We start from the raw sequence: 45,343 nt of genomic DNA on the forward strand, positions 1-45,343 counted from the left end.
CGATTGTAATTTCTGAAAAAGTAGTTCGTGATGATATTTTTACATCTATCCACGTTGATGATTATTCATTAGAGGTTAGAGATACTAAGTTAGGAAACGAAGAGTTAACAAACGATATTCCTAACGTTTCTGAAGAAGCTACTAAAGATTTAGATGAAAACGGTATGATTAGAATTGGAGCAGAGGTTAAACCTGGCGACATTCTTATCGGAAAAATTACACCAAAAGGAGAATCAGATCCTACTCCAGAAGAGAAATTGCTTCGTGCAATCTTTGGAGATAAAGCAGGTGATGTAAAAGATGCTTCATTAAAAGCTTCTCCATCTTTACATGGTGTAGTTCTTGACAAAAAATTATTTGCAAGAGCCGTAAAAGATAAACGTAAACGTACTCAGGATAAAGATGCTTTAGGCGCTTTAGAAATGGAATTCGAAACTAAATTTGTTGAATTAAAAGACAGATTGGTTGAGAAATTATTCTTGATCGTTAACGGAAAAACATCTCAAGGTGTAATGAACGATTTGGGTGAAGAAGTTTTACCAAAAGGTAAAAAGTATACTCAAAAAATGCTTTACGCAGTAGAAGATTTTGCTCACTTAAGCAAAGGTCAATGGGTTGCTGATGATGCTACAAATAAAATGGTTAATGATTTAATTCATAACTATAAAATTAAGCTGAACGACTTACAAGGAGCTTTAAGAAGAGAGAAATTCACTATTACAGTTGGAGATGAATTACCATCTGGAATCTTGAAATTGGCTAAAATCTATATCGCTAAAAAACGTAAGTTAAAAGTTGGTGATAAAATGGCAGGACGTCACGGTAACAAAGGTATTGTTGCAAGAATCGTTCGTCATGAAGATATGCCTTTCTTAGAAGATGGAACACCAGTAGATATCGTATTGAATCCACTTGGGGTACCTTCACGTATGAACATTGGTCAGATTTATGAGACTGTTCTTGGATGGGCTGGTATGAATTTGGGTAGAAAATTTGCTACTCCAATTTTCGACGGTGCTTCTCTTGACGAGATCAATGCTTTGACTGATGAAGCTAGCGTGCCACGTTTCGGACATACCTATCTTTATGATGGTGGAACTGGTGAGCGTTTTGCACAAAAAGCAACTGTGGGTGTAATTTATATGCTTAAATTAGGACATATGGTTGATGATAAGATGCACGCACGTTCTATCGGACCATACTCATTGATTACGCAGCAGCCACTTGGAGGTAAAGCTCAATTTGGAGGTCAGCGTTTTGGAGAGATGGAGGTTTGGGCACTTGAGGCTTATGGAGCTTCTAGTACACTACGTGAAATCTTAACTGTTAAGTCTGATGACGTTATTGGTAGAGCTAAAACTTACGAAGCTATCGTAAAAGGAGAATCTATGCCAGAACCAGGTTTACCAGAATCATTCAATGTATTGATGCACGAATTGAAAGGTCTTGGACTAGACATTCGTTTAGAAGAATAATAAAAGTTTTGTAATCAGTCTCATTTTTTAATGGGACTGATTACTCATTTATAAAAGTTTTTAAAGATTTATACCCGTAACCCGTTCCGATTTTTTATAATAATGTTAGACATTTTATAACTAGCGCTTCAGATTTAATTTTGAAGTTTAGAGAAGTAACCCGAGGTAGTAGCTGAATGATTAACTCTTAATTTTAAAAAGAGTAGATTATAAATCTCAAATCAATTTTTTAATTGCAAATAAATCAATAGTAAAAACTATGATGAATAATAGAAACAATAATAAAGATAAGAATCCAGTAAAAAGATTTAACAAAATTTCTATTGGATTGGCTTCACCAGAATCAATCTTGAAAGAATCAAGAGGAGAGGTTTTAAAGCCAGAAACTATCAACTACAGAACTCACAAACCAGAGCGTGACGGACTTTTCTGCGAAAGAATCTTCGGACCGGTTAAGGATTTTGAGTGTGCTTGTGGTAAATATAAAAGAATTCGTTACAAAGGTATCATCTGCGACCGTTGTGGTGTTGAAGTTACTGAGAAAAAAGTACGTCGTGATAGAGTAGGACACATCAACCTTGTTGTGCCAATTGCTCATATCTGGTATTTCCGTTCTCTTCCTAACAAAATTGGTTATATCCTTGGTCTTCCATCTAAGAAATTAGATATGATCATTTACTACGAAAGATACGTAGTAATCCAAGCTGGTATTGCTAAAAATGCAGATGGAGAATCTTTACAAAGATTAGATTTCTTAACTGAAGAAGAATACTTAAATATTTTAGATACTCTTCCGCAAGAAAATCAATATTTAGATGATTTAGATCCTAATAAATTTGTTGCCAAAATGGGAGCAGAGTGTATTATGGATTTATTAGCTCGAATTGACTTAGATGCTTTATCTTATGAATTAAGACACAGTGCTAACAACGAAACATCTAAACAACGTAAAACTGAAGCTTTAAAAAGATTACAAGTTGTTGAGTCTTTCCGTGAGTCTAACTTAAACCGCGAAAATCGTCCTGAGTGGATGATTATGAAAGTGGTTCCTGTTATTCCACCAGAATTACGTCCGCTTGTGCCACTTGACGGAGGTCGTTTTGCAACTTCAGATTTAAATGACTTATACCGTCGTGTAATCATCCGTAATAACCGTTTGAAAAGATTAATGGAGATTAAAGCTCCAGAAGTTATCTTAAGAAACGAAAAACGTATGTTACAAGAATCTGTAGATTCATTATTTGATAATACTCGTAAAGCTTCTGCTGTTAAAACAGAATCAAACAGACCATTAAAATCATTATCTGACTCATTAAAAGGTAAGCAAGGACGTTTCCGTCAAAACTTACTTGGTAAACGTGTGGATTATTCTGCTCGTTCGGTAATTGTTGTTGGTCCAGAGTTAAAATTATATGAGTGTGGATTGCCAAAAGATATGGCATCTGAATTATACAAACCTTTCGTTATCCGTAAATTGATTGAAAGAGGTATTGTAAAAACAGTAAAATCTGCTAAAAAAATCATAGACAAAAAAGAGCCAGTAGTTTGGGATATCTTAGAAAACGTAATTAAAGGACACCCAGTATTACTGAACCGTGCTCCTACGTTACACAGACTTGGTATTCAAGCTTTCCAGCCAAAATTAATTGAAGGAAAAGCAATCCAATTGCACCCATTAGTATGTACGGCTTTCAACGCCGATTTTGATGGGGATCAGATGGCAGTTCACTTGCCATTAGGACCAGAGGCTATTTTAGAGGCGCAATTATTAATGTTAGCTTCTCACAATATCCTTAACCCTGCAAATGGTGCGCCAATTACTGTACCTTCTCAGGATATGGTCTTGGGTCTATATTATATGACCAAAGAACGTATCTCAACACCAGAACATATAATTTTAGGTCAAGACTTAACTTTTTATTCTGCTGAAGAAGTAAACATTGCATTAAACGAAGGAAGATTAGAATTGAATGCTCGTGTGAAAATTAGAGCAAAAGATTTTAATGACGCTGGAGAATTAGTGTACAAAATTATTCAAACAACTGCAGGACGTGTATTATTTAACGAAGTAGTACCTGAAGCAGCTGGATATATCAATGATGTATTGACTAAGAAAAACCTTAGAGATATTATTGGACACATTTTAAGTGTGACTGATGTACCTACAACGGCAGCTTTCTTGGACAATATGAAAGATATGGGGTATAAATTTGCATTTAGAGGAGGTTTATCATTCTCTTTAGGTGATATTAGAATTCCAGAACAAAAAACTAAGTTAATTGCAGATGCTAGAGAACAAGTTGAAGGTATCTCAACTAACTATAACATGGGTCTTATTACAAATAACGAGCGTTACAACCAAGTTATTGACGTATGGACTTCAGCGAATGCTCAGTTAACAGAATTAGCAATGAAAAATATTAGAGAAGACCAACAAGGTTTCAACTCTGTATATATGATGCTTGATTCTGGAGCGAGGGGTTCTAAGGAGCAGATTCGTCAGTTAACTGGTATGCGTGGTTTGATGGCTAAGCCTAAAAAATCTACTGCCGGTGGTGGTGAGATTATTGAAAACCCGATTCTTTCTAACTTTAAGGAGGGTCTTTCGATCCTTGAGTACTTCATTTCTACTCACGGTGCTCGTAAAGGTCTTGCGGATACGGCTCTTAAAACGGCCGATGCTGGTTACTTAACAAGAAGGCTTCATGACGTTTCTCAAGATGTTATTGTTAACATTGAAGATTGTGGAACTTTAAGAGGTGTTGAAGTTGCTGCATTGAAGAAAAATGAGGAAATTGTTGAATCATTAGGAGAAAGAATTTTAGGACGTGTTGCATTGCAAGATGTTATAAATCCACTTACTAATGAAGTACTAGTTCAATCTGGTCAACAAATTACTGAAGCAATTATGAGAACTATCGAAGCTTCTCCAATTGAAAAAGTAGAAGTTAGATCTCCATTAACTTGTGAAGCTTTAAAAGGTATTTGTGCTAAATGTTACGGTAGAAACTTAGCTACTGGTAAAATGACACAAAGAGGTGAAGCTGTCGGAGTTATTGCAGCTCAGTCTATTGGAGAGCCTGGTACACAGTTAACACTTCGTACGTTCCACGTTGGAGGGGTTGCTGGAGGTATTTCTGAAGAGTCTAGTATTGTTACAAGATTCGCTGGTAGACTTGAAATTGAAGACTTAAAAACAGTAAAAGGAGAAGACAGCGAAGGAAATTCTGTTGATATCGTGGTTTCACGTTCAACTGAATTGAAATTGGTTGACGAGAAAACTGGAATTGTTTTAAATACGCATAACATTCCTTACGGATCTAGTATTTTTGTAAAAGACGGAGAAAGCGTTGGTAAAGGAAGTGTAATCTGTAAATGGGATCCTTATAATGGTGTAATTGTTTCTGAATTTACAGGTAAGATTGCTTACGAAGATTTAGAGCAAGGACAATCGTTCATGGTTGAGATCGATGAGCAGACTGGTTTCCAAGAAAAAGTAATTTCTGAGGCTAGAAACAAAAAATTAATCCCGACTTTATTGGTTTACGGTAAAGAAGGTGAATTGATTCGTTCTTACAACTTACCAGTAGGTGCACACCTTATGGTTGAAAACGGTGAAAAAATTAAAGCAGGTAAAGTATTAGTAAAAATCCCACGTCGTTCTTCTAAAGCAGGCGATATCACAGGAGGTTTACCAAGAATTACTGAGTTGCTTGAGGCTCGTAACCCTTCAAATCCAGCGGTTGTATCTGAAATTGATGGTGTTGTTTCTTTTGGAAAAATTAAAAGAGGTAACCGTGAGATCGTTATCGAATCTAAATTTGGTGAGATTAAAAAGTATTTAGTTAAACTTTCTAGCCAAATCTTAGTACAAGAAAATGACTTCGTAAGAGCGGGAGTTCCATTGTCTGATGGTGCAATTACGCCAGATGATATTTTAAGAATTCAAGGTCCAGCTGCTGTTCAACAGTACTTGGTAAATGAAATTCAAGAGGTTTACCGTTTACAAGGGGTAAAAATTAATGACAAGCACTTTGAGGTTGTAATTCGTCAAATGATGCGTAAAGTAAGAGTTCAGGATCCAGGTGATACTTTATTCTTAGAAGATCAATTAATTCACACTAAAGATTTCATCGTTCAAAACGATAAATTATATGGTATGAAAGTAGTTGAAGATGCTGGAGATTCTTCAGTATTGAAACCAGGTCAGATAATTTCTCCTCGTGAATTACGTGATGAAAATTCATTATTGAAACGAAATGATAAAAATCTTGTTGTAGCAAGAGACGTAATTACTGCAACTGCAACGCCAGTTTTACAAGGTATTACAAGAGCTTCGTTACAAACTAAATCATTCATTTCTGCGGCTTCATTCCAGGAGACAACGAAAGTACTTAACGAAGCTGCAGTAGCTGGTAAAGTAGATGATTTAGAAGGATTAAAAGAAAATGTAATTGTTGGACACAGAATTCCTGCGGGAACTGGTATGAGAGAGTACGATAATACTATCGTAGGATCTAAAGACGATTACAACGAAATGATGGCTAATAAAGAAGAATATATTTATTAATTAGGAAACTATGAGTAATCCGAAACAACAACAAGAGCAAATTAATATTGAGTTAGATGAAACTATTGCGGAAGGAATTTATTCTAATCTTGCGATTATAAATCACTCATCATCAGAGTTTGTTTTAGATTTTGTGAGCATTATGCCCGGTATTCCTAAGGCCAAGGTAAAGTCAAGAATTGTCTTGACACCGCAACATGCTAAAAGATTATTGCGAGCAATAGGTGAAAATATCCATCGATTTGAAGCTGCCCATGGCGAAATCAAAGAAACGGAACAAGCACCAATTCCGCTTAATTTTGGTCCGGCAGGACAAGCATAAATTTTAAAAGCCCCATTTTATGGGGCTTTTTTATATTTAGTTTTGAATAAACTGCAGTTTGTCTGATTTAATTTGCATTCGTCGACTAAATTTCTTTTTGTCTTTCGATTGTTTTAAATTAACTCTTCCTATGAAAGATTAATTTTTGAAATATAATGACTTATTAAGGTTGATTTAATTCAAAGTTTAAAAAAGCACTAATTTTATTAGTGCTTTTTTTATGTTTTAAAATGAAGTGCTTTTTTTAAAAAATAGTTTCTTATCCCTTTCCAACCTTTTTATAAAAAAGGTACTCTATATAAGTAAGAACCGAAATAAAGGATTTTAATATAAACAGAGTGCGGTATGAAAAAGAAATTCACCTTAGAAATAGCAAGTCCATGTTCAGAAAATTTTGACAAAATGATTCCTAATGCAAGCGGTTCATTTTGTGATTCTTGTATGAAAAATGTAGTCGATTTGAGTAAAAAAACGAATTCTGAAGTTGCGAAATTTATTGCAGAAACTAAAGATCAAAATATTTGTGCTCGACTAAAAGTTACACAGCTTAATAAGGATTTCGAGTACAATGAAACTTCAAAGATTAATAATTTTAAATATGCTGCAGTGGCAGCGTCTGTTATGATTGCTTCAAGTTTAACTGCCCAAGAAAAGGAGCCTGTTAAAACTGAAATAGACTGTCCAAAACCAAATGTTTATAAGTTGGGTAAAATTGCTTATAATCAAACTGTAAATGAAGAAGTTTTGATCACGATAAAAGGAAAATTGTTAGAAAGGAAAACAAATAAACCTTTCGATAGAGAAACATATTCAAATTTGATGCTTTCTGTTAATAGCTCAGAGAATCCTGTGAAAATAAACACAAGAACAGGAGAGTTTTCTATAGCTGTAAAAGTTCTGAAAAGTAGTAAAAGCTTAATGGTTACAATTAGCGGCAACGATTATTATCTTTCAAAAGAGATTCCTTTTTCTGTAAAATCAGTTAAGAATAATGTACTGATGCAAAATATTATTATAGATTCGGAAGAGCTTACAAAAATTTATATTGCTGGTGGATTGGGGATTAATTATACAAGGTAGTATCTATTTGTGGAAATAAATAAAATAGGCTGTCTAATATTAGACAGCCTATTTTATATTTTTACTAGAAAAAGAAATTAATCAAATTCAGAGGTGAAGTATAATTTTACACTTGGATATTTACTTTGCGTCATTTGAATTGTAAAATCAGAATCAGCTAAGAATACCAATTGACCATATTTATCGTGAGCTAAGAATTTTTGCTTGATACGCTTAAACTCTTTAAATTCTTCGTTCTTCGCGTCATCAGGTTTTACCCAGCATGCTTTGTGTACAGGGAAATTCTCATAAGTACATTTTGCACCATATTCATGTTCTAAACGGTATTGAATAACCTCATATTGAAGTGCTCCAACCGTTCCAATAACTTTACGATTATTCATCTCTAAAGTAAACAACTGCGCAACACCTTCATCCATTAACTGATCGACACCTTTTTCTAATTGCTTAGCTTTCATCGGATCGGCATTATTAATGTATCTAAAGTGCTCTGGCGAGAAACTTGGAATTCCTTTAAAACTCATTACTTCACCTTCGGTTAAAGTATCTCCAATTTTAAAGTTTCCAGTATCATGTAAACCAACAATATCTCCTGGATAAGAAATATCAACGATTTCTTTTTTCTCAGCGAAAAAGGCATTTGGGCTTGAGAATTTTAAATTTTTCTTCTGGCGAACGTGGTAATAAGGCTTATTTCTTTCAAAAGTTCCAGAAACAATTTTAATAAACGCTAAACGGTCACGGTGTTTTGGGTCCATATTAGCATGGATTTTAAAAACAAAGCCAGTCATTTTTTCTTCTGCAGGATCAACCAAACGAGTTTCAGAATCTTTTGGTCTTGGTGATGGAGCAATAGTAACGAAACAATCTAATAATTCACGTACACCAAAATTGTTCAAAGCAGAACCAAAGAATACAGGTTGAATTTTTCCGTCTAAATAATCCTGACGCTCAAATTTTGGATAAACTTCATCAATTAATTCTAATTCTTCACGAAGTTTTTCAGCAGCCTTTTGACCAACAATTTTATCTAATTCAGGATTGTTTTGAACATCAGAAAAAGCAATTGTTTCTTCGATATTTTTACGACTGTCTCCGCTAAAAAGATTTATATTTTGTTCCCAAAGATTATAAATTCCCTGAAAATCATATCCCATTCCGATTGGGAAACTTAAAGGAGTAACTTTTAATCCTAATTTTTGTTCTACTTCATCCATCAAATCAAAAGCATCTTTACCTTCACGATCTAATTTGTTGATGAAAACAATCATTGGAATATTACGCATTCTACAAACCGAAACTAGTTTTTCAGTTTGTTCCTCAACCCCTTTTGCAACGTCAATAACAACAATTACACTATCAACTGCCGTTAAAGTTCTAAAAGTATCTTCGGCAAAATCCTTGTGTCCCGGAGTATCAAGAATATTGATTTTTTTGTCTTTATAATTGAAAGCAAGTACAGAAGTCGAAACCGAAATACCTCTTTGGCGTTCGATTTCCATGAAATCACTCGTTGCTCCTTTTTTAATTTTATTATTTTTTACAGCTCCAGCTTCCTGAATAGCACCTCCAAACAACAATAATTTTTCCGTTAAAGTTGTTTTACCGGCATCAGGATGCGAGATAATTCCAAATGTTCTTCTGCGTTGTATTTCTTTTAAAAAACTCATATTTTATATAAATAGGTTGCAAAAGTACTATTAATTACGCCGATTTAAAAATAAATGCGACTCTGTTTTTAGAGTTGACGTTTTGGATTTTAGGTAGATATCACATCAAAAATTCTCCAACTAATTCTTTTTAGTATATTAGTTTCTAGAATGCATATAATTTTTTGTTAATAGTATGGTTGATAGTTGTATTATGTAATTGAATTGTTATTTTTGTTCGTTTTAAGTAAAATAAATAGAAATTAACTATTTTGGCTTTTTAGAAATTAGAATAGTTGGCTAGGTTACAGACAATACAGATCTTTACATTCAAATTAAATTTAAAATAATGTTATTAAAAAAATTACAGCTAAAAACAATTGGTTATAGACTAGTCTTAACAATGTGTTTTTTACTTTTTTTCAACTCCGTGATTTCAGCTCAGGAAATTATTAAGGATCCTGTGGCCGAGAAACCTGCAGAACTTCATACGGGGCAAAAACAGAAAATTGATGGTATTATTGCAACTGTTGGAGATTATATTGTTTTAGATTCTGATATTGATAAAGGTTACTTAGAAATTGCAAGTCAAGGAGGTAATATAAAAGATATTACAAGATGCCAAATGCTTGGAAAATTATTAGAAGATAAATTATATGCACATCAAGCAATTCAGGATAGTATCGTTGTAAGCGATGCAGAGGTTAGAGGTATGATGGATGAGCGATTGAATTATATGATACAACAAGTTGGAGACATCAATAAAGTTGTAGAATACTATAAAAAGAGCTCAGTTGAAGAGTTTAAAACTTATTTTGCCGACATATTGAAAGAGCAAAAATTAGCCTCAGAAATGAGAGATAAAATTGTTAAAGATGTTGAGATAACTCCTGAGGAAGTTCGTAATTTCTTTAAAAAAATACCAAAAGATGAATTGCCGACTTTTGGTGCTGAGATGGAAGTAGCACAGATTGTTGTTGATCCAGCAGTTTCTAAAGAGGATAAACAAAAAGTAATAGATCGATTAAATGATATTCGAAAAGACGTTTTAGAAGGATCTAGTTTTGCAACAAAGGCAGTTTTGTACTCCCAAGATCCTGCATCTTCACCAAATGGTGGTTATTACAAAATGACACGTAAAACACCTTTTGTAAAAGAATTTAAAGACGTTGCGTTTAGTTTACAGGAAGGTGAAATTTCAGCACCATTCGAAACTACTTTTGGATTCCATATCATTATGGTTGATAAAATTAAAGGACAAGAAGTTGAATTGCGTCACATATTAATTGCTCCTACAGTTTCTGAAAATGCTTTGAAAGAAGCAAAAGAAAGAGCTGCAAACATTAGAGCTAAAATTGTAAGTAAAACGATCACTTTTGCAGAAGCAGCAAGAACTGAATCTGATGAAAAAGAAACAAGGGCAAATGGTGGAACTTTGGTAAATCCAAATACACAGGATACTCGTTTTGAATTGACTAAAATGGATCCAACTTTATACAGTCAGGTTTCAAATTTAAAAGATGATGAAGTTTCTCAGCCAATTTTAAATACTGATGACAAAGGAAAGAAAACGTATAAGTTAATTACGGTTACTAATAGAATTGACGAGCATACAGCAGATTATGCTAAAGATTATACTAAAATTAAAGAATTAGCATTAAAAGAAAAACAAATCAATGCAATCGCAAAATGGTTTGATACTAAAATTAAAGACACTTACATTAAAATTATTGGAGAGTATAGAGATTGTACTTTTGCAAACAATTGGTTGAAAAAATAATTTTTATTAAATAAAGAAAAAGAGTTAGTTTTATGAATTCATAAAGCTGACTCTTTTTAATTTTAAATACACTTATAAATGTCTGATGTAACAGCAATTCATAATTTAGTTCAGAAACGCAATGAATTAAAAAACGAAATAGCAAAAGTAATTGTAGGGCAGGATGCCGTAATTGACGAAATTTTACTTTGTATATTTTCTGGCGGACATGCACTTTTAATTGGTGTTCCGGGACTGGCAAAAACATTAATGATAAATACTTTGGCACAAGCTTTAGGTTTAGATTTTAAAAGAATTCAGTTTACACCAGATTTAATGCCTTCAGATATTTTAGGAAGTGAAATTTTGGATGAAAACAGGCATTTTAAGTTTATAAAAGGGCCAATATTTTCTAATATTATTTTGGCAGATGAGATTAATAGAACGCCTCCAAAAACACAAGCAGCATTACTTGAAGCAATGCAAGAGCGTTCAGTTACAATTGCGGGACATAATTATAAATTAGATTTGCCTTATTTTGTATTAGCAACGCAAAATCCAATTGAGCAGGAGGGAACTTATCCATTGCCTGAAGCGCAGTTAGACCGTTTTATGTTTGCTATTAAATTAGAGTATCCAACTTTTGAAGAAGAAGTAAAGGTGGTAAAGCAAACAACATCTGATAATAAAGTTGAAGTTAAGCCTTTGTTTACGGCACAGGAAATTATTGATTTTCAGCATTTGATTCGTAGAATTCCTGTGGCAGATAATGTTGTTGAATATGCAGTTACTTTAGTAAGTAAAACACGTCCTGATAATTCATTGTCTAATGATTTTGTGAAGAATTATTTAGATTGGGGAGCAGGACCAAGAGCATCGCAAAATTTAATTTTAGCGGCAAAAGCTCATGCTGCTTTCAATGGCAAATTTTCGCCGGATATTGAAGATGTAAAAGCGGTAGCAACCGGAATTTTGAGACATAGAATTATTAAAAATTATAAAGCCGACGCTGAAGGGATAACTGAAGAAGTTATTATAAAAAAGCTGATGTAAATTATACGATTTAGATTGTAAAAAAGCCTGATAAATACTATCAGGCTTTTTTGTTTTAATTAGGAAAAAGTATTGAGTTTTTAATTCCGAACGAAAGGCAAAATTGATGCGTAAAAGCGCAACTATAACGTTATAATTGCTTATTTAGAACTGTTCTGTCCTAAAATAGAAGTAAAATCTCACTTACAATATTATGCCTAATTTCGACTTTGCTAAAGAAAAGTTTTTAAAATATCAATAATTCATTTTTTTAATGTAAAACTGATATTTTGATAAAAACAAGTAGTGAAAATCGTTTTTTAATAATAATAATTTTTGAAATCGCGACTTCTATTATATTATTTTTAATTCTCGGCTTTAATATTTAAATTTGCGTACAAAAAAACAAAAATACTTCTAACATATTATGAATACTTACAAAGATTACATTAAAGAAATCGAAGAAAGAAAAGGCCAAGGACTACACCCAAAGCCAATTGATGGTGCAGAATTAGTAAGCGAAATTATTTCGCAAATTAAAGATTTAGATAACGAATACAGAGAAGATTCTCTTAAGTTTTTTATCTATAATACTTTGCCGGGTACTACAAGTGCGGCTGGTGAAAAAGCTAAGTTTTTAAAAGAAATCATATTAGGTGAGTCACTAGTAAAAGAAATCACTCCAACTTTTGCTTTTGAATTATTATCACACATGAAAGGCGGGCCTTCTATTGAAGTGTTGCTAGATCTAGCTTTAGGTAATGACGCTGCAATTGCTGAAGAAGCGGCAAAAGTGCTGAAGACACAAGTTTTCCTTTATGAAGCAGATACTGATCGTTTAATAGAAGCATTCAAAAATAATAACGCAATAGCAAAAGAAATTCTTGAAAGCTATGCAAAAGCAGAATTCTTTACAAAACTGCCAGAAGTAGCAGATGAAGTTAAAGTTGTAACTTTTATTGCTGGTGAAGGTGATATTTCAACAGATTTACTTTCTCCAGGTAATCAAGCTCACTCACGTTCAGATCGTGAGCTTCACGGTCAGTGTATGATTACTCCGCAAGCGCAGAAAGAAATTAGAGAATTGCAAGCACAACATCCTGACAAAAGTGTAATGTTGATTGCAGAGAAAGGAACAATGGGAGTTGGTTCTTCAAGAATGTCAGGTGTAAATAACGTGGCTCTTTGGACAGGAAAACAAGCAAGTCCATATATTCCATTCGTAAACATCGCTCCAATCGTTGGTGGTACAAACGGAATTTCTCCAATTTTCTTAACAACAGTTGATGTTACTGGTGGTATTGGTCTAGATCTTAAAAACTGGGTAAAAAAGGTTGATGCAGAAGGTAATGTTGTTCGTAATGAAAATGACGAGCCAATTTTAGAGCAAGCATATTCTGTTGCTACAGGAACAGTGCTTACAATTAATATTAAAGAGAAAAAATTATATAACGGAGATCAAGAATTAATAGACATTTCTAAGGCATTTACGCCTCAAAAAATGGAATTTATTAAAGCTGGTGGTTCGTATGCGATTGTATTTGGTAAAAAACTTCAAACACTTGCAGCAAAAGTTTTAAATGTTGAAGCACCTCTTGTATTTGCTCCATCAAAAGAAATTTCTCATGCGGGACAAGGTCTTACTGCAGTAGAGAAAATCTTCAACAAAAATGCAGTAGGTATTACTCCAGGTAAAGTATTGCATGCTGGTTCAGATGTTCGTGTAGAAGTTAATATCGTAGGTTCGCAAGATACTACAGGTCTTATGACTGCTCAGGAATTAGAATCTATGGCAGCAACAGTAATTTCACCAATCGTTGATGGTGCATACCAATCAGGTTGTCACACTGCTTCGGTTTGGGATAAAAAAGCGCAGGCAAACATTCCAAAATTGATGAAATTCATGAACGATTTCGGATTAATTACAGCTCGTGACCCGAAAGGTGTTTACCATGCAATGACTGACGTTATTCATAAAGTACTTAATGATATCACTATTGATGAGTGGGCTATCATTATTGGTGGTGACTCTCATACAAGAATGTCAAAAGGGGTAGCTTTTGGTGCTGACTCAGGAACAGTTGCTCTTGCTCTTGCTACTGGAGAAGCTTCAATGCCAATTCCAGAATCTGTAAAAGTAACTTTCAAAGGAGACATGAAAGGTTATATGGATTTCCGTGATGTGGTTCACGCTACACAAGCGCAAATGCTTCACCAATTTGGAGGAGAAAATGTATTCCAAGGAAGAATTATTGAGGTTCACATTGGAACACTTACCGCTGACCAAGCTTTTACGTTTACTGACTGGACTGCTGAGATGAAAGCAAAAGCTTCTATCTGTATTTCAGAAGATGATACTTTGATCGAATCATTGGAAATTGCAAAAGGCAGAATCCAAATCATGATTGATAAAGGAATGGATAACGAAAAACGTGTTCTTCAAGGATTGATCAATAAAGCAGATAAGAGAATTGCAGAAATTAAGTCTGCAGAGAAACCAGCTTTAACACCAGATGCTAATGCTAAATATTATGCTGAAGTTGTAGTAGATCTTGATCTGATTTCTGAACCAATGATTGCTGATCCAGATGTAAATAATAAAGATGTTTCTAAAAGATATACTCACGATACCATTAGACCTTTATCTTTCTACGGTGGAGAGAAAAAAGTAGATCTTGGATTTATCGGTTCTTGTATGGTTCATAAAGGAGATATGAAAATCCTTGCTCAAATGTTGAAAAACGTAGAAGCACAAACTGGAAAAGTTGAATTTAATGCTCCTCTAGTAGTAGCGCCGCCTACTTACAACATTGTAGATGAGCTTAAAGCAGAAGGTGACTGGGAAGTTTTACAAAGATATTCTGGTTTCGAATTTGACGATAATGCGCCTAAAGGTGCTGCTCGTACTGAATATGAGAACATGCTATATTTAGAGCGTCCAGGATGTAACCTATGTATGGGTAACCAAGAGAAAGCAGCAAAAGGAGATACAGTAATGGCAACTTCAACTCGTCTTTTCCAAGGAAGAGTTGTAGAAGATACTGAAGGTAAAAAAGGAGAATCATTACTATCATCTACACCAGTTGTAGTTTTATCTACAATTTTAGGTAGAACTCCAACATTAGAAGAATATACAACTGCTGTAGAAGGCATCAACTTGACTAAGTTTGCACCTTCTAACAAACAGTTAGTTATGTAATCCTACGATTGTTAATATTTAAAAGCCCGAGTGATAAACTCGGGCTTTTTCTTTTATAGCTGCTCTATTTTTTGTAACTTGTCATGTTCAAAATAAAAAAAACAAAAACAAATACTTATGGCTTTTGATATTGAAATGATTAAAAAAGTGTATGAGAACATGCCGAGTCGTGTTGATAAAGCACGCGAGATTGTTGGCCGTCCACTTACATTAACGGAGAAAATTTTATACAATCACCTTTGGGATGGTAATCCAACCAAAGCGTTTGGAAGAGGTATTGATTATGTTGATTTTGCACCAGACCGTGTGGCGTGTCAAGATGCGACAGCACAAATGGCATTATTACAGTTTATGCATGCAGGTAAATCTAAAGTAGCAGTTCCTACGACAGTACACTGTGATCACTTGATTCAAGCAAAAGTAGATGCTGCAACAGATTTGGCCAGAGCAAAAACACAAAGTAATGAAGTTTTTGACTTCTTATCATCAGTTTCAAATAAGTACGGAATTGGTTTTTGGAAACCAGGAGCAGGAATTATTCACCAAGTAGTACTTGAAAATTACGCTTTCCCTGGAGGAATGATGATTGGTACCGATTCTCACACGGTAAATGCTGGAGGATTAGGAATGGTTGCTATTGGTGTTGGTGGAGCCGATGCTGTAGATGTAATGTCGGGAATGGCATGGGAACTTAAATTTCCTAAATTAATTGGAGTTAAATTAACTGGTAAATTATCAGGATGGACTGCTCCCAAAGATGTTATTCTTAAAGTGGCAGGTATTCTTACCGTAAAAGGTGGTACAGGTGCTATTGTTGAATATTTTGGAGAAGGAGCAACTTCTATGTCGTGTACAGGAAAGGGAACAATTTGTAATATGGGCGCTGAAATTGGAGCTACTACATCAACTTTTGGTTACGATGCTTCAATGGGACGTTACCTGCGTTCTACAAACAGAGCCGATGTTGCTGATGCTGCCGATAAAATTGCTTCGTACTTAACTGGAGATCCAGAAGTATATGCTGATCCAGAAAAATATTTTGATCAAGTTATCGAAATCAATTTATCTGAACTAGAGCCGCACTTAAATGGTCCGTTTACGCCAGATTTAGCTACTCCAATTTCTAAAATGAAAGAAGAAGCGATTAAAAACAACTGGCCATTGCAAATTCAGGTTGGTTTAATAGGTTCATGTACCAACTCTTCTTACGAAGATATTTCTCGTGCCGCTTCATTAGCGAAACAAGTAGCAGATAAGAATTTAAAAACAAAAGCAGAATTTACGATTACTCCAGGTTCTGAAGTAGTTCGTTCAACTATCGAAAGAGACGGATTTATAGATACATTCCACAAAATTGGAGCAACTGTTTTTGCCAATGCCTGCGGACCATGTATTGGTATGTGGGATAGAGAAGGAGCAGAAAAAGAAGAGAGAAATACAATTGTTCACTCTTTTAATCGTAACTTCTCAAAACGTGCTGATGGTAATCCTAATACGTTAGCTTTCGTAGGTTCGCCAGAATTGGTAACAGCAATGGCAATCGCTGGTGATTTAAGTTTTAATCCATTAACAGATAAATTAATCAATGAAGACGGCGAAGAAGTAATGCTGGATGCTCCAACAGGAGATGAGCTTCCTTCTAAAGGTTTCTACGCTGAAGATCCAGGATTTCAAGCTCCAGCAGCAGATGGTTCAGGAGTTCAGGTAGTAGTTAGTCCTACATCAGAACGATTACAGCTGTTAGCTCCTTTTGATGCTTGGGATGGAAAAAATATTACAGGTGCTAAATTATTAATCAAAGCATTCGGAAAATGTACAACAGACCATATTTCTATGGCTGGACCATGGTTGCGTTTCCGCGGGCATTTAGATAATATTTCAAATAATATGTTGATTGGAGCTGTAAATGCTTACAATCAAAAAACAAATTCAGTTAAAAATCAACTAACAGGAAAATATGACGCTGTGCCTGCCGTTGCTCGTGCATACAAAGCAGCTGGAGTTCCGTCTATCGTTGTTGGAGATCATAATTACGGAGAAGGTTCTTCTCGTGAACATGCTGCTATGGAACCTCGTTTCTTAGGTGTAAAAGCGGTATTGGTAAAATCTTTCGCTCGTATCCATGAAACAAACCTTAAAAAACAAGGTCTTTTAGGATTAACTTTTGCAAACGAAGCAGATTACGATAAGATTCAAGAAGATGATACAATCAATTTCTTAGACTTAACGGAATTTGCGCCAGGAAAACCATTAACGTTAGAATTTGTTCATACAGATGGTACAAAAGATATTATCTTGGCTAACCATACGTATAATGAAGGGCAAATTGGCTGGTTCGTTGCAGGATCGGCATTAAACTTAATTGCTGCCGGTAAAGCTTAATATTTTTTAGATCAATTATACTAAAAACGTTCTGTGAAAACAGAGCGTTTTTTTATACAATTAGAAATTAATTTATTTAAAGCTTTAAGGTTTCAGCAGTTTCGCTTCCCCATTGAGCAATGGCTTTAAGTAGTGGAATAAGTGTTCTGCCAAACGAAGTTAATTCATAATCTACCCTTAATGGTGGTTTATTTGTGTGAACAGTTCGTGTTATAAGCCCATCTTCTTCAAGTTCTTTCAGTTGAAGGCTTAATGTTCGTTCTGTAATAACTTTACATTCTTTTCTTAATTCACTATATCGCTTTTTTTCGATTAAATGAATAAGAATTACTGCTTTCCATTTGCCGCCTATATATTTCATTGTTAGGCTTGTACTGCAAGGATATTCTTTGTTGTCTATACTATACATCTGTTACTATCAATTTTAACCGTTATTGCAAAGATAGTTTACTATACTTAGTTTTGTAACAATAAAAAGTATAGTATAAATAAAAAATTAAAAATATGAGTTTTTTAGACCTTGCAAAGAGCAGGTACGCAACAAAAAAGTATGATGCGGCCAAAAAGATTACACCAGAACAAATTGAAGAGTTGAAAGAGATTATTCGATTAAGTCCTTCTTCTATAAACAGCCAGCCGTGGAAGTTTACTTTTGTGACCAACGAAACAGTAAAAAGAGAATTAGCTGCCCAATCCTATATGAACGAACAATCTATTAACGATGTTGGTCTTTTAGTGGTGTTTAGTGTAATAGAAGATATTGAGCATTTTGAGAAACGAAATATCTCTATTCTGCCAGAAGCATGGAGAACTCTTTTTTACGAACCAATGATAAAATCGAATGGAGATGTGGCAACGAAATCCTGGATGGAACATCAAGTGTATCTTTCATTAGGTTATTTTTTGAGTGCTTGCATAAGTATGGGATTTGATGCTACACCAATGGAAGGAATAAACATTGAAGGTTATAAGCAAATATTACCACAAGATGGGTATGCACCGCTATTTTCTGTTACGGTTGGATATGCTGATTTAAGTGATTGGGCGCATCCAACGGTTTTGCCAAAATCTCGTTTTGAACTGGATGAGGTTGTACATTCTATTTAAATTGAAAACAGGTGCCATTTCTATAGTACCTGTTTTTTATTTTTATGTCGATTCTATCTGAGCAGGGGAAGTAGTTTTCAAAAAAAAACTATTGATTCTCTTTAACTAAAGGCGTTTTTTGGATTAAGGTTTTAATGCGGATTGGCTTCGTGTTTTCGAATTCATCAACAGAAATACTATAAGTGGCGGCAGAAGGATTCGTGCTGTATTCATTGTAAGTGTAACCGCCAATTATGTATAATTTGTCTCCGTAAAAATGCATTGTCGAGGATTTCAACTCAAGATCAATTAAGTATTCTTTTAACTGATTTAAGTTTACGTCATACACATATAATCTTCGATCGTTAAAAATGTAAATTATATTGCCTTGAGAAGTAACTGCGGGGTTTTCTAGAGGAGAAAAAAGTTCTCCTTCGTTTTGCCATTTTTCATCAAGCAAATTCAAACTTACTATTTCAGATAAAGGTTGTCCATTATTTCCGCCAATTAAATAAATTTTATCACCTATTAAAACACCATTTGCTTCTTTCGCAGTCGGCATATCCGAAAGTTCATACCACAAGCCAGAAGGAATATTGTAAAAACGAACTTTGTTAGTGAAAGTTTTTTTACCTTTCAGAGTCGTTTTTATTGAACCTCCCATAACAATAATATTGTCTTTATAAGTAAACGAAGAAAAATTGACTGCCTGATGTGGATTAGTCTTATCAATCGTAATTGTATTTTTGCTTAAATCAAGAACTTCAATTTCATTTTCTAAATATTCAAATTTAGCATTCCTTGATATTCGCTTTCCTCCCAAAACATAAATCTTGTTATCGTAATAATGGAGTTTATTATAAGCTCTTTTTTTGAATTTTATTTCAGAAGTCTGCCAGCTGTCAGCATTGATGTCATAAATTAAAAAATCACCTCTATATGAATGAGAGCCTTCTTGACGACGAAGTTCATCATAAAAAGTTCTCATGAAAATTTCGGTATCTGTATTTACTGTTTTATCCTTTGCCTTTTGAAAAGCATCAGATTCATAAGAAGCGTCGCCTCCAATAATATAAATTTTGCCATCTTTTACCAGAGACCCAAAAGAATAAATAGCATTTTTTAAGGGAGCCAATTTCATAAAAGTAATTTTCGATTTTAATTTTAATTTGCCATTGGCAGAAACAGATATTTCAGATAAATTTTCTGTTTCCTCTTTCAGATAAATTTTAAAATTAAGCTTTCTAAGCTCTTTAAAAGAAATTTTAGAAATCTGGTATCCAATATGAGAGAATTGTAAAGTATCAGTTTCATTAAAGCTTGATTCTTTTCGTATCATAAACTTCCCTTTTCGATCACTCAATGTTTTAAAGTTTTTTGAAGAACAAACGATATTTACATCTGAAATAGGTTGATTGCTTGTAGAAACTACAGTTCCTTCAGTATTTTGAGCATTTGATAAAAACGAAGATAAAAGAAAGATGAAGAGTAATTTTTTCACAAGTTTTTATTAGTTAAGTTAAGGATAAATCTCTTTTGGAACATTATTTTTGTTTAAAAAACTGCAATTCAAAAAGTTGACACAATTTTAATGCCGTACTTGTTAAAATGAAGTGAATTAGTTGTTAAAAATAGTGTGTTTTTTACTTTAAAAAGTTAAATTCGCTTTTTAGGTAATATAGTTGCTCTTTTTGAGTTTAAATTGTTATCTAAACTTAAAAAAGATAGATAAACTTTAATAGGTGAGTATGGTTTTTAGATTAATTATAGTATTGTTTTTTTTTAGTGTTGGTGCTTTTTCTCAAGAAAAGTTTACCAAACATAAAATCTCAAAAGGAGAAAACATTACTGTAATTGCTAAAAAGTATGGTGTAAAAGTAAAAGATATCCAAGATGCAAATCCTAATGCACCTAAAGTTTTAAAACTAAATTCGGTTTTATTAATTCCGAATAAAAATGTTCGTACTGCTCAAAAATCTTTTCAAACTGAAGCAAGTAAATCGAAAAATATAGCTTATGATGCTCCAGGTTCACATGAAGTTTCGCAAAAAGAAACGCTTTGGGGAATTGCTAAAAAATACAATGTTTCTGTTGATGAATTGAAAAAAGCTAATCCAACATTAGAAACAGACGGTTTAAAAATAGGACAGCATCTAAATATTCCTTCTAATGCAGTTGCTTCAGAAAATGTAGTTAATACAGATAATGTAAAACCAGAAATTGTTCCTGTTGCAAATACAGAGCTTAACGTTAAAGTACAAGTTAAAGAGACAAAATACTCAATTGCTAAGAAGTACGGAATAACAGTCGCAGAATTAGAGCGTCAGAATCCATCTATCAAAAAGAAACTCCGAGTAGGGCAATCTTTAAAGATTAGTACCACAGCAGAAAAAGCCAATCAATTATTAGAAACAGCCGATTTAAATACTGGGAAACAAGGCGATATTTCTTCAAATGTAGTCGCGGTTACTCCAAATGGAGTTAATACTGATGTAACAAAACCTGAAATTATTACTTCAGAAAACACAGAAGTTGTCGTTGAGGTGCAGCCAAAAGAAACAAAGTACGCTATTGCAAAAAGATATGGAATTACAGTAGCTGAATTAGAACGACAAAATCCATCAATAAAAGGAAAACTTCCAGTAGGATCTGTTTTAAAGATTAAAACCACTAAGGAAAAGGCTGATGCTTTAAATGCAAATTCATCTCAAGTAATTGATAATAATCAGCCATCAATAGAAGTTGCAGATAATTCAAATGTTGCTAAAGACTCGGGAATTGTTAGAATAAGCAATCATTCCGATTTAATTAATCAGCTGATTAGTAATGCGACCGAAAATATAGGAACACGTTACCGTTCTGGAGGAACTACAAAAGCAGGTTTTGACTGTTCAGGTTTAATGTTTTGTACTTTCGGTAATTTCGACATTAAGCTGCCAAGAAGTTCAATAGAACAATCTCGCATAGGAACAAAAATAGCTTCAGAAGAAGCTCAAAAAGGCGATTTAATTTTCTTTAAAACCAATGGGAGACGCCATATAAATCATGTTGGTATGGTTGTTGAAAATGTCGATGGCGAGATTAAATTTGTACATTCCTCTACTCACGGCGGTGTTATGATTTCTTCAACAAAAGAAGCTTATTACACAAGAGCATTTTCACAAGTAAATCGTGTTTTAGATTAATTAAAAAATAGAGAAACTTTATTTTTTAATACTTTATTCTAATTTGTGCCAAAAGTGGCCGCATCCATTTTTGCATTCAGTATCAGTTATTTTAAATACCCAAATTAATGACGTTACTGTTTTCTTATTTTCTGCCTCAGGAAGCTCCCTTAATTTATTAAATGCGATTTTAGTATCGTAGGTTTTTAGAATCATAATTGATGTGTAGGTCTGTTTTAATGGGATTGTATTTATTGCCCTTTGATAAGTTTCCGTATTATAATCCACTTTGTTTGGTATAGAATTGAAAATGTAATTTTTTAATAGTGCAAAAACATCTTCAAAATTAAAATCATCACTTTCAAGTAAAAGTTTTAAGCCTTGATTAAAGCTTATTCTGTCTTGTGCAATCTTATTTATCAGCAGTTCTATTGGACTTATCATTTTTCAAATTTTGGTTACAACTAAAATAAGAAATATCTCTTTTAAGTTATATCTAACCGTTATTTTCATTTTTAGATCAATTTCTGAATTTAAAATTTCAAGATATAGAATTTCAGAAAAAAGTATATCTTTAACCAACCAAAAACCAACCAAAAACCAACCAAAAACCAAAAAAATGCAAGAAAACGACCAAGAAAATTTTAAAAGAGAACTCGGATTATTAGACGGAACCATGCTTGTGGTTGGTTCTATGATTGGATCTGGAATATTTATTGTAAGTGCTGATATCGCCAGACAAGTAGGTTCAGCAGGATGGCTCACGCTAATTTGGTTAATTTCAGGATTAATAACTGTTATTGCCGCTGTAAGTTATGGCGAATTAAGTGCAATGTTTCCAAAAGCTGGCGGACAATATGTGTATTTAAAAGAAGCATACAACAAGTTAATTGCATTTTTGTATGGCTGGAGTTTCTTTGCGGTAATTCAAACTGGTACAATTGCCGCTGTTGGAGTTGCTTTTTCGAAGTTTGCTGCATATTTGTACGAACCCTTTAGCGATGAAAATATATTGTATGAGATTGGCTCTTTTAAGCTCAATGCAGCGCAGTTAGTTTCGATATTCACTATAATTTTATTGACATATATCAATAGTCGCGGTGTAAAAAACGGTAAAATACTGCAAACCGTTTTAACAATTATCAAGATTTTATCATTACTAGGATTAATTATTTTTGGATTAACGCTTGCAGCAAAAGCTTCTGTATGGGACGCTAACTGGGCAGACGCTTGGAATACACGTTCGTTTGACAAAGAAAGCGGTTCGTGGATGCCAATTGGAGGTACAGCTTTGATTACTGGAATTTCCGCAGCAATGGTTGGTTCTTTATTTTCGAGTGATGCATGGAACGGAGTTACTTTTATTGCAGGTGAAATTAAAAACCCAAAACGTAACGTTGGTTTCAGTTTATTTTTAGGAACTTTTATTGTTACAATTATTTACGTTCTTACAAATATTATGTACTTGGCAGTAATTCCGCTTGATGAAATCGCAACAGCAAAATCTGATCGTGTGGCGGTTGTAGCATCACAATATATTTTTGGAAATATAGGAACTTTGATTATTGCAATAATGATTATGATTTCTACTTTTGCCTGCAATAACGGATTGATTATGGCTGGTGCAAGAGTTTATTATACAATGGCAAATGATGGCTTGTTCTTTAAGAAAGCTGCAGTTTTAAATAGTTCAAGTGTGCCGGCTTGGGCACTTTGGGCGCAGTGTATCTGGGCTTCCGCTTTATGTCTTACAGGGAAATATGGTGATTTGTTAGATTTTGTAATCATCATTGTTTTGATTTTTTATATTCTTACGATTTATGGAATTTTTATCTTACGCAAGAAAATGCCGGATATCGAAAGACCTTATAAAGCGTTTGGATATCCTTTTTTACCAATGTTGTATATAATAATTGCAACAGCAATTTGTATATCATTGCTTGTTGTGAAATTTTCAACTTGCGGTTGGGGCGTATTGATTATGCTTACAGGAATTCCAGTTTATTATCTAACAAAACCAAAAGAAGTTTAGTACTGGCTTTGAGCTAAAAGTAATATTTAGATATAAAAAAACGCCTTATTCATAAGGCGTTTTTTCGTTATAATTAAGATTAATGATTTAAATATACAGAATCTCCATGAAGAAAACTTTTATGAGGTTTAAGCCAAATCATTATTAATTTTTTCCGCAGTAGGTCTTAAGAAAATTAGATATATTATAATAAGTATCCCAAATAATATAAAATCAGGTTTTAAGAATAATATTAGAAAAGCAGCACCTTCTAGAACTGCCCATCGCATTATAGAAGCAGTTTGATAAACAGGCAGTTTGTCTTCCGTTTTTAATTTAGGATCGATTTGTTTTAATTGCGATTTGAACAAAAATGTACTTAAAACGAAAGCCAAAATTGGGATGAAAACATATACAATTGACGACGAATCTATAACGGGAATGTTTTTTAATTTTTCAATTGAAAGCTCTCCTAAAAGGAAATAAGCAAGGATAGTTCCTGCACAAACTGCAAGATGAATAATTTGCAGGGTTTTGATTTTTTCGGTCATGATTTGGTTTTTTGAGAGTACAATATAAAACTAAAAAATCTGCGGGCAATAAAAAAATAGTGAGTTACTAAGCTTGGAGCATAAAAAAAAGACACTGTTTAGAAAAACAGTGTCTTTTGATGTCAAATAATCTATTGAAACTGTTATACAACAGCGGGTTCAACAGAAGATTTTATAGTTGAATTAATAATAGAAATAGTAAGCGGGTCTGATTCTCCAGAGAAAAAAGCATCTAATATTTCTTGAAATATCGGATTTGTATTTTCAGTCATAGAAAAAAGTGTCATAGATGAACGTAATTTTCGAGCATCTAAATCCCCAAGAATTCCATCAGCTGATTTTCTTTTAAAAGTTAATAACAGCTCTGAAATCTCTATAAGATGTTTTCCTAAAATAGGATGGTCTAAAAATTCTGACGCTTCTTTTAAATCGGCAATTGCATAAAGATTTGCAGTATCACTTTTACCTAATCCTTTAACCTGTGGAAAAATGAACCACATCCAGTGAGTTTCTTTCTTTCCTTTTTTAATTTCTGAAAGTGCGGTAAGATAAAGTTTATTCTGCGCATCTAAAAAGCGCGCTAAATCATTGTTTGAATATGCCATTTGTGGTATTGTATTTAAAAAAGGGTTGCAAAAGTACTAAAAAAGAAAGGGTCTGCCTAATAAAAGGTGCACGTAGTGAGTATTTTAACTTTTTTCTGCAGAATTTTCCTTACCATTATTGAGTAAGAAAAAGCTCATTTAGAGTCGTTTATATATCATAAACTCGTTTAGTTTGTCTAAAAGTCAGATTTATTCTAGGCAAAACCTGCCGTGCTGTTTTTGGAACTTGATGCTGCCAAAAACTATTAGTAGTTCCCGACATTAATAAAAAAGAACCATGATGCAGCGGAATTTCAACCTGTGGAATTTCCTTGCTGTATTTATGTCGGAGTCTGAACATTCTCGTTTCGCCGAAGGTTACTGAAGCGATAATAGGATTTGGTCCCGTATTATGTTCTTTGTCACTGTGCCAGCCAACACCATCATTTCCATTTCTATATAAATTTAGCAGAAGACTATTAAAATCAAGCTGAGTTTCTTTCTCTACACGGCTCCGAATGGTTAATAATTCATAAGTCCAATCTGGCCCGTTTAGATCTGCTCCGGGATTATCTTTGTCTTCATACCAAGAAATCATTCGAGGAACAGTGTAAGTTTTATCATAAATTTCCATTTCATATTCTCTCCATTTGGTTTTGCGAAGTATTCTTTCGTAAAAACGATCAGATTCTTCTTTACTAAAGAAATTATCTATAAGAATAAGTTCTGAGTCAGGAATGTCAAATATTTTTTTGCCTTCCAAACCAGTCGCAAATAATTCGGTGTCGTTAAATAGTGTCATAACTTAAATTTTCTAAGTTCAGGCTTAATTCTGAAAATGCTTATTGAAGAATACTTTTCGAGGATATTTTTCTGCGAAAGCAAAAATCAATTGTTCTATATATTGATTGCTTTTATAAGTCGTAACATAGTTTTTTACTTCTTCAGGATCATGAATCGAAATATCTGATGGAATATAACCCATACCATAAAAATGACCGTTTTCAATCCAAATACAACTGCGTTCCTCTTTTGATCTTCCCTTGTCTATAATAGCAAAAGAAGGTCTGTTGTTCAATAAAAAAGCAATAGCATTATCAACTTGTTCGTTATGAAGCAAAACATCAGGCAGATTTCTAACATCATTATTTTGCGGAAGTTCTCCTTCTTCGGGTCTGGAATATTTGCAGAATCGTTGATCAATTTCAAATTGTGCAGACAGATCTCGGAGTAAATTTATAGCGTTATACAAACTATTAAATTCATGAATGCAAGTCTGAAATTTGCTCAGTTTTCCAACAGCTAAATATTTATAACCGTTTCGTGCTTCATATTGATAAATGCCAAATTTTGCTTCAAAACGTTTTAATGCTCTATTGTAGGTTGGCCAAAGTTGTTTTATTTCCGTGCATTCTAATAAAAGCGCCATCAATTCGGTAGCGCAGATTTCAAAGGAAATTCCGTGAATATCTCTCAAGAAATGCTGTCTTTGAGAATTGATATTATTGCCGCTAAAATGCGATGCCACACGTTTTTTTACATTGATAGCTTTTCCAACATAAATCACTTTTTTCGCCTGATTATAAAAATAATATACACCTGGTTTTTCGGGTAGATTATTAAAATCATCTGGAGGAAGGTTAGGAGGTAAGCGCTGATCTTGAGCTGTTTTTTTAATCATATTCTCGATTTCTCCCGCGTCATCCCATTCTAACAGAAGAGAAAATAATACAGCAGTCGCATCTGCGTCTCCACCAGCGCGGTGTCTGTTTTCTAGAGATATATTTAAAGAATTGCAAAGATTTCCTAAACTGTAAGAACCTAAACCCGGCTTGATTTTTCTTGCTGCACGAACTGTACAAAGTTTTTGTGCCGACCATTTAAAACCTGCTTGCTCCAGCTGATGATGAATAAATGAATAATCGAAGTTTACATTATGAGCAACAAAAATACGATCAGTAAGCATTTCCAATACTTTCTCTGAAATGTCATCAAAAATAGGTGCGTTCGCCACCATTTCGTTATTAATACCCGTTAATCCAAAAATAGAAAGAGGGATATCCTGTTCTGGATTTACAAGCGTTTCATAACGATCCAACACTTTTGTACCATCATGAATAATAATGGCAATTTCTGTAATGCGGCTGCCACTGGCATTTCCGCCTGTGGTTTCAATATCGACTATGGCATATTCCGTATTTTTCATCTGTATATAACGTAAATTCTTCGTTAGTTATTTAATTTTTAACACATAGAAACATAGATTTTATTTGAGGTAAAAGGCGTTTCACTTGTTTTCTTTTATTTCTTTTTCTAAATTTTGAACCTATGCTTCTATGTGTTTAAATAAATTTTTAAAATTTCATTCGATGTCTTGGCAGATTAATTTCGTGTCCTTGCGGATAAGGTTTACGATGTGTTAGGCTTATATCTTCTTTAATTTGGTTTTGTGTTTTATACTGGTCTTTAGAATCCATATAACGCGGATCTGGAATAAAAGGCATTTTTGCCATTTTAGTAATGGTGATCGTTGGGAAATGATAATCAACCTCAACATTTCCTAATAATAAATAGCAGCCGCCACCCTGAAACGGATATTTTTCTAAGCTGTCAGGAAAATGTGCCGTATCAAAATAAGTACCTTCATGATCAATCCAAGTTCCAAAATACATAGTTCCTTTTTTTGTAGGAACGTGTTTTCTAGAAATCAAGTAAGCCAGCATTCGAACTTGTCTTTTATGATATTTGACTAAATCTTTAGCCATAATATCGCCGCGATGTTTGGTTTGCAAAATGTCAAAAACCGTACACGAAACAGGAAAACTCAACAATTCGATTTCGTCAAAAGCATCTTCAAAAACAGAACGTTCCAATGTCGGAAGTTTATATTCCTTAACAGGTTCTTGTAAAAGTTTTAAATTCCTGTTTTCAGGTTTAAAATTGTTCAGCAGCAAACTTGCAATAACCAAAAGCTGGTTTTTAGTTTTTCCTGTAAAACGAAAAGCACCAATGAAAATCAAAATTTTGATATTTTCAATCCCTATTGGAATACGATTGATGAAATCTTCTAAAGAAATATAATCACCATTTTTATTTCGGTCTTCCTCAATTAAATGTGCTGTTTTCGATTCCAAACTCTGAATGTGCATAAAACCGAGGTAAATATCTGTACCATATAAAGTAGTTTGATATTCGCTTTTATTCACGCACGGATTATGAATTGTTCCGCCAGACATTCGTGCCTCATGTACATAAACTTCAGTTCTATAAAATCCGCCCTGATTATTGATTACCGCAGTCATAAACTCAATAGGATAATATACTTTCAGATATAAACTCTGATAACTCTCAACAGCATAAGAAGCCGAGTGCGCTTTGCAAAAAGAATATCCAGCAAATGATTCAATCTGACGATAAATTTCCTGACTTAAACCAACTGGATGTCCTTTTTGAGCACAGCAGGCAAAGAAATTGTCTTTTACTTTTTGTAAAGCTTCTAGAGATCTTCCTTTTCCAGACATGGCACGACGAAGAATATCACCGTCAGCAGCGGGAAGTCCGCCGTAATGTAAAGCGATTTTGATAACATCTTCCTGATAGACCATAATACCGTAGGTTTCACCAAGCTGTTCTTTGAAAACCTCATGAAAATATTCAAATTGCTGTGGATTATTATGACGAAAAATGTATTCTTTCATCATTCCCGATTGTGCAACGCCGGGACGAATGATAGACGATGCAGCAACCAGAATTTTATAATTATCACAATTTAAACGACGTAATAAGCCACGCATAGCAGGACTTTCGATATAAAAACAGCCAATCGTTTTTCCCTGTGCCAGATAAACATTGCACAAAGCTTCATCTTTAGAAATCGAAGTATTACGAATGTCAACTTTTATTCCTCGGTTTTTAGCAATCAGTTTTACACTGTCATCAATATGCCCAATGCCTCGCTGACTCAGAATATCGAATTTTTCAAAACCAATTTCTTCTGCAATATGCATATCAAAAAGCACAATTGGAAATCCTTTTGGAGGCATTTCTAAGGGCGTGTAATTCGTAATTGGTTCTTCAGAAATCAGAATTCCGCAGGCATGCATACTGCGCTGGTTTGGATATTTTTCGAGCAGCATTCCGTATTGCTGAACCAGTTTTACAATTTTATTGGTTTCATGCAAAGCCATTGGATTCTTGGCCAGCATATCAAGTTCTTCTTTCGGAAGTCCAAAAACTTTTCCAACTTCCCTAAATATAGATCGGTATTTAAATTCGACATTCGTACCGCAGAAAGCAACATGATTTCGACCGTATTTTCCGAAGATATATTCTAGAATTATATTGCGTTCCTGCCAGCTCCAGTCAATATCAAAATCAGGCGGCGTTTTACGGTTGAGGTTTAAGAACCGTTCAAAATACAAATCCAGCTCGATAGGACAGATATCGGTTATTCCAAGACAATACGCAATGATGCTGTTGGCACCGCTTCCACGTCCAATGTGCATGAAACCTTGACTATTACTGTATTGAATAATATCCCAAGTAATTAAAAAATAACCGCTGAATTGCAATTCGTCAATAACTTTTAATTCTTTTGCTACACGAGCTTTTGCTTCTAAATTATCTTTATCGTAACGATTTTTAAATCCTTCCCAAGCTAAATCAGTAAGTTTTTCTAAATCTTCCTGACGGCTTTTTGTATAGAATCTTTTGTTTTTTGGAGTTTCAAAATCATATTCGAAATTACAGGAATCAATGATTTTTTGCGTATTGCTTATAATTTCAGGATATTTTTCATAGAAAGGCAAAAGAGATTCTACCGGTTGCATGATATCCGAAACTTTGCAGTAATCCGCTTCTGTAAGTTTTGATAAAATAATATTAGTGTCAATTGCCCGAAGAATTTTATGCAGATTGTATTCTGTTTTGGTTCTAAAAGTTACTGACTGTAAAACTACCATCTGAGCAATTTTATTTTTGTGTTCTGATGTAAAAAGCCTCGAAACTTCTTCAGGACGAATACCGATAAATTCATTTTCGCGAAGAACTTTCGGAGCATTTTCTAAAGTATAAATCACAAAAACCGATTTGAATTCGGGCGCAGTCAAAGGCAGGTTTTCTCCACTGAAATTATGTTCGGTTAAAAATCGATTCATTTCAGCTAAACCTTCTGTATTTTGAGCCAAACCGATAAATCGGAATTGATGATTGCAGCGAAATTCTATTCCAACTAAAGGTTTAATTTCTTTTTCCTGACAAGCTCTTATGAAATCATAAATGCCTGTTACGGTATTAATATCTGTTAATGCCATTGCTTTTACACCAAATGAAACGGCTTGGCTGATCAATTCCTTAAGCGGAATTGTGCCGTAACGTAATGAATGATATGAATGACAATTAAGATACATTATTTGTTGCGTTTTAAAATTTCGTCTTTAGTGTTTGGTTTGAAAGAAGCTCCTGCACAGCGCATTACAGCATCAAATCCATAACGTTTTTTCATTTTATCCATCGCTTCATAAAGTGAAAGCATTTCCTGAGTGTCTTCAAAAAGATCAATTTGATAAGTACCGCGCACCAATCCGCTGAAGCGAACTCCAATCAAGCGCAATCGCATACGACGCTGATAAACTTTCTCGAAAAGTTCGGTTACATTTTTAGTCAGAATATGATCGGCTGAGGTATAAGCTACTCGGCATTGTTTGGTTTCGGTATCAAAATTGGCGTAACGTATTTTAACCGTAACCGTTGAGGTCAGCCATTGTTCTGCACGAAGCTGAAAAGCTAGTTTTTCGACCATTCCCAATAATATTCTTCTCAGTTTTGCAATATCTATAGTGTCCTGAGTAAAAGTAGTTTCGGTAGAAATTGATTTTCTTTCCGTATAAGGTTCAACAGGAGTGTTGTCAATTCCGTGTGCTTTTTTCCAAAGTTCAAGACCATTTTTGCCAATCATTTGCTGTAAAACCTCAGCAGGCATTTCGGCCAAAGTCTGAATTTTACGAACGCCAATTCTTGACAAAAGCTGAAATGTAACTGCGCCAACCATTGGGATTTTCTGAATCGATAACGGATTTAAAAAGTCTTGTACACCTTGTTCTGGAATTTCAAGATTCCCTACAGGTTTACCTTCTCCTGTAGCAATTTTAGAAACGGTTTTATTGATGGATAATGAAAAACTAATGGGAAGCCCTGTTTCTTTAATGACCTTTTGAGCCAATTCATCTGTCCATTTATAACTGCCGTGAAATTTATCCATTCCAGTAATATCCAAATAAAATTCATCGATACTTGCTTTTTCCATTACCGGCGCTTTTTCCTGAATAATCTGGGTAACATCATGCGATAACTGCGAATATAATTCCATATCGCCTTTCATAACTTTAGCCTGTGGACAAAGTTTCAGCGCCATATGAATAGGCATGGCAGAACGCACTCCAAAACGGCGCGCTTCATAAGAACAAGATGCTACAACACCGCGATCTCCGCCACCTATAATAAGCGGAATATCATTGAGTTCAGAGTTGGTGCGTCTTTCGCAGGATACAAAAAAGGTATCCAGATCCATATGTACAATTGCCCTTGCCATTTTCCTTTTTGTTTTTGTATGGAACAAAATTAGCACAGATAAGAACATTTTTTCATATATTTGCTGTTCCAAATTATAACAAATTAATTATGTCTTTATTTTCAGATAACATCAGAGCATTGAGGGTTAAGCATAAAATATCGCAGGAGAAATTAGCTGGAAACCTTAGTATTACAAGAGGAAGATACGTGAAATACGAAGATGGAACTTCGGAAGCACCGTATGATATTTTAAAGAAAATTGCCTTGTTTTTTCATACAAGTATCGATTTGTTATTGTCGGTCGATATTCGGAAAATAAACATCGAAAATTTGATAAAACTTGAGGGTAACCGACTTATTTTACCAATTCAGGTTGATAATTTTGGCGAAAATTATATCGAAATTGTATCTCAAAAAGCAAAAGCAGGATATCTCAACGGATATGCTGATCCAGAATATATTGAAAGTTTACAACAGGTTTCGCTTCCGTTTTTAGGTCCTGGTAAACATAGAGGTTTTCCTGTAGAAGGCGATTCAATGCCTCCGCACGAAGCTGGTTCGATAATTATTGGGCGTTATGTTGAAAGGTTAGGAGAGGTGATGGATGGAAAAACCTATATTTTGATTACCAAAAATGAAGGAATGGTTTATAAACGTCTTAATAAGAACAAAAAAAATACCTTGGTTTTAGAATCGGATAATAGTTTTTACCCGAATTATGAAGTGAAAGCTTCTGATATTTTGGAGATTTGGGAGTACGAATGCAACATCGGACGATCAGATAAAAAACAAACATTGTCTGAAACCGAAAGCATGAAAGAACTGCTTCTAGAAGTGAAAAGAGAAGTGATGGAAATTAAAAATAATACTTCGAATACTTAAAAAGAAAAATAAGGAAAAGAGTTTTTTATTTTTAAATCCGAATGTCACTCTGAGCGAAGTCGAAGACCTTTTGTGCTATAAAGCCTTTCGATTTCGCTCAGGGTGACAATAGATAAATAAAAAAATCTAAAAAACCTTTGCAAAACTCAAGCCATATTGCTGCCCGTTATAAAAAGGCATTATCATAGAAGTTGATTTATTTTCAGAAGATGATTTGAATAATTTTTTAGTGATATACGGATTCATCCAATAGGCGATTTTTGTACTCAAAATCCCGATTCCGGCTCCAGCGGCAACATCGGTTAACCAATGGCGATTGTTGTAAATTCTAAATAATCCCGTTCCAGTTGCAACAGCATAACCTGCAATTCCGTACCAAATAGATTTGTCTTTGTATTCCTGCCATAAAAATTCGGCTCCTGCAAAAGCAGTTGCTGTGTGACCGGAAGGAAAGGAGTTGTTCGAACTTCCGTCTGGCCTTTCTTCATGTGTAATCGATTTTAAACCTAAAACCGTTGTCGCCATAATGGCATATGAAGTCACAAATATAACAGAACGATCCCGCATATTATTTTTACCTTTCACGCCAAAAGCGTTCAAAGCATAAACCGATGCCGCAGGTGCATATTGCGAGAAATCATCAATGGTGATTTTGTTATCAATATCTTCAGTAACTTCTTTTTTAATTTGCGAATTAAAACTCAGCAACTGATCGCTTTCAAGTCCAATAACACCGTACCCAATTAATACACCAGGAATAATCAATTGTTTGTAATTGAATTTTAGCTGATGTGAAGTACTGTCAATTTTTGTAATGGAGTCGTTTTGTTGAGCATTTGCGCTCAAAAAAACGAATAGAAATACCAGAGAAATAGCTTTACAAGACATCGTTTGTTTTTGTTATGATTTACAATAATAACGAATGTCCAATCAAAGTATTTTTACCTTAATTGAACCTTAAGTTAATATTAACCTGTTGGTTTTAAATAAGGGAATTGTATTAAGATTGGCTAAATATTTTGGAATTTAGCAGGAGTGATTTATATTATTGCAATGGATTTCAATCCGTTGAAATTTGATTGCAACACGTTTTTAAAGTCCCAGAGGGACGATTCATATTGTAAGGCTGGATTCAATCCAGTCTAAATATGTCATCGAGCCTACAGCTCTTTTGCATTGCGGAATTTCTTTGCCAACCGGATTAAAATCCGGTCCTACAATATAAACCAAGCTTACGGCTCTTTTAATATTTTTGTTTAAATAAGCAACAATTATTCTTTATACCTTCAACGAAAACCAAAACGTACTTCCTAATCCCAAGTTACTTTCTACACCAACATTTCCGTTCTGTGCTTCAATGAATTCTTTACTAATGGCTAATCCTAATCCTGTTCCAGATTTTTGACTGCCGGGAACTTGAAAATATTTATCAAAAACTCGGTCTTTATATCTTGTGTCAATTCCTTTTCCAGTGTCGATAACCTGAAATACGATTTGATTATTTTCTTTTCTTAGTTTGATAAAAATAGTACTTTTTTCAGAAGAATATCTGATTGCATTTGACAAATAATTAATTAAAACCCAACCTGTTTTTTCGCTGTCGGCTTTCACATCTTGAAGATCTTCATCAGCGTCAATTACAAGTTTAATTTGTTTTTGGTCGGCTTGAACTTTTACTGCTTCAACAGCATAATTTACAATTTTATGCGGATTGCTTTTTTCGATATTCAGCTGAATATTTCCAGTTTCTAATTGTGATAAATTAAGCAATTCGCCTGTAATTTTCAACAATCTCTGACTGTCATCTTTTATACTTTCTACCAATTGTTTTTGGTCGTCGTTCATATCGCCCGTTTTTCCATTTTCAAGTAATTGAAGGCTTAATTTTATAGAAGCAATTGGCGTTTTTAATTCGTGTGAAACTGTCGCAATAAAATTGGTTTTGGCAAAATCCAGTTCTTTAAAAAGAGTAATATTTCTCAGGATAATAACATCGCCAATATTGATTTCTTTTTCTTCTCCCGTTGGAATTATTGTAATATTTAGAATTTCTTTTTCGAAATAACTTTCTTTTCCGTGTGCATAAATTTTCAGCGGTTGTTTTTTTGGTGCATCAACATCTTCTTTTAAAATCAAAGAGCGAATCAAATCATTGGATAAGGCTAGAGTAGAAGCCGATTTTCCGATAACATCTTCCAATTTCAGTCCAATAATTTTCAACGCTTCATCATTGGCAAATAAAACAATTCCTTCATGGTCTAAACCAATAATTGGATCGTGCATATTATTGATAAGTGTTTCCAGTCGTTTCTTCTCAAAAAAGAGCTTATACAAATTGCTGTCATTATATTCCTGGAGTTTCTGCGCCATCGTATTAAACGATTTTGCTAAATCTCCATATTCATTATGATTGGTAAAATGAACACGCTCTGAATAGTTTTTATTAGCAATTTCCTTAATACTCAGCGTTAATTCCTTAATTGGATTGGCAATATTATTGGGTAAATTAACCAGCAGATTAAAAGCAATCAGAAAACATAAACTGCCCACAATTGCAATCCATAAATTGGCATTTTCGGCAGTCAGTTTTGCAATGTCGCTTTTCTGTTTTATCGCATCCAGATTCAGTTTCATAATCGCAAAAATATTCTGTCTGATTTTTGTTTTTAAGGCTTCGCTGGCACCATTTTTTTCTAAAATAGTAAAACTTTTTTCCAGATTTTCGGTTGCTTCCTTTTCTCCGGGTTCCGTAACATTTTGTGTTTGTTTTTCAAGATAATCCTTGAAAATAAGAATCTTACTATCAGAGTTCGTTTTAAGTTCATCCAAAGACAAAATCATATTTCTAGAATATTCCAGCGTGTTATAATTTGCTTTCAGAATATTCTCTGTATCTGCTTTTATCAAAAAAACAGAATAACCGCTCACTAACGAAAGTATAATGATCATTAAAAATAACAATCCAACTCCCAGATTCAATTTGGTTTTAATTCTCATATTTTAATTTTTGTGTGAAATGTTACTTGTGTAAGATATAAAATGTGAGATGTGAAATGATCTTTGAGAAATACATTTTATATCTCACATTTCAAGATAATATTACAAGATCGACATTTGACAGAGACAGTTTGTTCAGCAAACGTCTAAAAATTGTTGTAGACAAAATTACTTTAAATAAATTCAAATGCGGTTTCCCGATACATACAGTTGTAATTTGTTTTTCTTCTACAGTTGTTAAAATAGCATCTGCAATATTTGAGTTTTCTAATTTTATCACTTCTGCGCCTAATTGCACGGCGAGTTTAAAATTATTAATTAAATGCCGTTGTTTGTCCAAAGCAATTTTTGTACTGCTTTCTTTTGGCGTTTCCACATACAAAACATACCATAGTCCGTTATAATAACTTGCCAGACGAGCAGCTTTTCTAATTACAATTTTAGCCGTTTTATCATTGCTGCTAATGCAGGCCAAAAGTTTTTCGTGTCGTAAAGCATGAAGATTCGGAACTTCATTTTCAACTTTTCGAACGACCTGACTCGCTACTTCTTTCAAAGCCAATTCTCGAAGTTGTAAAATCTGTTCCGATTTAAAAAAGTTCGTTAAAGCGGTCTGAATTTTATCTGGAGTATAAATTTTTCCTTCTTTCAAACGCGCAATCAAATCTTCGGATGTTAAATCGATATTCACGACTTCATCCGCCAATCGTAAAACATTATCAGGAATTCGTTCCTGAACATCAATATTTGTAATACGTTTTACATCTTCATTTAAACTTTCAATATGCTGAATGTTTACAGCCGAAATCACGTTAATTCCAGCATCCAGAATCTCTAATACATCCTGCCAGCGCTTTTCATTTTTACTTCCTTCAATGTTGGTGTGTGCCAATTCATCAACAATAACCACCTCTGGACGAAGATTAATAATCGCCTGAACGTCGAGTTCTTCAAGTTCTTTTCCTTTATAAAAAATAGTCCGTCTCGGAATTATAGGCAATCCTGCTAATAATTCATGAGTTTCTTTTCGCATGTGCGTTTCGATGTAGCCAATTTTTACATCGATTCCGTTTTTTAATAACGAATGTGCTTCCTGAAGCATACGAAAAGTCTTGCCCACACCGGCACTCATTCCAATGTAGATTTTGAACTTTCCCTTTCGTGATTTCTGAATTAAATCGAGAAAGTGCTGTGCATTATTTTCTTTTTCTTCTTTCATGTTTTTTTGCCACGAAGGCGCTAAGTCACAAAGTTTTTTTTAGCCACAGATTATACAGATTAAAAAGATTATTGAATGGCTTTGTCTTGATTTATTTGCCACGAATTACACCAATTTCCACGAATTATATTTAAATAAAAATTAGCGAAAATTGGTGTAATTCGTGGCGAAAAAAAATCCTTTTAATCCTTTTAATCTTTGGCAAGAAACATTCTCCTAAAAACTAATCGCCAAGGAAGACGTTACAAACGTATTCGTATCCGTTGGAACATTATTTTTTGTAAAGATTTCATCCTTACTCGAAAGATTTCTAGCCTCAATTCTAAACATTACATTATCAGTAACTAAGTAATCAAAGTTAGCTGAAAATCCGTAAGTTTTAAAACCATTTGGTGTTTCAGTTGCGATAATTACCCCTTTTTCATCACTATAATATTCGCCGCGCGCTGCAAGCTGAATTTTATCCGTTGGTTTGTATTGCAAAATTAAAACTGGCGAAAACCAAGTATCGTATTTATTACTGTTTTTAGCCGATTGCTGAGATCCAATATCAAGACCAGCTGTTATGTTTGTTTTTCCCGTTACTTTAAATTGTCCGTAGAAGTTATTAAAATAACGCCATTTTTTGTCAATGTCCGGCTGCTCATTTCCAACATAAGTACTCCAGTTTAAAACAACTCGATCAGACGGTTTGTAAGTAACCTGAGTTCCAAAAGCAGGCGTTTGATTTCCTTCAACCTTCTCAATTCGCTGCCAGCCATTTAAGTACATACCCGCCAAATACCACTCTCCAGATTCAGAAGTATAACCAATTTTAACTCCTGTTTCATAATAAGGAGAATTTTCAGCCAGAATACTTCGTGATAAAGTCTGGCAATCTTTTCCAATCGCACTTTCAAAACCAATATGCGAAGGCATAATTCCAGCATCAATCCATAAATTATGAGTCGATGAAATTCTTACACCAACATTTGCTTCGTAAACATTTTTCAACAAGCCTTGTTCAGCCGCCATATTGTATTCGGCATATGTTCCCGCCATCAGGGCAAAATTACCACGAATATTATCTTTGTTGTAATTTACTTTTGCCATTCCTAAATTAATATTCACTTCATTACTTTTATTAAAATTGTAAAAAAAGTTTGGTCGAGTATGATCTTCTGGTTTCCCAAAATCGTAACTATAATAAGTTTCTACATATCCTGAAAATGTTAATGGACTTTTTGATTCTTCTTGTGCATGTAAATTGCTGTAACCAAAAGCGATTAAAGCAGTAAGTATAATTTTTTTCATTGTTAATTGTGGTATTCAAACCCGAAAGGGTTAATTAATTATTAGTAGATTTTTTTAGGAGCTATTTCCCGCTATCCGTTTCAATCTTTTGTACCGAACGCCGGTACAAAAGGATTTTCACTACTATCGGGGCTAGAGTATTTGGGGTAAAAAAGGCGTTTTTGTTTCCTGCAAGGTTTTTGAAACCTTGTAGGTATTTAATTTTAAAGTTTTTGATTCAACGTCTTGTTTTGTCATTTCGATCCCGAAGCCTCGGGATCGAAATGACAAGAATACGCATAGAAAAACCTTAGTGTCTTAGCGACTCAGTCCCGAAGCTTCGGGATCAGAATCTCGTTTTATCGAAGCTGATCAAGCGCCACATTCAATTCCAAAACATTAACAGTTTCAGGTCCAACAACAGCCGAATTAATTTTAGACTCAACCAAAGCTTTTACTTTAGCTTCATCCAATTTTCTTTCTTTGGCAATTCGTTTTACTTGAATCAAAGCACCTTGAGGAGAAATATTAGGATCTAATCCACTTCCTGAAGCCGTTACCATATCAGCCGGAATTTCAGATTTTTTCAAGTAAGGATGAACAAGTAAAAGGGTATCAATTCTTTTTTGAACCAAAGCTAAATATTCAGCATTACTTGGACCTTTGTTACTTCCGGCACTTCCCGCAGCATTATAATCAACTGCAGAAGGTCTTCCCCAGAAATAATTCGACTTATCGAATTTTTGACCAATTTTTTGGTATCCAACCACTTTTCCGTTTACCGAAATCGTTTCTCCTTTCCCTTGATTTGGAGCTAATTTTGCAATTCCGTAAATCGCTAATGGATAAATAACCGCAAACAAAATCAAAGTAAATACGGTAAGTTTTAATAGTGAAAATATAGTTTTCATGTTTTTAATTTAAAATGTTAGAAGTAAAATATTAGAAGTAAAATGTAAAATGTAGATTTTCGCATTTCACTAACCATATTTCACTAAATAAATAGAGCAACAAGCAAATCAATTACTTTGATTCCGATAAAAGGAACAATTAAACCACCCAAACCATAAATCAAAAGGTTTCTTTTTAGGATGGCACTGGCTCCAATTGGACGATAATCGACACCTTTCAGCGCAAGCGGAATCAATATCGGAATGATAATCGCGTTGAAAATTACAGCTGATAAAATCGCACTTTCAGGACTGTGCAGATTCATAATATTTAAACCTTGAAGCGCAGGAATCGCAGTAATAAAAAGAGCAGGAACAATAGCAAAATATTTCGCAACGTCATTTGCAATAGAAAAAGTAGTTAAAGTACCTCGAGTCATTAAAAGCTGTTTTCCAATTTCAACAATCTCAATTAGTTTCGTTGGATCATTGTCAAGATCGACCATGTTTCCTGCTTCTTTTGCAGCCTGAGTTCCGCTGTTCATGGCAACTCCCACATTCGCTTGAGCCAAAGCCGGAGCATCATTTGTTCCGTCACCCATCATGGCAACTAATCTTCCTTCGGCTTGCTCTTTTCTGATGTAATTCATTTTATCCTCAGGTTTCGCTTCGGCAATAAAATCATCAACACCAGCAGCTTCGGCAATAAATTTTGCTGTAAGCGGATTATCACCTGTAACCATTACCGTTTTGATTCCCATTCTGCGTAAGCGCTCAAAACGTTCTTTCATTCCCGTTTTAATAATATCCTGAAGTTCGATTACACCTTGAACTACATTGTTTTTTATAACAACCAGCGGAGTTCCTCCGTTAGATGAAATCGTAATTACTTGTTGTGCAGTATCATCTGGGAAAGAATTTCCTGCTTGCAGTGCGATGTTTTTAGCAGCATCTTGCGCACCTTTTCTAATATTTGTACCATCTTTTAAAATAACTCCGGAAGTTCTCGTTTCAGCGGTAAATTTGATTAAAGTAGCACCTTCAATAGATAATTTACTGGCAGTTTCGGCTCCTGCCAATTCCACGATACTTTTCCCTTCCGGAGTATCATCTGCTAATGAGCTTAACACAGCAGATTTTATAAATTCTTCCTCTGAAATCCCTTTAGAAGGATAAAAATTGGTTGCTTTTCTGTTCCCAATTGTAATGGTTCCTGTTTTATCTAAAAGCAGTACATCAATATCTCCAGCAGTTTCGACTGCTTTTCCAGATTTCGTGATTACGTTAGCTCGCAAAGCTCTGTCCATTCCTGCAATACCAATCGCAGAAAGTAAACCTCCAATTGTAGTTGGAATTAAACATACAAACAAAGCAATGAAAGCCGCAATCGTGATGGGTGCGTTGGCATAGTCGGCAAACGGTTTTAGCGTAACGCACACAATCACGAAGATTAAAGTAAATGCGGCTAATAAAATGGTTAATGCGATTTCGTTTGGTGTTTTCTGACGGCTTGCACCTTCAACCAAAGCAATCATTTTATCTAAAAAGCTTTCGCCAGGTTCAGAAGTTACTTTTACTTTAATTTTATCAGATAATACTTTTGTTCCTCCGGTTACTGAAGATTTGTCTCCGCCAGCTTCCCGAATTACAGGTGCACTTTCTCCGGTAATAGCACTTTCGTCGATTGTAGCCAGACCTTCGATAATTTCACCATCGGCAGCAATTAAATCGCCAGCCTCACAAACAAAAACATCGTCTTTTTTTAATGCCGAAGAACTGATATTTCTAATTTCTCCGTTAGGTAAAATTTGTCTTGCGGGAGTTTCTTCTCTTGTTTTTCGTAAGCTGTCGGCTTGTGCTTTTCCTCTTGCTTCGGCAATTGCTTCGGCGAAATTGGCAAACAATAGCGTTGCTAATAAAATTAAAAATACAATTAGGTTATAAGTAAGACTTCCTTGGTCGTTTGCTCCCATTAATATTGAAATGCAAACGGCAAACATAATTGCAGTTCCAATTTCTACGGTAAACATTACCGGATTTTTGATCATCATTTTTGGATTAAGCTTGACAAAAGATTGCACTAAGGCTTCTTTTACCTGTTTACTTTCAAATAATGAAGTGGATTTATTAGTTGTCATTTTTTCTTTGTATTATTTGTTAGCTAATTTTTTTTAAACACATAGAGACATAGATTTTAACTTTGAGAAAAAGGCGTTTAACTTGCATAAATGCACATAGCTATGTGTGAAAACGAGTTTTCTTTTTACTCTTTTTTATGGACTTATTTCTATGTTTCTATGTGTTTAATTTTTTTCAGCATTTAAAAATGAGTTGTTATTTTAGTGTGAAATATTCAGCCAATGGACCTAAAGCCAAAGCAGGGAAGAACGATAAAGCAGCGATAATTGCGATTACGGCAAAAGTCATTATTCCAAAAATTGAGGTATCCGTTTTTAAAGTTCCTGCACTTTCAGGAATGTATTTTTTACCAGCCAATAAACCTGCAATTGCCAATGGTCCGATGATTGGAATAAAACGGCTTAACAGCAGCACAATTCCTGTAGTGATATTCCAAAACGGATTATTATCTCCTAAACCTTCAAAACCAGAACCGTTGTTGGCCGCGCTCGAAGTGTATTCGTATAACATTTCTGAGAATCCGTGATTTCCAGGATTATTTAACCAGCCTGTCGCATTTCCGCTGAACCAATAACCCATTGCAGTATCATGAGCAGCAAAGTAAGAAGCTAAAGCAGTTCCTGACAATATTAATAATGGGTGAAGAATGGCGATAAAAGCAGCTATTTTTACTTCCCGAGCTTCGATTTTCTTTCCTAAAAATTCAGGAGTTCGACCTACCATTAATCCAGAGATAAATACTGCCAGAATAATAAAAATGTAGTAGTTCAAAATACCTACACCACATCCACCGTAAAAGGCATTGACCATCATAGCTAGTAATTCCATTGCACCAGAAACAGGCATTGAACTATCGTGCATACTATTAACTGAACCTGTAGAAATTACGGTTGTAGCAATACTCCAAAAACCAGATATTGCTGGTCCAAACCGAACTTCTTTTCCTTCCATCGCTCCATTTGTCTGGGCGATTCCCATTTTTTCGATGGCAGGATTTCCGTTAATTTCGCTCATAACCGTTGGAGTTACTAATAATAAGAATCCAACCGTCATTACTCCGAAGATTATGTAGGATAGTTTTCTTTTCTTTAAATAAAAACCTAGAGCAAAAATCATCGCAAACGGAACAATCATTTGTGCCCAAAGTTCAACTGCATTTGTAAAATATGTTGGGTTTTCTAACGGATGTGAGGAGTTAGCTCCAAAAAATCCGCCGCCATTTGTACCAATATGTTTAATAGCAATAAAAGCAGCAGCAGGACCTCTCGATACTTCTACTTTGTCACCTTGTAAAGTTGTAATAGCATCTTTTCCTTCAAAAGTCATTGGAGTACCGCTAAAAACTAAAGCGATTGCTACAATTGCTGAAAGTGGTAATAAAATACGAGTACAGCTTTTAATGAAATAATTGTAAAAATTACCCAGTTTTTCCGTAGTTCTTTCTTTCATTGCAGTAAAAACCATTGCAGCAGCAGCCAATCCGATACCAGCAGAAACAAATTGAAGAAACATCAATACTATTTGTGAAAGGTATGAAACCCCGCTTTCGCCGGAATAGTGCTGTAAATTGCAATTGACTAAAAATGAAATGGCAGTATTAAATGCCAAATCAGGTGTCATAGATGGGTTGTTATCTGGGTTAAGGGGCAATGAACCTTGAGACAATAAGACAAAAAAGCAAAGAAAGAACCAAATCATGTTTATACTTAAAAGTGCTTTTAAGTGTTGTTTCCAGTTCATTTCTTCGGCAGGATTTATACCGCTGATTTTAAAAATAAATTTTTCAATTGGATTGAAAATTGGATCAAGAAGTGTTTTATCTCCCAAATACACTTTAGCAATATATTTTCCTAAAGGAATAGCTAAAACAATTGTTAAGATAAAAATACCAATGACGCCTAATAATTCTGTGTTCATAATATGTGAGTTTTTGTAAAATGTAAAATGTGAATCTGTAAAAAGTGAGATGTGATTTGTGAAATGAAAGACATCTAACATTTCACTTTTGACATTTCACATTTATTAAAATTTTTCGGGTTTGATTAATACATAAATCAAATACACGAAAACGGCGATTGAAATAATAAATAGTGCGGTCATGATTTATATTTTTTCAAAAAATTCAACTGACATAAAACAAATGGCAAAAAGCACAACGGCCAATGCGAGTAAAAGAAATGTGATCATAAGATTATTTTAGATTTTAGATTTGTGAAATGTTATTTGTGAAATGTGAGATGTAAAATGTTATTTGTGAAAAGTGATAAGTACATTTTACGTTTCACAAATAACATTTCACACTATACGCCAGATGCATTAATCTGTTTGATATATTCTGCTTTAAGCGTTTGAGGAAAAAGATGTGAAATATTGCAGTGACGCATTTCCATAAAAGAAGAAACCGAAAAAACATACACATTAGAAATGGCGTTTTTAGTTTCGATGCTTCCGCTTACAAATAAACGTTCAGCAAGAGCCAGGCATTTTTTTGCCCGAACGATATTACCCGAAATAATAGATTTTTTGGTTATCTCAGCAAAGCGTTCAGCTTGTTTGCAGATTGAGGTGACTTGATTTTTCATTTGAAATGAATTTTAATGTTCTCTCTCCTTATGCCAAAATATGTTCCGAAAAAATGAAGTTGTATCTAAAGTGTTGTCAATAAAAGGAATGTAGTTTTGTGCCAAAAAAAAGGCATAAAAAAAGCCTATCATTTTGATAAGCTTTTCTCGTTTTGATATGTTATTGTTAAGCTCCAGCAGAGTGTTGCATTTATAGAAAACAACAAGTACAGATATTACATCCTCAGCGGGGTGATATTTTTTTTGATTGTTTAAGCTCCGCTGGAGCTTTTTATCATTGGCAATAAATAATCTATAAATATGATGCTTCTCCGATGCTTTAAGAATTGAATTTGCTATTAATATTGAGATTGCTATTTTAGTTGAAATTTGGAATTTAATTTTTTTCTATTCCATATTCTTCCAACTTTCGATATAAAGTCGCAATTCCAATTTCTAATAGTCTAGCTGTTTCTGCTTTATTTCCTTTTGTATAATTCAAAACTTTTTGAATATGAAGTTTTTCAACACTCTGCATTGAGAAAGCTGACATTGGTTTTAAACTTTTTTCGGCTTGATGCTGCATTTCGTATGGCAGAACATCCGAGGTTAAAGTATCACCATTATTCAAAATAACGGATCTTTCGATAATATTTTTAAGTTCGCGGATGTTTCCAGGCCAGGAATAGTTTTCTAGTTTCTGCAGAAAATCATCTGAAATGTGTAATGTTTTTTTATTTGTTTTTTCAGAAAATTGCTTCACAAAATGATGCGTTAAGACTGGAATATCTTTAATCCTTTCTCTTAAAGAAGGAAGTTTAATTTCGAAGATATTTAAACGGAAATACAAATCAGAACGAAAACGATGTTCATCACTTTCTGTTTTTAGATCTCGATTTGTCGCAGCAATTAATCTAAAATTTGATTTTTTTGAGGTAGTATCACCAACAGGAATATATTCGCTGGTTTCTAAAACCCGCAATAATTTAGCCTGAAGATCAATTGGCATTTCACCAATTTCATCTAGAAATAAAGTACCGCCGTTAGCCTCTTCAATAAAACCTTTTTTATCTTTTAAAGCTCCTGTAAAAGCTCCTTGTTTGTGACCAAATAATTCGCTTTCCAAAATTTCTTTGCTGAAAGTACTGCAGTTTAAAGCCACAAATGATTTTCCTGCACGATTACTGTTTTCATGAATAGCTTGTGCAAAAACTTCTTTTCCAGTTCCAGTTTCGCCTGTAAGTAAAACAGTCGAATCTGTTTTGGCTACTTTTTGTGCCAAATCAATTACCTGTTCAAGACCTTTTGATTTTCCAATGATAGTTTTAAACGAATATTTATCATTGATTCGTTTTTCAAGCTGCTGCACCTTTTTTTGCAAATGCACTTTTTCAACTGCTTTGTAGAGAAGCGGAATAATTTTATCGTTATCATCTCCCTTTACAATATAATCAAAAGCACCATTTTTCATAGCCTGAACACCGTCTGGAATATTTCCAAAAGCAGTTAATAAAATAACTTCTGTCAATGGGAAATTTCCCTTTATATTTTGAAGAAAATCGACACCGTTTCCGTCAGGAAGTTTCACATCACACAAAACGACATCTATATCAGTTTGTTCCAGTTTCTTAAAACCTGATTTTAAATCTTTGGCTTCGATAACTTCAAAACCTTCTGATTTTATAATACGCGCAAGCAGACTTCTTAGTTTTTCTTCGTCGTCTATAATTAAAATTTTGTGTGTCATTTGAAAAAAAGGCTTATCGGAAGTTGTTTTTTGATGTACAAATGTAGGTTTTAAATCATTTTCCTTTTTTGATTCAACGGAAATTATTTTAAAAGTAGAATCTAGTAGTACAAAATTAAAAATTAAAAAAGACAGAAAAACAACTCACAAACAGATTTTCAATCAGCTTAAATAAAAGCTTTAGCCACAGATTAAAATGATT

Annotated in this window: 32 protein-coding genes (1 of these 32 running past the window's edge); 12 read left to right on the forward strand and 20 right to left on the reverse strand. The window is 34.1% G+C overall.

Annotated elements, in window-relative coordinates; translation table 11 throughout:
- The 4 genes from rpoB to B0A81_RS17990 all read left to right on the forward strand — a co-directional run.
- A protein-coding gene (rpoB, locus tag B0A81_RS17975) for a DNA-directed RNA polymerase subunit beta (RefSeq protein WP_089059270.1) crosses the window boundary here: on the forward strand, positions 1-1,475 show its end. Its footprint begins 2,338 nt before the window's first position; the window shows 1,475 of its 3,813 coding nt (coding positions 2,339-3,813); its start codon lies beyond the left edge, outside the window; its stop codon occupies positions 1,473-1,475.
- A 259-nt stretch (positions 1,476-1,734) separates the two neighbouring features.
- Positions 1,735-6,045, forward strand: a complete 4,311-nt coding sequence (gene rpoC / locus B0A81_RS17980) for a DNA-directed RNA polymerase subunit beta' (protein WP_089059271.1) — start codon at positions 1,735-1,737, stop codon at positions 6,043-6,045.
- Between the two features lie 10 nt (positions 6,046-6,055).
- Entirely contained in the window at positions 6,056-6,367 is a 312-nt protein-coding gene (locus B0A81_RS17985; protein ID WP_012024017.1) for a DUF3467 domain-containing protein, read from the forward strand.
- Positions 6,368-6,712: 345 nt separating this feature from the next.
- Positions 6,713-7,447: a hypothetical protein gene (locus B0A81_RS17990; protein ID WP_089059272.1), complete on the forward strand. Its 735-nt coding sequence runs from the start codon at positions 6,713-6,715 to the stop codon at positions 7,445-7,447.
- Positions 7,448-7,524: 77 nt separating this feature from the next.
- Here the strand turns inward: B0A81_RS17990 and B0A81_RS17995 are convergent, their stop codons facing one another.
- Positions 7,525-9,117 carry a peptide chain release factor 3 gene (locus tag B0A81_RS17995; RefSeq protein WP_089059273.1) on the reverse strand — a complete coding sequence of 531 codons (1,593 nt, stop codon included), beginning with the start codon at positions 9,115-9,117 and terminating at the stop codon, positions 7,525-7,527.
- A 328-nt stretch (positions 9,118-9,445) separates the two neighbouring features.
- Between B0A81_RS17995 and B0A81_RS18000 the strand changes: the two genes are divergently transcribed.
- From B0A81_RS18000 to B0A81_RS18015, 4 genes are all read left to right on the forward strand, one after another.
- The gene (locus tag B0A81_RS18000) at positions 9,446-10,876 is read left to right on the forward strand and encodes a peptidylprolyl isomerase (protein ID WP_089059274.1); all 1,431 of its coding nucleotides are present in this window, start codon (positions 9,446-9,448) and stop codon (positions 10,874-10,876) included.
- A 78-nt stretch (positions 10,877-10,954) separates the two neighbouring features.
- Positions 10,955-11,908 (forward strand): AAA family ATPase, encoded by a 954-nt coding sequence (locus B0A81_RS18005; protein ID WP_089059275.1) that lies wholly within the window; start codon positions 10,955-10,957, stop codon positions 11,906-11,908.
- A gap of 406 nt (positions 11,909-12,314) precedes the next feature.
- Positions 12,315-15,086, forward strand: a complete 2,772-nt coding sequence (locus B0A81_RS18010) for a bifunctional aconitate hydratase 2/2-methylisocitrate dehydratase (protein ID WP_089059276.1) — start codon at positions 12,315-12,317, stop codon at positions 15,084-15,086.
- A 117-nt stretch (positions 15,087-15,203) separates the two neighbouring features.
- Entirely contained in the window at positions 15,204-17,468 is a 2,265-nt protein-coding gene (locus B0A81_RS18015; protein WP_089059277.1) for an aconitate hydratase, read from the forward strand.
- 76 nt (positions 17,469-17,544) lie between these two features.
- On the opposite strand, the gene B0A81_RS18020 is transcribed toward B0A81_RS18015, so the two are convergent.
- A complete protein-coding gene (locus tag B0A81_RS18020) occupies positions 17,545-17,877 on the reverse strand; it encodes a winged helix-turn-helix transcriptional regulator (protein ID WP_089059278.1) in 333 nt (110 codons plus the stop codon).
- Between the two features lie 95 nt (positions 17,878-17,972).
- On the opposite strand from B0A81_RS18020, the gene B0A81_RS18025 reads away from it, so the two are divergent.
- On the forward strand, positions 17,973-18,575 hold the full coding sequence (locus B0A81_RS18025) for an NAD(P)H-dependent oxidoreductase (RefSeq protein ID WP_089059279.1): 603 nt from the start codon (positions 17,973-17,975) through the stop codon (positions 18,573-18,575).
- Positions 18,576-18,663: 88 nt separating this feature from the next.
- On the opposite strand, the gene B0A81_RS18030 is transcribed toward B0A81_RS18025, so the two are convergent.
- Complete coding sequence (locus tag B0A81_RS18030; protein WP_089059280.1) at positions 18,664-20,055, reverse strand: Kelch repeat-containing protein; 1,392 nt, start codon at positions 20,053-20,055, stop codon at positions 18,664-18,666.
- Between the two features lie 247 nt (positions 20,056-20,302).
- On the opposite strand from B0A81_RS18030, the gene B0A81_RS18035 reads away from it, so the two are divergent.
- Positions 20,303-21,739, forward strand: coding sequence for a C40 family peptidase (locus B0A81_RS18035; protein ID WP_089059281.1), 1,437 nt, complete (start codon positions 20,303-20,305; stop codon positions 21,737-21,739).
- A gap of 33 nt (positions 21,740-21,772) precedes the next feature.
- On the opposite strand, the gene B0A81_RS18040 is transcribed toward B0A81_RS18035, so the two are convergent.
- Positions 21,773-22,162 (reverse strand): DUF5958 family protein, encoded by a 390-nt coding sequence (locus B0A81_RS18040; RefSeq protein ID WP_089059282.1) that lies wholly within the window; start codon positions 22,160-22,162, stop codon positions 21,773-21,775.
- A 175-nt stretch (positions 22,163-22,337) separates the two neighbouring features.
- Here B0A81_RS18040 and B0A81_RS18045 point away from each other — a divergent pair, with 175 nt between their 5' ends.
- A complete protein-coding gene (locus B0A81_RS18045; RefSeq protein ID WP_089059303.1) occupies positions 22,338-23,750 on the forward strand; it encodes an APC family permease in 1,413 nt (470 codons plus the stop codon).
- A gap of 128 nt (positions 23,751-23,878) precedes the next feature.
- Here B0A81_RS18045 and B0A81_RS18050 read toward each other — a convergent pair whose 3' ends face one another.
- The 6 genes from B0A81_RS18050 to dinB form a co-directional block, all read right to left on the reverse strand.
- Positions 23,879-24,280, reverse strand: a complete 402-nt coding sequence (locus B0A81_RS18050; RefSeq protein ID WP_089059283.1) for an MFS transporter — start codon at positions 24,278-24,280, stop codon at positions 23,879-23,881.
- 143 nt (positions 24,281-24,423) lie between these two features.
- Positions 24,424-24,885, reverse strand: a complete 462-nt coding sequence (locus tag B0A81_RS18055) for a DUF1810 domain-containing protein (protein ID WP_089059284.1) — start codon at positions 24,883-24,885, stop codon at positions 24,424-24,426.
- A gap of 148 nt (positions 24,886-25,033) precedes the next feature.
- On the reverse strand, positions 25,034-25,666 hold the full coding sequence (locus tag B0A81_RS18060) for an alpha-ketoglutarate-dependent dioxygenase AlkB family protein (RefSeq protein WP_089059285.1): 633 nt from the start codon (positions 25,664-25,666) through the stop codon (positions 25,034-25,036).
- Positions 25,667-25,690: 24 nt separating this feature from the next.
- Positions 25,691-27,070, reverse strand: a complete 1,380-nt coding sequence (locus B0A81_RS18065) for an exonuclease domain-containing protein (RefSeq protein WP_089059286.1) — start codon at positions 27,068-27,070, stop codon at positions 25,691-25,693.
- Positions 27,071-27,218: 148 nt separating this feature from the next.
- Positions 27,219-30,272, reverse strand: coding sequence for a DNA polymerase III subunit alpha (locus tag B0A81_RS18070; RefSeq protein ID WP_089059287.1), 3,054 nt, complete (start codon positions 30,270-30,272; stop codon positions 27,219-27,221).
- On the reverse strand, positions 30,272-31,453 hold the full coding sequence (dinB, locus tag B0A81_RS18075) for a DNA polymerase IV (RefSeq protein WP_089059288.1): 1,182 nt from the start codon (positions 31,451-31,453) through the stop codon (positions 30,272-30,274). The genes B0A81_RS18070 and dinB overlap by 1 nt, the downstream gene beginning before the upstream one ends.
- 89 nt (positions 31,454-31,542) lie before the next feature.
- On the opposite strand from dinB, the gene B0A81_RS18080 reads away from it, so the two are divergent.
- Positions 31,543-32,316 (forward strand): XRE family transcriptional regulator, encoded by a 774-nt coding sequence (locus B0A81_RS18080; RefSeq protein ID WP_089059304.1) that lies wholly within the window; start codon positions 31,543-31,545, stop codon positions 32,314-32,316.
- Between the two features lie 126 nt (positions 32,317-32,442).
- Here B0A81_RS18080 and B0A81_RS18085 read toward each other — a convergent pair whose 3' ends face one another.
- The 10 genes from B0A81_RS18085 to B0A81_RS18130 form a co-directional block, all read right to left on the reverse strand.
- Complete coding sequence (locus tag B0A81_RS18085; protein WP_089059289.1) at positions 32,443-33,204, reverse strand: phosphatase PAP2 family protein; 762 nt, start codon at positions 33,202-33,204, stop codon at positions 32,443-32,445.
- A gap of 390 nt (positions 33,205-33,594) precedes the next feature.
- Entirely contained in the window at positions 33,595-35,313 is a 1,719-nt protein-coding gene (locus tag B0A81_RS18090) for an ATP-binding protein (protein ID WP_089059290.1), read from the reverse strand.
- A gap of 91 nt (positions 35,314-35,404) precedes the next feature.
- Positions 35,405-36,532, reverse strand: coding sequence for a histidine kinase (locus B0A81_RS18095; protein WP_089059291.1), 1,128 nt, complete (start codon positions 36,530-36,532; stop codon positions 35,405-35,407).
- Between the two features lie 216 nt (positions 36,533-36,748).
- Complete coding sequence (locus B0A81_RS18100; protein WP_089059292.1) at positions 36,749-37,825, reverse strand: porin; 1,077 nt, start codon at positions 37,823-37,825, stop codon at positions 36,749-36,751.
- 338 nt (positions 37,826-38,163) lie between these two features.
- A complete protein-coding gene (locus tag B0A81_RS18105) occupies positions 38,164-38,715 on the reverse strand; it encodes a K(+)-transporting ATPase subunit C (RefSeq protein WP_089059293.1) in 552 nt (183 codons plus the stop codon).
- 83 nt (positions 38,716-38,798) lie between these two features.
- On the reverse strand, positions 38,799-40,832 hold the full coding sequence (kdpB, locus tag B0A81_RS18110; RefSeq protein ID WP_089059294.1) for a potassium-transporting ATPase subunit KdpB: 2,034 nt from the start codon (positions 40,830-40,832) through the stop codon (positions 38,799-38,801).
- A gap of 196 nt (positions 40,833-41,028) precedes the next feature.
- Positions 41,029-42,750: a potassium-transporting ATPase subunit KdpA gene (gene kdpA / locus B0A81_RS18115; protein ID WP_089059295.1), complete on the reverse strand. Its 1,722-nt coding sequence runs from the start codon at positions 42,748-42,750 to the stop codon at positions 41,029-41,031.
- A 105-nt stretch (positions 42,751-42,855) separates the two neighbouring features.
- On the reverse strand, positions 42,856-42,933 hold the full coding sequence (kdpF, locus tag B0A81_RS18120; RefSeq protein ID WP_073099479.1) for a K(+)-transporting ATPase subunit F: 78 nt from the start codon (positions 42,931-42,933) through the stop codon (positions 42,856-42,858).
- Positions 42,934-43,133: 200 nt separating this feature from the next.
- Complete coding sequence (locus B0A81_RS18125) at positions 43,134-43,415, reverse strand: DUF7674 family protein (protein ID WP_089059296.1); 282 nt, start codon at positions 43,413-43,415, stop codon at positions 43,134-43,136.
- A gap of 376 nt (positions 43,416-43,791) precedes the next feature.
- The gene (locus B0A81_RS18130) at positions 43,792-45,141 is read right to left on the reverse strand and encodes a sigma-54-dependent transcriptional regulator (protein ID WP_089059297.1); all 1,350 of its coding nucleotides are present in this window, start codon (positions 45,139-45,141) and stop codon (positions 43,792-43,794) included.
- Positions 45,142-45,343 lie beyond the last annotated feature (202 nt).

This window comes from Flavobacterium plurextorum (assembly GCF_002217395.1).
Lineage (GTDB): Bacteria > Bacteroidota > Bacteroidia > Flavobacteriales > Flavobacteriaceae > Flavobacterium > Flavobacterium plurextorum.

What these genes read in the sequence shown, in the direction of transcription:
- rpoC (WP_089059271.1), top strand. Translation starts at nt 1,735, where the DNA reads ATGATGAATAATAGAAACAATAATAAAGATAAGAATCCAGTAAAAAGA.
- B0A81_RS17985 (WP_012024017.1), top strand. Translation starts at nt 6,056, where the DNA reads ATGAGTAATCCGAAACAACAACAAGAGCAAATTAATATTGAGTTAGAT.
- B0A81_RS17990 (WP_089059272.1), top strand. Translation starts at nt 6,713, where the DNA reads ATGAAAAAGAAATTCACCTTAGAAATAGCAAGTCCATGTTCAGAAAAT.
- B0A81_RS17995 (WP_089059273.1), bottom strand. Translation starts at nt 9,117, where the DNA reads ATGAGTTTTTTAAAAGAAATACAACGCAGAAGAACATTTGGAATTATC.
- B0A81_RS18000 (WP_089059274.1), top strand. Translation starts at nt 9,446, where the DNA reads ATGTTATTAAAAAAATTACAGCTAAAAACAATTGGTTATAGACTAGTC.
- B0A81_RS18005 (WP_089059275.1), top strand. Translation starts at nt 10,955, where the DNA reads ATGTCTGATGTAACAGCAATTCATAATTTAGTTCAGAAACGCAATGAA.
- B0A81_RS18010 (WP_089059276.1), top strand. Translation starts at nt 12,315, where the DNA reads ATGAATACTTACAAAGATTACATTAAAGAAATCGAAGAAAGAAAAGGC.
- B0A81_RS18015 (WP_089059277.1), top strand. Translation starts at nt 15,204, where the DNA reads ATGGCTTTTGATATTGAAATGATTAAAAAAGTGTATGAGAACATGCCG.
- B0A81_RS18020 (WP_089059278.1), bottom strand. Translation starts at nt 17,877, where the DNA reads ATGTATAGTATAGACAACAAAGAATATCCTTGCAGTACAAGCCTAACA.
- B0A81_RS18025 (WP_089059279.1), top strand. Translation starts at nt 17,973, where the DNA reads ATGAGTTTTTTAGACCTTGCAAAGAGCAGGTACGCAACAAAAAAGTAT.
- B0A81_RS18035 (WP_089059281.1), top strand. Translation starts at nt 20,303, where the DNA reads ATGGTTTTTAGATTAATTATAGTATTGTTTTTTTTTAGTGTTGGTGCT.
- B0A81_RS18040 (WP_089059282.1), bottom strand. Translation starts at nt 22,162, where the DNA reads ATGATAAGTCCAATAGAACTGCTGATAAATAAGATTGCACAAGACAGA.
- B0A81_RS18045 (WP_089059303.1), top strand. Translation starts at nt 22,338, where the DNA reads ATGCAAGAAAACGACCAAGAAAATTTTAAAAGAGAACTCGGATTATTA.
- B0A81_RS18050 (WP_089059283.1), bottom strand. Translation starts at nt 24,280, where the DNA reads ATGACCGAAAAAATCAAAACCCTGCAAATTATTCATCTTGCAGTTTGT.
- B0A81_RS18055 (WP_089059284.1), bottom strand. Translation starts at nt 24,885, where the DNA reads ATGGCATATTCAAACAATGATTTAGCGCGCTTTTTAGATGCGCAGAAT.
- B0A81_RS18060 (WP_089059285.1), bottom strand. Translation starts at nt 25,666, where the DNA reads ATGACACTATTTAACGACACCGAATTATTTGCGACTGGTTTGGAAGGC.
- B0A81_RS18065 (WP_089059286.1), bottom strand. Translation starts at nt 27,070, where the DNA reads ATGAAAAATACGGAATATGCCATAGTCGATATTGAAACCACAGGCGGA.
- B0A81_RS18070 (WP_089059287.1), bottom strand. Translation starts at nt 30,272, where the DNA reads ATGTATCTTAATTGTCATTCATATCATTCATTACGTTACGGCACAATT.
- dinB (WP_089059288.1), bottom strand. Translation starts at nt 31,453, where the DNA reads ATGGCAAGGGCAATTGTACATATGGATCTGGATACCTTTTTTGTATCC.
- B0A81_RS18080 (WP_089059304.1), top strand. Translation starts at nt 31,543, where the DNA reads ATGTCTTTATTTTCAGATAACATCAGAGCATTGAGGGTTAAGCATAAA.
- B0A81_RS18085 (WP_089059289.1), bottom strand. Translation starts at nt 33,204, where the DNA reads ATGTCTTGTAAAGCTATTTCTCTGGTATTTCTATTCGTTTTTTTGAGC.
- B0A81_RS18090 (WP_089059290.1), bottom strand. Translation starts at nt 35,313, where the DNA reads ATGAGAATTAAAACCAAATTGAATCTGGGAGTTGGATTGTTATTTTTA.
- B0A81_RS18095 (WP_089059291.1), bottom strand. Translation starts at nt 36,532, where the DNA reads ATGAAAGAAGAAAAAGAAAATAATGCACAGCACTTTCTCGATTTAATT.
- B0A81_RS18100 (WP_089059292.1), bottom strand. Translation starts at nt 37,825, where the DNA reads ATGAAAAAAATTATACTTACTGCTTTAATCGCTTTTGGTTACAGCAAT.
- B0A81_RS18105 (WP_089059293.1), bottom strand. Translation starts at nt 38,715, where the DNA reads ATGAAAACTATATTTTCACTATTAAAACTTACCGTATTTACTTTGATT.
- kdpB (WP_089059294.1), bottom strand. Translation starts at nt 40,832, where the DNA reads ATGACAACTAATAAATCCACTTCATTATTTGAAAGTAAACAGGTAAAA.
- kdpA (WP_089059295.1), bottom strand. Translation starts at nt 42,750, where the DNA reads ATGAACACAGAATTATTAGGCGTCATTGGTATTTTTATCTTAACAATT.
- kdpF (WP_073099479.1), bottom strand. Translation starts at nt 42,933, where the DNA reads ATGACCGCACTATTTATTATTTCAATCGCCGTTTTCGTGTATTTGATT.
- B0A81_RS18125 (WP_089059296.1), bottom strand. Translation starts at nt 43,415, where the DNA reads ATGAAAAATCAAGTCACCTCAATCTGCAAACAAGCTGAACGCTTTGCT.
- B0A81_RS18130 (WP_089059297.1), bottom strand. Translation starts at nt 45,141, where the DNA reads ATGACACACAAAATTTTAATTATAGACGACGAAGAAAAACTAAGAAGT.